Raw genomic sequence first — 57,494 nt, 5'->3', positions numbered from 1 at the left:
TCGTGCGGTCCGAAGCCGGAGGCCGGGGTGCCGGGGGCCTGGGGGCCGGGGGCGGGCTGGGCGTCCCGCCTGCTCTGGCCGGGTACGGGGCGGAAGGTCATGGTGCCGTCGTCCTGCACGGCCGCGGGCCCCGGGACCGGCCGTCGGAAGACGAAGGTGCCGCCGGGGTCCTGCTCGTCGCCCTCCCCCGGCGGGACCGAGGCCGTGCCGTCGGTGCGGCCGCCCTGGCCGGTCGGCCGGGCCGAACCCTCCGCGGGCACCCGCGGGTCGGCACCCCAGGCGGTACGCCCGTCGCCGTGCTGACCGGCGGCGCCCGGCTGCCTCGCGCCCTGGTCGCCGTACCCGGCATGACCCGTGCCACTGCGGGCGTCGGTGCCCCAGGCGGCGGGCCCGCTCTCGCCGGCGGGCGGCCAGGTGGCGGAGCCGTCCTGGCCGGAGGGCGTCGGCTGGGGATCCTCGTCGAAGAAGTGCGGGCCCGTCTCCTCGACGGCCGGGGCCGCGGGGCGGACGCCGGGCGGCGGGGTGAGCGGTTCGCCGTCCTTCGGCGCCGGGCGGCTGGTGCCGGGCACCCAGGAGGCGCCGTTCCAGTACCGGACGTACCCGGGGATGGACGGGTCCGGGTAGTAGCCCTCGCGGGGCCGGTCGTCACCTGGGGCCGGGGTTGGGGCGCTCATGTCCGTCGTCCCGTATCTGCTCGGGGGTGGGATGGGAGCCTCCACATCTATCAGACCGCGGCAGCCCGCAGCGCCAGTCCCGCAGGACCCACCCCTTTCCGGGCGACGCCTTACCCGGCTCGTACACGTCTCGCGAAAAAAATTTCCCCGAACCCGCGTAATGCCCCGGCCCCTGCCCTCTCTCCCCCGTGCGGGCCGTTCCGAGCGGCCCCGAACGAGCTCGAACGAGCCCGGTCGAGCTCGAACAGCCCCGAACAGAGAGGACACGCAGGTCATGCAACACACCGTGGTGGAGCGGGAGCTCGAACTGAGACTCGTGCTGTCACCGGAGCGCAGCATTCCGGTGCCGGCCCGGCTGAGCTACCGCTCCGACGATCCGTACGCCGTACACATCGCCTTCCACATCCACTCCGGCTCCCCCGTCAACTGGACGTTCGCCCGGGACCTGCTGGCGGAGGGCGTCTTCCGGGCCTGCGGGCAGGGGGACGTGCGGGTGTGGCCGACGAAGACCGAGGGGCGCAGTGTCGTGCTGATGGCGCTGAGCTCGCCGGACGGGGACGCGCTGCTTCAGGCGCCGGTCCCGCAGGTGTCGGCCTGGCTGGAGCGGACCCTGCGGGCCGTTCCCCCGGGAACCGAGGGAGAGCAACTGGGCATCGACGACGCGCTCGACCAGCTGCTCGCCCAGTGAGCCCCATGGGGCACGGGTCAGAAGAGCTTGCCCGGGTTGAGGATGCCCAAGGGGTCGAAGGCCTGCTTCACGGCGCGCTGCATCTCGATCCCGACCGGGCCGATCTCCCGGGCGAGCCACTCCTTCTTCAGCACGCCGACGCCGTGTTCGCCGGTGATGGTGCCGCCGAGCTCCAGGCCGAGGGCCATGATCTCGTCGAAGGACTCGCGGGCCCGCCGGGACTCGTCCGCGTCCGCCGCGTCGAAGCAGACGGTGGGGTGGGTGTTGCCGTCGCCGGCGTGGGCGCAGACGCCGATGGTCAGCTGGTACTTCTCGGCGATCCGTTCGACGCCCTCCAGCATCGCGCCGAGCTTCGAGCGGGGCACGCACACGTCGTCGATCATCGTCGTGCCCTTGACCGCCTCCAGCGCGGTCAGCGAGAGCCGCCGGGCCTTCAGCAGCATCTCGGACTCGGCCGCGTCCTCGGCCGGGACCACCTCGGTGGCGCCGGCGGCCTCGCACAGCGCGCCGACGGCGGCGAGGTCGGCGGCCGGGTCCAGGGTGTCGAAGGCGGCCAGCAGCAGTGCCTCGGTGGTCTCCGGCAGGCCCATGTGGGCAAGGTCGTTGACCGCCTTGACGGTCGTACGGTCCATCAGTTCGAGGAGGGACGGGACGTGCCCGCCCTCCATGATCCGGCAGACCGCGTCGCAGGCGGCCGAGGCGGAGGGGAACTCGGCGGCCAGCACCAGCTGCTGCGGCGGCTTGGGCCTGAGCGCGAGCACGGCCCGTACGACGATGCCGAGCGAGCCCTCGGAGCCGACGAACAGGCGGGTGAGGTCGTAGCCGGCTACGCCCTTGGCGGTGCGGCGGCCGGTGGACAGCAGGCGGCCGTCGGCGAGGACGACGTCCAGGCCGAGCACGTACTCGGCCGTGACCCCGTACTTCACGCAGCACAGGCCGCCGGACCCGGTGCCGATGTTGCCGCCGATGGTGCACATCTCCCAGCTGGAGGGGTCCGGCGGGTAGTACAGGCCGTGTTCCTCGACCGCGCGGGACAGGGTCGCGTTGATCACGCCGGGTTCGGCCACGGCGATCCGGTCGACGGGGCTGATCTCCAGGATGCGGTCCATCTTGGTGAGGGAGAGCACGATGCAGCCGTCGGTGGCGTTGGCGGCGCCGGACAGACCGCTGCGGGCGCCCTGCGGGACCACGGGCACACGCAGTGCGGTGGCGGTGCGCATGACGTGCTGGACCTGTTCGACCGTGCGCGGCAGAACGACGACGGCCGGGGTGCCGGCCGGGCAGAAGCTCGCCATGTCGTTTGCGTAGGAGGCGATGACGTCGGGGTCGGTCAGGACGGCCTCGGCGGGCAGGCCGGCCAGGAGCCGGTCGGTGAGGTTGCCGGTTGCCTCGTCGCTGGGCGCTTCGATGCGGCTCATGATCACAGGGTCGCACTCCCGGGCATCGGTGTGAACCGTTCCCGGAGACTGAGCGGAAGCGAGTCTTGTTGCCAGGACTCGTGGCATGGGCGCCGGAACCGGTGTGGTGGCCGCCTGCGTGCCGGCCGGCGAACTCGCGCCGACCAACGGCGACCACCGTGCGGCACTCCTGGTGGGTCAGAATCCGATGGCTTCGCGGAGCAGCAGGACGGTGCCGCGTCCGGGCTGGAATTCTGCGTTGAGGATGAGGAGGCGGTTGATGGCGCTGGGCCACCCGTAGGCTTCCTGGGTGCGGGCGCTTTCCAGCGGGAGGCAGTGGTCTTCGATGCGCTGCAGCGCGGCGGGCAGGTCGGGCACCACCTTCTGCGCTCCGACGACCCAGATCGCGCGGGCGGCGCCGCCGGCATTGCCGGGCAACTGGCTTCCACTGCCCGAGGCGATCACGAGGGAGCCGGTTTCGGTGACCGCGTGGACGCTACCCACGATCACATCCGGGCTGGCGGTCAGCCGCCGGATCTCGTCGGTCTGAGTGGCGCGGTCCATGGCCAGGACGCGTGGCTTGATGGCGTCGTACCGACCGCCGGCATTGATGTCCTCAGCGATGCCGGACAGGCGGAGGGTCTCGCTGGCCGTGGTGAACACACTGGCTCCCTCCGGGAGCAGATCCTTGATGCGGGTGCGCGCGGCGGCGGCGTCGTCGAGGATCTCCACGGTGAAGCCGCGTGCGGTCAGCGCACTGGCTGCCCGCTCAAGGCGTTGCGCTGGCGCCGGGTCGGTGAACGTCGTTGCCGGCATCGAGGTAGTCATGATGTCTCTGAGCTCCCGGTTCGCTGGATGATGTGTTCGTCTCACTGGTTCGACAACGCAGCGCACCGGATTGTGAGGCGTCACGCCGGCCTCACAATCCGGTGCGCTGTCTTGTCGAACCAGTGAGAGCAGATGCGACCGAGGGAGCTGTCGGCACCATGACCACCCCATCCGTGCCAGGACAGGGCCGGCCCGATCCGGGCCTGGACGCGATCATGAGCGAGCGGCGTCAGCTGATCAATCTCGCCTACCGCCTTCTGGGCTCCCTGGCCGAGGCCGAGGATGCCGTCCAGGAGACATACGCCCGCTGGTACGCCATGTCCCGGCAGCAGCAGGACGCCATCGAGTCCCCCGGCGCCTGGCTGACGAGGGTCGCGGGCCGCATCTGCCTCAACCTGCTCGGCTCGGCACGGGCCCGGCGAGAGACCTACGTGGGGGAATGGATTCCCGAGCCATTGCCCGGGCGTACGGAGTGGATCAGCGCGCGGCCGGGCGGTGCGACCGTCGACCCGGCCGATCGGATCACCCTGGATGAGTCGGTCAACCTGGCGTTTCTGGTCTTGCTCGAATCGATGACCCCGGCCGAACGGGTCGCGTTCATCCTGCACGATGTCTTCTGCCACTCCTTTGCCGAAGTGGCCGAGATCGTCGGCCGTACCCCTGCGGCATGCCGCCAGCTGGCTTCCTCGGCCCGCCGCCGCATCCGGGCCTCGCAGCCCTGTGCGACTCCGGCAGCCCAGCACGCCGGCGTCGTCAGGGACTTCAAGCAGGCATGGGAAGCCAGGGACATCGACGCCCTCATCGGCCTGCTCGACCCCGAGGCCACGGCCATCGCCGACGGCGGCGGCCTCGCCACAGCCTTCCTGGACCCCATCGAAGGCGGCGAGCAGATCGCGTACGCCTGGGCCGAACTCGCCCGCCGGAGGCCCGACAACATGACGTTCCTGGAGCGTTCGGTCAACGGACAGCCCGGCCTGGTGGCTCAGCAGGACGGCGTCACCGTGACGGTGCTCGCGTTCGACGTCGCGGGCGACCGGATCAGGCACATCTGGGTAATACGCAACCCCGAGAAACTCCGTCGCTGGACAACGGACTGACGAAGCTCAGCGCGGACCAGACCGCACTCGCACAGCGAGACGACCACCGCGGTTGCGTGGGCCGTCTCGCTCTTCTGTGCCTGGAAGGTGCCTGGAAGGTGCCTGGAAGCCGTTCCTACAGGTTGCCGCGCTTGGCCTGCTCCCGCTCGATCGCCTCGAACAGGGCCTTGAAGTTGCCCTTGCCGAAGCCCATGGAGCCGTGCCGTTCGATGATCTCGAAGAAGACCGTCGGACGGTCCTGGACCGGCTTGGTGAAGATCTGCAGCAGGTAGCCGTCCTCGTCGCGGTCGGCGAGGATCTTCAGCTCGCGCAGGGTCTCGATCGGCACGCGGGTGTCGCCGACCCACTCGCCGAGGGTGTCGTAGTAGGAGTCGGGGGTGTCGAGGAACTCCACGCCGGCCGCGCGCATGGTGCGGACGGTCTGCACGATGTCGCCCGTGTTCAGCGCGATGTGCTGGACGCCGGCGCCGCCGTAGAACTCCAGGTACTCGTCGATCTGGGACTTCTTCTTGGCGATCGCGGGCTCGTTGATCGGGAACTTGACCTTGAGGGTGCCGTCCGCGACGACCTTCGACATCAGCGCGCTGTACTCGGTGGCGATGTCGTCGCCCACGAACTCCTTCATGTTCGTGAAGCCCATGACCTTGTTGTAGAACCCGACCCACTCGTTCATCCGGCCGAGTTCGACGTTGCCGACGCAGTGGTCGATGGCCTGGAAGGTGCGCTGGGCGGGCGGGGTGACCATCGGCTTGGCAGCGACGTAACCGGGCAGGTAGGGGCCGTCGTAGCCGGAGCGGTCGACCAGGGTGTGGCGGGTCTCGCCGTAGGTGGCGATCGCGGCGAGGACGACGGTGCCGTGCTCGTCCTTCACCTCGTACGGCTCGGCGACGCTCTTCGCGCCGTGCTCGACGGCGTACGCGTACGCGGCGCGGGCGTCCGGGACCTCGATGGCCAGGTCGATGACGCCGTCGCCGTGCTCGGCCACGTGCCGGGCGAGGAAGTGGCCCCAGTCGGTGCTCGGCTTGATCACCGAGGTGAACACGAAGCGGGCGGAGCCGTTCTCGAGGACGTAACTGGCGGTCTCACGGCTGCCGTTCTCCGGTCCGGAGTAGGCGACCAGCTTCATGCCGAAGGCGGTGGAGTAGTAGTGCGCCGCCTGCTTGGCGTTGCCCACGGCGAAGACGACCGCGTCCATTCCCTTGACCGGGAAGGGGTCGGCCTGCCGGGCTGTGTCGGGAGTGTGGTGAGTGGTCTGCGTCATGCCGGAAGGGTGGCCCCGCTCTGCAAGGTGCGCAATAGTTCGTGTATTCACTGGGCAATCTGCTCAGTGGTACGGCCGTATCGGCGGCCTTTCTGTACAGGATGCTCACCCCTGGGGGTGCCGTGGCGATCGATCATCTGGACGGGCGGATCATCGTGCTCCTCGCCCGGGAGCCGCGCATCGGCGTGCTGGAGATGTCCCGGCGGCTCGGGGTCGCCCGGGGGACGGTCCAGGCGCGCCTGGACCGGCTCCAGTCGAACGGGGTCATCCGGGGATTCGGTCCGCAGGTGGACCCGGCGGCGCTCGGCTACCCGGTGACGGCCTTCGCCACGCTGCAGATCCGGCAGGGCCAGGGGCCCGATGTACGGGCGCACCTGGCGACCGTGCCGGAGGTGCTGGAGCTGCTGACCACCACCGGCAGCGGCGACATGCTGTGCCGCCTGGTGGCCCGCTCCAACGCCGATCTCCAGCGGGTGATCGACCGGGTGGTCGGCTTCGAGGGCATCGTCCGGGCCTCCACGGCGATCGTCATGGAGAACCCGGTACCGCTGCGGATCATCCCGTTGGTGGAGCAGGCTGCTGCGGACAGCGGGGAGGGGACGTAGGCCGGCTCAGCAGCTCGGCACGGACCCCTTGCCGCTCTGAAGCGCCTGAAGGGAGTTCACGGCGCCCCTGAGTGTGGTCACCGGGATCAGGCGCAGGCCCTTGGGGAGTTCCGCCTTGGCGTCGGCGCACTCGGCCTTCGGGACCAGGAAGACCGTCGCGCCGTCGCGCCGGGCGGCCTGGGTCTTCAGGGCCACCCCGCCGACCGCGCCGACCGTACCGGAGGCGTCGATCGTGCCGGTGCCGGCGATGGTGCGGCCGCCCGTGAGGTCGCCGCCGCTGCCGTCGCCGTGCAGCTTGTCGATGATCCCCAGGGTGAACAGCAGGCCCGCGCTGGGCCCGCCCACGTCGGCGAGCTTCAGCGTGACCTTGACCTTGTCGGGGCTCAGCCCCAGGTACTTCAGGGCCGCCCGGGTCGCCGCGTCCTGGGACTGCTGCATCTGCGCCGCGTTGTGCTTCTCGATCTCCTTGACGGTGTTGCCGCTCGGGTAGACCGCGTCGCGCGGCATGACCGCCCGGTCGGTGCGGAACCAGTTGCCGACCACGTCTCCGAGGGTCACCGTGGCGTCCGGGCCGGTCGCCTCGATCGTCACCATCCGCAGCTGCCCGCTGGTCTTGCGGGCCGGCGCGCCGGAGACGGTGATCACCTGGGTGCCCCGGTTCTCGCCGAGCACGTTCGCCGTCATCCCGGGCTGCGCCACCGAGAACGGCAGCGGCGCGAACGCCGCCGTGGCGAGCAGTGCCACGACGGGCACAGCGCAGACGGCTACGGCCTGGGGACGAGAGAGACGTGAGAGCACGGGATCAATCTAACGTGACCACCGGCTGCGCCTTATGCCGTGGAGAGGTCCCGTCGCTCCACGGTGAACCGGCGCAGTGCCTCCGGGAGGGGCTCGATGCCGATTCCGGGGGCGGTCGGTACCGGCAGATGACCGTCCTGAAGGACGAACGGCTCGGTGAGGTCCTCGGCGAAGTAGCGGGAGGAGGCGGAGGTGTCCCCGGGGAGGGTGAAGCCGGGCAGGGCGGCCAGGGCCAGGTTGGGGGCGCGGCCGATGCCGGTCTCCAGCATGCCGCCACACCACACCGGGACGCCGTGCGCGTGCGCCACGTCGTGGACCCGGCGGGCCTCCAGGTAGCCACCGACCCGGGCGGGCTTGACGTTCACCACCCGGCAGGCGTCCATCGCGATCGCGGCGGCGGTGTCGGAGGCGTGGTGCAGGGACTCGTCCAGGCAGACGGGGGTGCGCAGGCGCTGCTGCAGCTGGGCGTGGGCGTGCAGGTTGTTCTCCGCCAGCGGCTCCTCGATCAGCAGCAGCCCGAAGTCGTCGAGGCGTCGCAGGTGCTCGGCGTCGGCAAGGGTGTAGGCGGTGTTGGCGTCGACCTGGAGGGGGAGGACGTCGCCGAAGCGCTCGCGCACCGCGCGGACCGGCTCCACGTCCCAGCCGGGCTCGATCTTCAGCTTGATGCGGACGTACCCCTCGGCGAGGTAGCGCTCGACGTCGTCCAGCAGCTCCGGCACCGAGTTCTTGATGCCGACCGACACCCCGGCGGGCACCCGGTCCCGTACCGCGCCGAGGAACACGGCGAGCGGCATGCCGTACGACCGCAGTTCGGCGTCCAGCAGGGCCGTCTCCAGGGCCGCCTTCGCCAGCTCGTGGCCCTTGATCTTCGCCAGGGCGGGAGCGAGCGCGGCCGTCGTGAGGTCCGGCAGGGCACTCACGCGCGGGATCAGGAAGTCGCGCAGCACGATCTCGGCGCCGGCGACGAACTCCGAGCAGTACAGCGGCTCGGGGTCGGCGGCGAACTCCGACCAGCCCTCGGCGGAGTCGGTGACGACGTGCAGGAGGAAGGTGTCCTTCGTCGTCATCGTCCCGAAGGACGTACGGAAGGGGCTGACCAGCGGGATCGCGACGTGCACGATCTCGACGCGTTCGAGCTTCACGCGGCCTCCTCCGTCCGGGTGAGCGTGTACCAGCCGTCGCGGGTCATCCCGGTGGCCCGGAAGCCGTCCACGAAGGCGGTCAGCAGCACCTCGCGCACCGCGTACCGCCAGCGCAGCGCCAGGGCCGGGTCGGCGGCGCGCAGCTTGACGATGTCCTCCGGCACCCGGCACCAGATGTGCCGCTCGTCGCGGCGGGTGAGGGGGTCGCCGTCGGGGGCGGCGGCGGTGACCGGACCGCGGGGTTCCGCGTCGTACGACGCCGTCGGCGCGCCCAGCTCCCAGGTCACCGTCAGCCGGTCGCTCTCGTCGCCGTCGTTCACGCCGTCGGTCATCGGGCCGTAGAAGTCGACCAGGTACTCGGTGCCGACGGCGCCCAGCTTGACCAGGTTGAAGCGGGCGTTGCGGCCGACCAGCGGGTCGAAGGTCCAGCGCATGGTGCGGGCGCCCAGGCCGAGGGCCCAGTCGCGCTGGGCCTGCTTCACGGCGTGCCCGAGCCCCCGGTCGGCGGCGGCGACCAGCGAGTACGTGCTGCGGTCGGCGCCGAGGACGGCGACGGAGGCTCCTCGCAGCCCCTGCCCGTCGCACTGCCCGTCGTACGCGGCGTGGACCGCGCCGCCGGCGTGGACCAGGCTGTGCAGGACCTCGGCCGGGTAGGGCGGGGCGGTGCGGGGCGTCTGCCAGACGTCGCTGAAGTAGTCGGCCACGGCCGCGAGGGAGGCGACGTCGTCGACGGTGCGGATGGTGACTCCTGTGGTCATGGCACGAGTCTCGAAGAGGCCGGCCCGGCGGGTGTTGTGCGAGCGGCCAAGACCTGCGTACGTTCGTTTCACCATCCGCCAACAGCCCGCTGGGACCTCCTATGGACGCCTGCACCCTCGGTGACCTCCTGGACGTCGTCGGCGCCGCCCTGCGCCTGCACACGGCCCCCGCCGGGCAGGCCGTCCCGGTGACCGAGGCCGTGCTCCACGACGGCCGCAGCCCGCTCTCCCGGCAGCCCGGCGCGCTGCTGCTGGCGGTGGGCGTGCCGGCGGCGGAGTCCGGGCCGCTGCTGCGGGCGGCGGCCGAGGCCGGGGCGACGGGGGTGGTGGTGCGCGGCGCGGACGGCCCGGTCGCTCAGGCGGAGGCGCTCGGCGTGGCCCTGCTGTCGGTCGCCGAGGACGCCGCCTGGCACCACGTGCATCTGCTGCTCGCCTCGGCCATCGCCGCCCGCCCCGCCGACGCGGCCGCGGCCGACAGCGGGCTCGGCGACCTGTTCGCGCTGGCGGACGCGATCGCGACGGCGGTCGGCGGGGCCACGGCCATCGAGGACCCGCGGCAGCGGCTCCTCGCCTACTCCGCCGTCCCCGGCCAGCCGGTGGACGAGGACCGCCGGCAGGGCATCCTCGGCCGCCAGGTCCCGGCCAGCGCGGAGAACACCGAGCAGTACCGCCGGCTGTTCGCCGCCGACCGCCCGCTGAGGCTGCCCGCGCTGTCCGACGGGGACCTGCCCCGCCTGGCGATGCCGGTCCGGGCGGGCGGGGAGACGCTCGGCTCGGTGTGGGTGATCGACGGCGGCTCGCTCGCCCCGGACGCCGAGGACACCCTCGCCCAGGGCGCCTCCACGGCCGCCCTGCTCCTGCTGCGGGCGCGCGCGGCCCGGGAACTGGCCCGGCACCGGGGCAGCGAGCTGTTGCGCCGCCTGCTGGACGGCACGGCGGCGCCCGCGGCCACCGCCGCCGAGCGGCTGGGCCTCGCCGGTCCCGCCCGGGTGGCGGCGTTCGTCCTGGACTCCGCCGCGAGCGTCCCCGACGCCGAGCGCACGGCGCTGCGCCTGCTGGACGTCGTACGGCTGCAGTGCGAGGCGCGCTACGGGCGGCACGCGGGCGTGCTGGTGGACGGGGTGGTGTACGCGGTACTGCCCGGACCGGGGGAACGGCACAAGAAGCTTGCGGAGGACATCGTGGCGCGGGCCGGGCAGGCGCTGCGGGTGCCGGTGCGGGCGGCGCTCGGCGAGGTCGTGCCGGACGCGGCGGGGCTGGCGGACTCGCGGGCGGACGCGGACCTGGTGCTGCGGGTGCTGGACGCCGGCCTGCCGGTGGCCGGCGTGGACGAGGTACGGCCCCGCGTCACACTGCTGCGGCTGGCCGAAGTGATGGGCGAGCGGCGGGAGTTGAGCGCGGGTGCCTGGCGCCGGGTGCTGGCGTACGACGCCGCGCACGGCACGGAGTACGCCCGCACCCTGGTCTGCTGGTTCGACGCGGGCTGCGACATGGCGGGCGCGGCGAAGCTCCTCGCCGTCCATCCCAACACCTGCCGTTACCGCCTGAGGCAGCTCCAGCAGCACGCCGGGGTCGACCTGGACGACCCCGACGAACGGCTGGTGCTCTGGCTTCAGTTGCGGGTGCTGGCGGGGCTCACCGCAGCCACCGCCTGAGCCGGTCCTCGCACCGCCGGAGGTGCTCCACCGGGACGTACTCCCCCGCCGTGTGGGCGAGGGAGGGGTCCCCGGGGCCGTAGTTGAGCGCGGGCACGCCCAGCGCGGCGAACCGGGCGACGTCCGTCCAGCCGAGCTTGGGCCGCGGCTCGGCACCGAGCGCGGCGACGAGGGCGCCGACCCGGTCCAGGTGCGGCAGGGCACCGCCGACGACCTCGGTGATGCGCACCTCGTACTCCGGGAAGAGCGAGCGCACGTACGCCTCGGCCTCCTCGGGTGAACGACTGGGCGCGAAGCGGCAGTTGACGGTGACGACGCACTCGTCCGGTACGACGTTCCCGGCGACCCCGGCCCGTACGGCGACGGCGCTGAGCCCCTCCCGGTACTCCAGCCCGTCCACCTCGACGCGCTCGGGCGTGTGGTCGTCGAGCCGCTGCAGGACGGGCGCGGCCTTGTGGGCGGCGTTGACGCCCTGCCAGGCGCGGGCGGTGTGGGCGCGGGCGCCCTTGACCACGATGTCGGCGGTGAGGATGCCCTGGCAGCCGGCCTCCACACCGGCGTCGGAGGGTTCCATGAGGACGGCGAGTGCGGCGTCGGCGAGCAGATCGGGCCGCTCGGCGCCGATCCGGGCCAGCCCGTTTCTGTCCCCTTCCACCTCCTCGCACTCGTAGAAGACGTAGGTGAGGTCGCGGACGGGCGCGGAGACGGTGGCCGCCAGCCGCAGGGCGACGGCCACCCCGCCCTTCATGTCGCACGCGCCGAGCCCGTGCACACGGTCGCCGTCGAGCCGCGAGGGCAGGTTCCCGGCGGCCGGGACGGTGTCCAGGTGCCCGGCGATCAGGGCGCGTTCGCCGCGTCCCAGGTGGGTGCGGGCCACGACGGAGTTGCCGACCCGGTCGACGGTGAGATGGGGCAGGGCGCGCAGGGCTGCGTGGACGGCGTCCGCGATCTCCGCCTCCCGCCCGCTCTCGGAGGGCAGGTCGACGAGGGCGCGGGTGAGGGTGACGACGTCGGCGGTGAGGTCGAGGCGGGTCATGCGGGATCTTCCTGGCCGGCGCGGTTGAGCTTGGAGTGCCGGATGCCGTAGAGGCCGTAGATGACGAGCCCGGCCGCCATCCATGCCCCGAAGGCGATCCAGGTGTCGGCGCCCAGGCTGCCCAGCATGTAGACGCAGAAGGCGACGCCGAGCAGGGGCGTGACGGGCGAGAGGGGCACGCGGAAGGACCGCGGGATGCCGGGGCTGCGCCGGCGCAGCAGTACGACCGCCAGGTTGACCAGCATGAACGCGAAGAGGGTGCCGATGCTGGTGGCGTCGGCGAGGCTGCCGAGCGGGACGAGTGCGGCGAGTACGGCGATGAACGCCGACACGATCACGGTGTTGGCGCGGGGCACTCCGGTGCGCGGGTGGACCTTGGCGAACAGGGGCGGCACGAGCCCGTCCCGCGCCATGGCGAAGAGGATCCGGATCTGCCCGTACTGCACGGTGAGCACCACGCTGGTGGTGGCGACGACCGCCCCGATGGACAGCAGGATCGGCCACAGGTTGCCGCCGCCGACGGACCGTACGAGCACCTCGCTGAGCGTGGCCTCGGTCCCCGCGAACTGCTTCCACGGCATGGCACCGAGCGCGGCGACGGCGACGAGCACGTACAGGGCGGTGACGAGGACGAGCGACAGGATGATCGCGCGCGGCAGGTCCCGCTGTGGGTTGCGTGCCTCTTCACCTGCGGTGGAGGCGGCGTCGAACCCGATGTAGGAGAAGAAGAGCGAGGCGGCTCCGGCGCTCATGCCGGCGGCGCCGAGCGGGAAGAGGGGGTGGAAGTTCCCGGCGCGGAAGGCGGTGAAGGCGACGGCGCAGAAGAGGACCAGGGCCGCGATCTTGACGCCGACCATGATGGTGTTGGCGACGGCGCTCTCCCTGGCCCCGCGCAGCAGGACGACCATGGCGAGTACGACGATGAGGGCGGCGGGGATGTTGAGGGTGCCGCCGGCCCCGGGCGGCGCGCTGAGCGAGTCGGGGAGGGTGACCCCGAGGGTGAGCTGGAGGAGTTCGTTGACGTACTGCCCCCATCCCACGGCGACGGCGGCGACCGACACCCCGTACTCCAGGATCAGACACCAGCCGCACACCCAGGCGACCAGCTCGCCGAGGGTGGCGTAGGCGTAGCTGTACGAGGATCCCGAGCCGGGGATCATGCCGGCCAGCTCGGCGTACGACAGCGCCGAGAACAGGGCGGTGACGCCGGCAAGGACGAAGGAGACCACGATGGCGGGTCCCGCCTCCGGCACGGCCTGCCCCAGCACCACGAAGATGCCGGTGCCGAGGGTGGCGCCCACGCTGAGCAGCGTCAGCTGGGCCACGCCCATGGTCCGCTTCAGGGGGCTGCCGGCGGCTTCACCGACGAGGCGTTGCACTGGCTGGCGCCGGGTGAGGCGACGAGTTTGCGTTCCCTGCGGTCTGGCCTCCGGCCGTGTGCCGACTGTGTCCACCGTGCTGATCCCTCCGCCTCGGGCTGTTTGGCCCTTGATGATGCGGAGGGAGGCGGGGTGGAGGGGTGAGCCGATCGACCAAAGGTGCGGGTAGGTATTTGGCCGGATGGGCAAAGGGTGGTCGGGTCGTGCACCGCCGCAGCCTGCGGGCAGTCGTGCCGCTGGGGCGGCACGGGTGGGCGGTGGGGGTCCCCCCGCTCATGGGGGTCCCCCCGCTCGAGCGAAGCCGAGAGTGGGGGAGAAGCCGAGAGTGGGGGAGGCACCCCGCCGGCGCGGGGCAAGCGAGACCTACCCCCGGCCGGCACCAGTGCAGGTCAGCTGGTCAGTGCAGGGCGAGCGGGCACAGGGCTCAGCACGGCCGGTCAGCGCAACGCCTCGGCGACCTCCTTCGCCGCCTCCACCACCCTCGGCCCCACCCGCTCCGGTACGGAGTCCGCCAGCATCACGACACCCACGCTGCCCTCGACGCCCGTAACCCCGACCAACGGCGCCGCGGCCCCGCTCGCCCCGGCCTCCAGCTCCCCATGGGTGAGGATGTACCCGGGATCCGCGGACGGTGACTGCCGCGCGGCGAGGATCGCCTTGCCGGCCGCCCCACGGTCCAGCGGATGCCGGAACCCGGCGCGGTACGCCACGTGGTAGTCCGTCCAGGTCGGTTCGACGACGGCGACGGCCAGCGCCTCCGTCCCGTCCACCAGCGTGAGATGTGCCGTGGCCCCGATGTCCTCGGCGAGCGACCGCAGCGCGGGCAACGCGGCCTCCCGCACCAGCGGATGCACCTGCCGCCCGAGCCGCAGCACCCCGAGCCCGACCCGGGCTCGCCCGCCCAAGTCACGCCGTACGAGGGCGTGTTGTTCCAGTGTGGCGAGCAGCCGGTACACCACAGTACGGTTCACGCCCAGTTTCGTGGACAGTTCGGTGACGGTCAGGCCATGATCGGTGTCGGCCAGCAGCTTGAGGACACGCAGTCCCCGGTCGAGCGTCTGAGAGGTCTCCGCGGTCACGACGCCCACTCCTTCGGCGGTGAGGTCGGCAGCCCCCTGAGCGGCGGATGCGTCGCCGAGTCCCGTCGGCGACGCGCTGTCAGAGGCCGCCGATCGGCAGGAAGGCCCGGCGGCTCCGGGCATGTCGCTTCACGGCTGCGCTCCGCGGCGGCGCTGCCACGGGGCGTGTGCGTAGCGGGACAGTAGCGAAGCAGGTTCGCTGAGCGGAAGTCTTCGTCCAGAATCCGGGCAAGACTGCTTCCGGCCTGCCGCTATTCGTCCGGAAACGCACGGGCCCCAGGAACTGACACACGCCAATCCCTGGGGGTGCGGGGCCAAGTCGATGGAGCGTCACCGCATCCGCGTGGCCCACTCCTGCACCTTGGCGATCCGCTGCCGCAGCTGTCCCGCCGTGGCCTCCGCACTCGGCGGCCCGCCGCAGACCCGGCGCAGCTCGGTGTGGATCACCCCGTGCGGCTTGCCGCTCTGGTGGACGTACGCACTGACCATGGTGTTCAGCTGCTTGCGCAGCTCCATCATCTCCTTGTGCGTGACCACCGGCCGCCGCTCGGCGGGCAGTTCCAGCAGATCTGCCTCGGTGTCGGGCTTCTTCTTGCTGTGCGCGATCTGCCGGGCCTGCCGCTTCTGCAGCAGCAGCTGCACCTGCTCGGGTTCGAGGAGCCCCGGGATGCCGAGGTAGTCCTGCTCCTCCTCGCTCCCCGGGTGGGCCTGCATACCGAACTCGGCGCCGTCGTAGAGCACCCGGTCGAAGACGGCGTCGGACTCCAGCGCCTCGAAGGGCAGCATGTCCTGCTCGCCGGTGTCCTCGTCCTGCTGCTTGTTCGCCTCCTCCATCTCCTTCTCGGATTCGGCGTACGGGTCCTCCTCGCCCTCCTTCTTCGGCTTGTCGAGGGCGTGGTCTCGTTCCTTCTCCATCTCATTGGCGAAGGTCAGCAGGTCGGGCACGGTCGGCAGGAACACGGACGCGGTCTCGCCGCGCCGCCGGGACCGCACGAAACGCCCGACGGCCTGCGCGAAGAACAGGGGGGTCGAGATGGTCGTCGCGTACACGCCGACCGCGAGCCGGGGGACGTCGACGCCCTCGGACACCATGCGCACCGCGACCATCCACCGGTCGTTGCTCTCGCTGAACTCGTCGATCTTCTTCGAGGCGCCGGCGTCGTCGGAGAGGACGAGCGTGGCCTTCGTCCCCGTGATCTCACGGATCAGCTTCGCGTAGGCACGCGCCGAGTCCTGATCGGAGGCGATGACGAGGGCCCCGGCGTCCGGGATGGCCTTCCTGACCTCGGTCAGCCGCTGGTCGGCGGCGCGCAGCACGCTGGGCATCCACTCGCCGCGCGGGTCGAGCGCCGTACGCCAGGCCTGGCTGATCGCGTCCTTGGTCATCGGCTCGCCGAGCCGGGCGGCGACCTCGTCACCGGCCTTGGTGCGCCAGCGCATGTTGCCGCTGTAGGAGAGGAAGATGACCGGGCGGACGACCCCGTCGGACAGCGCGGACCCGTACCCGTACGTGTAGTCGGCGGCGGACCGCCGGATGCCGGCGTTGTCCTCCTCGTACGTCACGAAGGGGATGGGGTTGGTGTCGGACCGGAAGGGCGTACCGGTCAGGGCGAGCCGGCGGGTGGCGGGTTCGAACGCCTCCAGGCAGGCCTCGCCCCAGGACTTGGAGTCACCGGCGTGGTGGATCTCGTCGAGGATGACGAGGGTCTTGCGCTGCTCGACCCGGTTGCGGTGCAGCATGGGCCGCACGCCGACGCCGGCGTAGGTGACGGCGACGCCGTCGTACTCCCGGCCGAGGGGGCCCGCGCTGTACTCGGGATCGAGCTTGATCCCTATCCGCGCCGCCGCCTCGGCCCACTGCTTCTTCAGGTGCTCGGTCGGCGCGACCACGGTCACCTGCTGCACGACGTGGTGGTGCAGCAGCCAGGAGGCCAGCGTCAGCGCGAAGGTGGTCTTGCCGGCGCCGGGCGTGGCGACGGCGAGGAAGTCACGCGGCTGCTCCTGTACGTACTTCTCCATCGCCCCCTGCTGCCAGGCACGCAGCTTGCTGGCGGTACCCCAGGGCGCACGGCCCGGGAAGGCGGGCGAGAGGTGGTGGGAGGAGGAGGTGGCGGCGGTGGTAGTCACGGTCTCCGTATGTCTTGCGGGTCGGGCGGCTCGGCTACGTATGACAACCGGGCCACCCTACCGGCGCCGCCCTCCCGTCAACGCCCCGACGAGACCGGGTCGCCCGCAGGTGGGACCCACGTCACATCGCCGCGTGCAGCGCCCTCAGCCGCCGGGCGATCATCCCCACATCCTCCAGGCTGCCCGACGCCACCTCGATGACGAGCTTGTACGCCTCGTCCTGCTCGACGCCGACCATCTCCGTGCCGTTGAAGTCGAGAAAGACGACGGTGGCCATCCATGCCATGCGCTTGTTGCCGTCCACCAAGGGGTGATTGACGGCCAGCGACTGGAGCAGTGCGGCAGCCTTCTCGAACAGGTCCGCATACGCCTCAACGCCGAACATCTGCGACTGGGGGCGGTACACGGCCGAGCTGAGCAGACCGAGATCCCGCACGGCGACCTCCTGCCCCCCGCAGGCCAGTTCGGCCAGGTCCAGGACCTCCTGGACCGTGAGGTACTTCATCCGCTACTCCCCCAGCCTCCGAAGCAGGTCGGCATGCGCCGCCGCGTACTTCGCCCCGAGGCGACGCACCGTGGCCCGGTCCGCCTCCTGCTCCAGATATCGGTCGATCGCCTGAAGCACTATGGCGTGCATACTGCGCCCCTCCTCCTCGGCACGCAGGCGCAGCGCCTCCTGCTGGTCGTCACGCAGACGAAGGTTCATAGCCATACCACGACGGTACCATTCAAGGGGCCATCGTGGTACCACTTTCAGTCCCGCAGCCTTCTCGTCACCCAAACCCCCACCAGCGCCACCCCCGCCATCGGCAGGAACACGGCGGCGAAGGCCGCGGGATGGCCGCCGCCGGCCGCCGTGGGGACCGCCGTACTGCCGCCGCCCAGCGTGGCGAACGCGGCGCCGGTCGCGGCGAGGAGGACGACGTTGGCGAGGGCGTCGGAGATCTGGAGCGCGGCGGAGTTCGTGCCGGACTCTTCCGGTGCGGACAGCTTCAGCAGAAGCACGCTGGTCGAGGAGATCACCAGGCCCATGCCGAAGCACCCGAAGCCCCAGGCGACGGCGACGGTCCACACCGGCACGGAGTGCACGAGCACACCGGGCGCGGCGGTGATCGCGGCCGCGACCAGCACCATCCCGGCGGTCATCAGCCGCTCCCGGTACGGCTGCACGCGCGGCCGGGACTGCACCCATGAGCCCAGCGCCCAGGTGCCGCCGCCCGCCGCCAGCGAGAACCCGGCGAGCGTCGGGGACAGCCCGCGCTGGGTGACCAGCATCAGGGGGACGAAGGACTCGGCGGCGATGAACGAACCGGCGGACAGTCCGCGCAGCAGCACGACGGAGGGCAGTCCGCGGGCCGCCCGGTAGGTGCCGCGCGGCAGCAGCCCGAGCACGGCGGGCACCAGCAGGGCGGTGCCGGCCAGTCCCGGGAGCAGGGACAGGGGACGCAGGTCCTGGGCGGCGTACTGCAGGAGGCCGGCGCCGAGGGAGACGCCGAGGGCGAGCCGGATCCGCCGCCGGTCGAAGGCGAGGGCGCCGGCCTCCTCGTCCACCGGGCCCGACGCCCTGCGCCGTATCTGCGGCAGGGCGAGGGCGAGCGGGAAGACGACGAGGACCGGGATGCCGAGGAAGACCCAGCGCCAGCCGAGGTGCTCGGTGACGGCGCCGGAGGCGAGCGGGCCGACGACGGACGGCACGACCCAGCCGGCCGCGAACGCCGCCATGATCGCGGGCCGCAGCCGCTCGGGGTAGACGCGGCCGACGACGACGTACAGCGCGACGATGACCAGTCCGCCACCGAAGCCCTGCACGGCTCGCCCGAGGATGAACACCGGCATGACCTGCGCGGTCCCGGCGACGACGAGTCCCGCGGCGAAGGCCCCGATCCCCGTGGTCAGCGCCCCGAGCGGGCCCCGCCGGTCGGACCACTGGCCGGCCAGCACCATGCCGAACAGGCTGGTGGTGAAGTACCCGGAGAAGGCGAACGCGTACAGGGCCACGCCGTCCAGCTCCCGCGCCGCGACCGGCATGGCGGTTCCGACGGCGGTCGCCTCGAAGGCGATCAGCAGCACGACGGAGACGATCCCGACACTGAGCGCCCGGTAGGCCCGGCCCAGCACGCCGCCGTCCTGCTCGACGGGGGACACGACATCGGCGTCACGCGACTCAAGGGCACTCATGGCCGTCAGAGTAAGGCGCACGGGGCGGTTTGACCCCTGTCCGTGGTCCCGCTCGTGCTGCGACCTTGGTCGTACGCCCGACGCCGTTCATGAACGGCGTATGGCAGTCGCGTTGCAGCCCCACCGCGTCCCTTGAGCCCGTGCAGCACCTCCCCATACCGTCATGTCCACGAACACGGCCGTGTGCCCGAGTGGTTTAGGGGCTCGCCTGCGCTGCATCCATCAGCGGGCTCCGCCCGCGGGGAGTTACGCGGGTTCGATTCCCGCCACGGCCGAGAACGACAACTCAACACGGCCGTGTGCCCGAGTGGTTTAGGGGCTCGCCTGCAAAGCGAGTTACGTGGGTTCGATTCCCGCCACGGCCTCCAAGCAGGGGCAGACATGCCCGAGTCGTTCAGGGGCTCGTCTGCGCCGCATCCATCAAGCAGGGGCAGGCGTCTTCGGGTCATAGGACCCCGCCCGCCTCGTCCTGGAACAGGTCCGTCCAGTAGTGCCAGTCGGTGCCGGGCGCCGTGGCCGTGGGGTCGAGGGTGGCCAGGGTGTGGAGCATCGCCGCGGCCAGTTGGTCGTATGCCGCCGTCGTCAGTTCGTTGCCGAGGTGTTCGTCGATGGTGCGCTCGTGGTGCAGGAGCCACAGCGTGAAGGCGAGCGTGGAGACGTCGGTGTTGAGGGGGTGGAGCGCGGCCTCCGGCTCGCTGAAGGTCAGGACCGCGCCGGTTCTGCCGTCGATCAGCAGGCTGTTGCCCTCGTTCAGCCGGCCGAGGCGGATCAAGTGGTCGGCGTGGGCCGGGAGCTCGTCCCAGGCGTGGGTGTCCGCGCACTCCTCGGTGACGTACTCGCGGAGCGTCGGCAGCGGGACGTCCGTGTCGGCGTGGAAGAGGACCGCCTCCTCCGGCAGCCCGGTCTCGCTGAGGAAACGCCGGGTCGGCTCGTGGGTGAGCGTGGTGGGGAAGTCGACCTCCTCGAAGCGGACCACCCGGCCGTGCCCGAACTCCTGGTCCAGCAGCCGGGCGGGGACGTGCAAGGTAAGCCCGGAGGCGGTGCCGGGGCCGGCGACGAGGGCGAGGGGGCGGATCAGGGCCGTCGCCTTCCAGTACGGCGGGACCTCGCCGGCCGCGCCCTCCTGGAACAGGGAGAGGAGGCGGCGGGTCGCCTCGGCCGCCGTCTCGGGGCCGTACCGTCCCGCAAGGGAGGCGAAACGGCCGCGCAGGCCCGCCAGTTCCTCGGTGACCGCGGCGAAACGCAGCAGCATGGCCAGGGAGGGCGCGAAGGGCCGGGGGCGGGAGGGGTCGAAGAGGTAGGCCGTCGTCAGCTCGCCGGTGCCGCCGTCGAGCAGGATGGACTCGCGCGCCATGCCCGCCGGATTGAGGAGTTCGCCTATGACCAGGCGGTCGCGCAGCTCGTCCGCCACCCGGAACGGGCCGTCGGCGGCGTCGGCGAGCGTGCGCAGGCCGTGGGTGCGCAGGGGGGAGAAGGTCAGCAGGTCGGTGTCCGCCGGCAGGCCGGGGCCCGCGAGCAGACCGCGTGTCGGCGCGTGCGTGACATACCGGTCCAGCTCCGCCTCGGTCAGCGTGATCGCCGGAACCCCGGCCTCGGTCGTGCTCATCGCTCCCCCGCGATCTTCCCCGTACGGTGCGCCTCTGAGACGGTGAGTGCCGCGGCCCCCACCACTCAGCACACTACGACGCCCCACTGACAACGGCCCTCACCAGGAAGGACGCCAGGCGACCCGGGCACGTTGCGCGTCCGCGCGGATCGACCCCGTCGATCACCTGCGGCGGCGGCTCACTGGGACGTCACCACGGCCGCCTGTGGCCGGATCGGGAGGCGGTTGACCGGGCGGCCGGTGGCCGCGCGGACGGCGGAGGCGATCGCGGCCGGTGCCGTCACGACCGGGACCGCGCTGACGGACTTGGCCCCGAAGGGGGCGACCACGTCCCGTTCCTCGACCAGTCTGACGATCCGGATGTCCGGGGCGTCCAGGGCGGTCGGGAGGGCGTAGCCGGTCAGGTCGGGGTGGCGGATCAGGCCACGCGGGGTGCGCAGGTTCTCGGTGAGCGCGATGCCCACGCCCTGGGTCACGCCCGCCTCGATGCGGGCCGCCAGCTGGGTGGGGTTGAGGACCCGGCCCACGTCCTGGGCGACCGCCAGCTCCACCACCCGCACCGAGCCCAGCTCGATGTCGACGTCCACCACCGCGCGGATCGCGCAGAAGGCCAGGCCCACGAAGGCGTCGCCCTGGCCGGAGGCGTTCAGCGGCTCGGTCGGGTGCGGGCGGCACTGGGCGGTGGCCCACAGCTCCTTGCCGTCCATGGCCTCGGTGACGGTGGTCGACAGCACGCCGTCGTACGAGGTGATCTTGCCGTCGGTGATCTGCAGCAGTTCGGTAGACATGCCGAACTTGTGGGCGAGCGGCTGCAGGAGCTGGGTGCGGACCATCTTCGCCGCGCGCTCCACCGCGCCGCCCGAGACCCAGGTGTGCCGGCCCCGGCAGCCCGCGCCGGCCGGCGGCTGGTCGGTGTCGACCGGTGCCACGTGGACTTCCTCGATGCCGAGGGTCTCCTGGACGATCTGCCGGGCGAGGGTGGTGAAGCCCTGGCCGGTCTCCACGGCGGCGCACAGGACGGTCGCGACGCCGTCATGGACCTTGACCGTCGCCGTGGACACCTCGTCGGCGCCCTCCGCGCCGAGCATGTGCACCATGCCGAGGCCGTAGCCGACACCCCGGCGCACCGCGCCCGGTTCACCCGCGCCCTCGGGGCCGCCGGGCAGCAGCCAGTCCTCCTCGGGCGTGTCCTTGGGCAGGTCGGGGAGCGGGAAGTCCCGCACCGCCTGCAGGAGTTCGGCCACCGGGGCGGGGCAGGTCACCGTCTGGCCGATCGGCAGGACGTCGCCCGTCGCCAGCACGTTGCGCAGGCGCACCTCGGCCGGGTCCAGGCCCAGTTTCTTCGCCAGCTTGTCCATCTGCGCCTCGTAGGCGGCGCACACCTGCATCGCGCCCTCGCCGCGCACATGGCCGGAGGGCGGGTTGTTGGTGCGCACGGCCCAGCCCTCGATGAAGGCGTTCGGGACGACGTACGGGCCGCACGCGAAGGAGACGGCGGCGGCCAGGGCGTCGGAGGAGGTGTCGGCGTACGCACCGGCGTCCAGCAGGATCTGCGCCTCCACCTTCACCAACTTGCCCTCGGCGTCCGCGTGGTGGCGGTACCGCAGGAGGGTCGGATGGCGGTGGGCGTGGCCGAGGAAGGACTCCTCGCGGGTCGCGGTGAGCTTCACCGGGCAGCCGGTCTTGAGGGCGAGCAGGCCGAGCGGGAGCTGGAAGCCCTGGTCCTCGCGGTCGGCGGTGGCGCCCGGCACCCCCGTGACGACGATCTTCACCCGATCGGGGGACAGGCCGTAGCAGGCCGCGGCGGTGTTGCGGTCGGTGTGCGGGTCGGTGGAGGCCAGGTACAGCTCCACGCCGCCGTCGGGGCGCGGCACGGCGAGGCCGGCCTCGGCGCCGATCGGGGCCGGGTCCTGGCGCCCTATGCGGTACTGGCCCTCCACGACGACCTCGCCGACCGCCGACGGGTCGCCGTGGTGCAGCGGGATGTGCCGGATCAGGTTGCCGTCGGGGTGCAGCGGCTCGGCCTCGAAGGCCTGCTCGGGGTCGGTGACCGGGTCGAGTACTTCGTACTCGACGATGATGGCCGCGGCGGCCATCCGCGCGGTGTCCGGGTGATCGGCGGCGACGGCCGCGATGGGCTCGCCGTGGTGCCGTACGACCTCGGAGGCGAACACCGGCCGGTCGGGGGTGCCCCGGCCGTGGCGCGGGGTGCCGGGCACGTCCTCGTGCGTGATGACGGCCCGTACGCCGGGCATCTCGCGCGCGTGGCCGGTGTCGATGGACACGATGCGCGCGTGCGCGTGCGGGGAGCGCAGGACGGCCGCCCACAGCAGGCCCTCGGCCCACAGGTCGGCCGCGTACGGGAAGGTGCCCTCGGTCTTGGCGCGGGCGTCGGCGTGCGGCAGGGAGGCGCCGATGCCGTGCGGCAACGGCTCGGCCTCGGGGGCGGGTTCCGCGGCGGTGGTCGCCGTGGCGGCTTCGTTGCTCACACCTGGCCTCCGTCCTGGCCGTAGTGCTGGTCGTGCGGGCCGTGCGGATCGTGCGGTCCCGGGGTGCCGTGCGGCGGTGTGCCGTACGGGTCGGGCGTGCCGTACGGCGGGGTGTCGCCGTAGCCGCCGGGATCGGCCCGCGGCGTGTCGAACGCGCCCGGCGCCTCGAACGCCGACGGGTTGACCCCGCCGGCCCCGGGGCCCGCCTGGTGGGGAATACGGGCCTCGTCCGCGTCCGTCCCGGCGTCGGCGCCGTGCGAGGCCTCGCGTTCGGCGACGACCTCCTTGACGGCCTCCAGGACGCCCCGGTAGCCGGAGCAGCGGCAGAGGTTGCCGCACAGCGCCTGGCGGGTCTCCAGCTCGGTCGGCGCGGGATTGCCCTCCAGCAGGTCGTGCACGGTCATCGCCATGCCGGGCACGCAGAAACCGCACTGCACGGCGCCGCACCGGGCGAGCGCGCGCTGCACGTCGGAGGGCTGTCCGTCGGCGGCCAGGCCCTCGACCGTGCGCACCTCGCTGCCTGCCGCGGTGACCGCCGGGACCAGGCAGGAGGCGACCAGACGGCCGTCGACCTGGACGTTGCAGGCTCCGCACTCGCCCTGCGAGCAGCCGTCCTTGGCGCCCGCGAGGCCGAGGCGCTCGCGCAGCACGTACAGCAGCGACTCGCCGATCCAGGCGTCGGTGACGGGCCGGTCGGCGCCGTTGACGCGCAGGACGTAGGAGGCGAGGGGGTGGTCGTCGTGCGGCGGGAGGGGCGCGGTGTGCTCCGCGTGTTCCCCGGTGGCGCCTTCCTGCGGCCGGGGCGCGGTGTCCTCGGCGGTGCCGTCCGCCCCCGGCGCGGCGGCCTCGGGTGCTTCGGCGGCGTGCTCCGGTACGGCTGTGGGGGCCGGGGTCTGCGGTGCCGCGGCGTCTGCCGGGGTGGGGCGGGCGGACGTCGCGGGTGCTGTGGCCGCCTGCGGGACTCCGGTTGCGCCCGCGGGGCCCTCGTGTCCTGCTGGGCCGCCAGCGGGACGCTCAGGGCCTTCCGCGGGGCCGTGACCGTCCTCGTCGGGTCCCGCTCCGGCCTCGCCCCGCCGCTCCGGGTGGGCGGTCGGCAGGCCGGGCCGCGCGGATTCGGCGGACTCGGCGAACTCGGCCGCCTGGGCAGGTTCGGCGGACTCACCGAACGCGCCGGGGTGGCCGGCCTCGGCGCGGTGCCCTTCGCCCTGCGCCTCGGCGCCCTCGGCTCGCCGGCCGTCCCCGTGAGCGACCGGCTGATGCCCCGTGTCCTCGTGACCGACCGGCGGGTGCCCGGCGCCCCCGTGACCGGGTTCCCCCGCCCCGGTCTCCTCGTGGGCGGTGGTGGCGTGGCCGGTCGGGGGCTGTCCGTACCGCTCGTCCGGCGCGGGTGCGTAGCCCGGCGCCGCCGGGGCGGCCGGAGCGCCCGCCGGATGGGCGTCGGTGTGGTCGGGCAGGCCGGTGTCGGCGGGCCGGTCCCAGGAGCGGCCCGCCTCCTGCGTCGCCCAGGGCGCGGGGGCGCCGCCGGGCAGCGTGGCCGGCGGGGTGCCGCCACCCCACTGCTCGACCAGGGAGGACGTGGTGAACTCACCCGATTCGTCCGGGAGATCGCCGCCGACGACGGGGATGGACCACTGTCCGGTGACGTCGTGCCCGGGCGCGGCCGGGGCGGCGGGCTCCTCGAAGGTCCAGTGCTGGGTCGCGCCCGGGTTGTACGTGAACCGGTCGTCCGCGGCCTGTGTCTGCGGGACGGCGTTCGGGTCGGGCCACTCGGCGCCGCCCGCGGGCGCGGTCCAGGTGCCGGCCTGGGCGGGGTCGCCGGTGCCGGGGGCGACCGCGATCTGCGGCGGCACATAGCCGTGTCCCGGCGCGGCCAGCGGGCTGTCGCCGGACAGCAGGGCGTCGATGCCGCCCTCGGGGAGCTTGACGAAGGCGGTGGCGCCGTCGTCGTAGTCGCCCTGGGGCAGCGGGTCCCAGCGTCCGCCGCCCTGGGGCGTGCCCTCTCCGTGCTGGTCGTCGGTCACGACAGCGCCCTCCCCAGTGCTCGTCGGGCCAGTGCGGCGACGGTGCGCCGCAGGTGCAGTACGGCGGGCGGAAGCGGGGTCACCGAGCCGTCGGGCTCCGGTGCCGGGTCCGGGATGCAGGCCGCGGCGACGTACTCGCCGAAGGCGTTCAGGGCCTCCGGGACGAGGGCGCGGTCGTTGTCCCAGTCGATCAGCTGGGCGACCCACTGCTCCGCCTCCAGGGGCCTGAGCGGCATCGGCGCTATGGCACCGACCGCGCACCGCACTCCGCGCCGGGCGGGGTCGAGGACCACGGCCACGGAGGCCAGCGCGCGGCCCGGCCCGGTGCGCCCGGTGGCCTTCAGGAAGACCTGCGGGGCGTGCAGCAGCGGCACGCGCACGTAGCCGATGAGTTCGCCGCCGCGCAGCATCTCCATGCCGGCCAGCAGGTGCGACACCGGGATCTCCCGGCGGGCTCCGCCCTGGCCCGCGATGATCAGCGTCGCCTCCAGGGCGGCGAGGACCGGCAGCGCGTCACCCGTGGGTGCGGCGGAGGCGATGTTGCCGCCCAGGGTGCCCGCGTTGCGGATGTGCGGCGGGCCCGCGGCGCGCGCGGCGGCGGCGAGCGCCGGGATCAGGGCCGCGAAGTCGGGGCGGCCCATGCGTGCGTGCGTGAGGCCCGCGCCGAGCAGCGCGTGGCCGTCCTGGTACTGCCAGCCGCGGATCTCGCTGATCCGCCCGAGACCCACCAGCGCGGCGGGCCTGAGCTGGCCGGAGTTGACGGCGGCCATCAGGTCGGTGCCGCCCGCCACGGGCACGGCGGTGGGCATGGCCGTGAGGGCCGCCACGGCCTCGTCCAGCGTCGTGGGCAGCGTGACGGCCTGCTCCGCCTGCGGTGCGTGCGTGGTCAAACCGGCTGCCCCTTCCCGCTGCCCCACCTGGTCCCACCTGTGTGGCCGTACGGTACGTGCTCACAGGGCGGACGTGGCAACTCTGGCACATCTTCGCAGGGGGCGGACGCGGGGGTCCTTTAGGAGGCATTCGCCCACCTCATCGCGGAGATGGTCCGTTTTCGCACGGCATCACCGGTGCGCGCCGATTGACACTCTTCGGTGACCCTTGGCGCGGTTTTCCAGCATGTGTTCGAGACAGGCGGCCCGATGGCACGGTCACCTGTTCGGCGGCGCTCCCTCGATCGGGCGACCGAGCACACCGGGGCGCTTCTGCCACGGCCGGGGTCCGGTGGGCGGCCGGTAGGCGACGCCGAGGGCGTCAAGTCGCGCGTAATGGGCGCTCATACGGTGTTCGAACCCAGCGAAGTCCCGCTCAGCGGGGGCGGGCAGCCGGCTCCAGGCCACCTCGGCGAAGGCCGCGAGCCGGGGGAAGGTCTGGTAGTCCACGCGCGCGGTGTCCTCCATCACCTCGGTCCAGACATTGGCCTGAGTGCCCAGCACATGCCGGGCCTCCTCCTCGGTGAGCTCCACCGGGACCGGCTCGAAGCGGTAGACGTCCTCCAGGGTGCGCACAAACCCGATCGGCACCGGCTCGTCCTCGCCCGGGGCCTGACGGTGGTCCAGATACACGTACTGCTCCGGGCACATGACGACGTCATGACCGGCCCGCGCGGCCGCGATCCCGCCTCCGTAACCGCGCCACGACGACACCGCCGCCCCCTTGGCGAGCCCGCCCTCCAGGATCTCGTCCCAGCCGATGAGCCGGCGCCCGCGCGCGGCGAGCCAGGCGTCGAAGTGCCCGATGAACCACGACTGCAGCTCGTCCTCGCCGGCGAGACCGAGCTCCGCGATCCGGGTCTTGGCCGTGACCGAATCCGTCCACTGCTCCTTGCGGCATTCGTCGCCGCCGACGTGGACGAACTGCGACGGGAACAGCTCCAGGACCTCCTCGAAGACCCCCTCGTAGAACCGCAGGGTGGTGTCAGTGGGGGCGAGGACGTTGGCCGAGATCCCCCAGTTGTCCCAGACGGTGAGGGCGGTGGTGTCGATGACGTCGGTGTTGCCGAGTTCCGGGTACGCGGCGATGGCGGCCTGCGAATGGCCGGGTACGTCGATTTCCGGGACGACAGTGATATGCCGCTCGGCGGCATAGGCGACGATCTCCCGGATGTCGTCCTGGGTGTAGTAACCACCGTGCGGTTTCTGCTCCCACAACGGTGAGGCCCGGTGACCGAATTTCGACCGTGCCCGCCAGGAGGCGGTTCCGGTCAGCTTTGGATAGCGCTTGATCTCGATCCGCCAGCCCTGGTCGTCGGTCAGATGGAAATGGAAGACGTTCAGTTTGTGCGCGGCCATCAGGTCGAGATAGCGCAGCACGCCTTCCTTGGGCATGAAGTGCCGTGCCACGTCCAGGAGTAGACCGCGCCAGCGGAACCGGGGCGCGTCGCGGACGGTGACGGCCGGGACCTCCCACTCGGTCCGGCCGGTGACGGGGGCGCGCCGGAACGCCTCCGGGCCGAGCAGCTGACGGAAGGTCTGGGCGCCCCAGAACAGGCCGGCCTCGCTCGCGCCGTCGATGCAGATCAGGTACCCGTCGGCGGACAGCTGGTAGGCCTCGGGGCTGCCGAGTTCGTCCTCGAGCGAGGGGGTGATCCGCAGCAGGATGCGGGAGCCGCTGTCGCGGTGCGGGGCCAGCGGCAACCCGGTCGCCGCGCCGACGGTCGTCCGCAGCCAGCGTGCGACCCGCTCGGTGCCCTCGGTGGCGTCGATCTCGGTGCCCGCGTCGATGACGTATCCGGTGCCGCCGCCGGGCAGCGAGGCCGACACGCTGTTCGGCGCGGGGATCAGCGCCACGTCGGGTTCCGGGAAGAGGGATGTGTCGCTCGTCTCGCCGAATTCGTCGAGTTCGTCGCTCATGCCGCCCGCCGCACCTCCGTCACGCGCGTTGCACTGGGTGCAACCACCGTTCCGCTCCGCACAACTCCGACCGGAGGCCGAGGCTACAGGTCTGGACCACTCCCCGACCAGAGAACGCGAAAACCCCGGCACGCGCGCACCGCGCACGCGCCGGGGACCTCACGTCCGCCGACGGACCCCTACTTGTCGCCGCCCTTGTCGTCGCCGCCGCTGCCCATGGATTCGTAGATCTCCTTGCACATGGGACACACGGGGTACTTCTTCGGGTCGCGGCCCGGCACCCAGACCTTGCCGCACAGCGCCACGACGGGGGTGCCGTCGAGGGCGCTCGCCATGATCTTGTCCTTCTGGACGTAGTGGGCGAAGCGCTCGTGGTCACCGTCGCCGTGGGACACCTGTGGCGTCGGCTCTACGAGGGTCCCCGTACCAGTCCCGCGCTCGGGCTCGAGAGTGCTCATATCGCCAAGGGTACTGAAGCTCACACGCATCAGTTGAGCGAAGGGTCGTCCGGATACGTGGCCACCATCGCCAGCTCGTTGCGCTGGCGGCGCAGTACTTCGCGCCAGAGTCTCTCCGGGGCCGGTGAGGAGACGTCCCCGGGTTCCGACTCGACCACGTACCAGGCCCCCTCGACCAGCTCGTCCTCCAGCTGGCCGGGGCCCCATCCGGCGTATCCGGCGAAGATCCTCAGGGAACCGAGGGCCGAGGCGAGCAGCTCGGGCGGGGCCTCCAGGTCGACCAGGCCGATCGCGCCGTGCACCCGGCGCCAGCCGAGCGGGGCGAGGTCGCCGTTCGCGCCGCCGGGGATGACCGCGACGCCGAGCGCCGAGTCCAGCGAGACGGGGCCGCCCTGGAAGACCACCCCGGGCTCACCGGTGAGGTCGGCCCAGCCTTCCAGGATGTCGCCCACGTCCACCGGGGTGGGGCGGTTGAGGACGACACCGAGGGAGCCCTCCTCGTCGTGGTCGAGAAGGAGCACCACCGCGCGGTCGAAGTTCGGGTCCGCCAGGGCGGGAGTGGCCACGAGCAGCCGCCCTGTGAGCGAGGACACCTCGGTCATGCCAGACATGATCCCGCATCTTCCCCTTCGGTGGGGAGCCAATCGGAGCCGCGGAGTGAACGCAGCTCAGGGAGCGCGGAAGCGCCCTGGGCGCACGCCCCGGCCGGTGACCCCATGTGCCCGATAGCGCACGGTTCGTGTTGTGACACAGCTATGACGCACCTGGGCGGTCCTTGGGCTTACGGACGAGGGGTGATCGGCGATTACCCTGTCTCTCCCGGCCCCCGCGCAACAAGTGATCGGCCGCCCCCTGACCAACTCATCGGAACGCGAGATACATGACCGTCAACGACGATGTCCTGCTTGTCCACGGCGGAACCCCGCTGGAGGGCGAGATCCGTGTCCGCGGTGCGAAGAACCTCGTACCGAAGGCCATGGTCGCCGCCCTGCTGGGCAGCGCGCCGAGCCGCCTGCGCAACGTTCCCGACATCCGTGACGTGCGGGTCGTCCGCGGCCTGCTGCAGCTGCACGGGGTGACGGTCCGGCCGGGCGAGGAGCCGGGCGAGCTGGTGATGGACCCGACGCACGTCGAGAGCGCCAACGTGGCTGACATCGATGCCCACGCGGGGTCCAGCCGTATCCCGATCCTCTTCTGCGGGCCGCTCCTGCACCGCCTCGGCCACGCGTTCATCCCGGGCCTCGGCGGCTGTGACATCGGCGGCCGGCCCATCGACTTCCACTTCGACGTGCTGCGGCAGTTCGGCGCGACGATCGAGAAGCGCGCGGACGGCCAGTACCTGGAGGCCCCCAAGGGCCTGCGGGGTACGAAGATCCGGCTGCCGTACCCGTCCGTCGGCGCGACCGAGCAGGTGCTGCTGACGGCCGTACTCGCCGAGGGCGTGACGGAGTTGTCGAACGCGGCCGTCGAGCCGGAGATCGAGGACCTGATCTGCGTCCTGCAGAAGATGGGCGCGATCATCGCGATGGACACCGACCGCACGATCCGCATCACGGGTGTGGAGCGGCTCGGCGGTTACACCCACCGCGCCCTCCCGGACCGCCTGGAGGCCGCCTCCTGGGCTTCCGCGGCGCTCGCGACCAACGGCAACATCTACGTCCGCGGCGCCCAGCAGCGCTCGATGATGACGTTCCTGAACACCTACCGGAAGGTGGGCGGCGCCTTCGAGATCGACGACGAGGGCATCCGGTTCTGGCACCCGGGCGGCCAGTTGAAGTCCATCGCGCTGGAGACGGACGTGCACCCCGGTTTCCAGACCGACTGGCAGCAGCCGCTGGTGGTCGCGCTGACCCAGGCCACGGGCCTGTCCATCATCCACGAGACGGTGTACGAGTCCCGGCTGGGCTTCACCTCGGCCCTCAACCAGATGGGCGCGCACATCCAGCTCTATCGCGAGTGCCTGGGCGGCTCCGACTGCCGCTTCGGCCAGCGCAACTTCCTGCACTCCGCGGTCGTCTCCGGGCCCACTCGGCTCCAGGGCGCCGACCTGGTCATCCCCGACCTGCGCGGCGGCTTCTCGTACCTGATCGCGGCCCTGGCCGCCGAGGGCACGTCCCGCGTCCACGGCATCGACCTGATCAACCGCGGCTACGAGAACTTCATGGAGAAGCTCGTGGAACTGGGCGCGAAGGTGGAACTGCCGGGCAAGGCGCTCGGCTGACGGGTTCTGGCGCGGTACGACGAAGGGGCGGCCCTCCGCTGGAGGAGGGCCGCCCCTTTGACGTCATCGTGCGTCAGAACGCACTGTACGCCGTCCCGTGACGTACGAACGACAAGGTCACTTACCCTTGGCCGCTTCCTTCAGCTTGCTGCCCGCGGTGACCTTCACGCTGTAGCCGGCGGGGATGTTGATCGGCTCGCCGGTCTGCGGGTTGCGCGCGGTGCGAGCGGCACGGTGGGTGCGCTCGAAGGTCAGGAAGCCGGGGATGGTGACCTTCTCGTCGCCCTTGGCGACGATCTCGCCGACGGTCTCGGCGAACGCGGCCAGCACGGCGTCGGCGTCCTTGCGGGTCACCTCGGCGCGGTCGGCCAGCGCGGCCACCAGCTCACTGCGGTTCATGTTGTTACTCCCGTGTTTTTCTTGCCGTTGGGGTGTGCCACGCGACGGATACGCCCGAGGCACTGCGATGCCGATGCGCTCGCGCCCAGGGACGCATCCTGCCCCTACCTGCGGCGGTAAAGCCAATCCGGCACCCGTAGGAGTCGTGAGAACACCCTGGGGAGTCACACGAAAAGCGCCTGCTCGGCGTCACCCTAGAGGGCGCCCGGCATCGGCTGGTTCCACGACGCGCCGGTGCACGGGCCGCCGTGGTGATCCTCACAGCCCCTGCACAGTACGGCACGCCGTCACCGGGCCGACGCCCGGCCGCCGCTTTTCCTTCACCCGGCTCTTCCTTCACCCGGCCGGGCGCGAGCCGGCACCCGGCCCGGAACGCCGGGGCCGGGCCTCGGCCCGGGGCCGGAGCGGTCCGGGCCAGGCCCTGTCGTCGATCTCCCTCCCCCAGCCGTCGGCCGGGGGTGCCCCCAGCCCCGCGACGGCAGGGCCTAGGCCGTCGCGCCGGCGGCCTTCGCGGCCTCGCGGACCGCGCCCGCCACCGCGCCCGCGACCTTGTCGTTGAAGACGCTCGGGATGATGTAGTTCGGGTTGAGCTCGTCCTCGCTGACCACGTCGGCGAGGGCCTTCGCAGCGGCCAGCATCATCTCGGTGTTGACGGTGCGGGACTGGGCGTCCAGCAGGCCGCGGAAGACGCCCGGAAAGACCAGCACGTTGTTGATCTGGTTCGGGAAGTCCGAGCGGCCGGTGGCCACAACGGCCGCCGTCTGACGGGCGATTGCGGGGTCCACCTCGGGGTCGGGGTTCGCGAGCGCGAACACGATGGCGCCGTCCGCCATGGCGGCCACGTCGTCGCCGTCGAGCACGTTCGGGGCGGAGACGCCGATGAACACGTCGGCGCCGCGCACGGCCTCCTTGAGGGTGCCGGTCAGGCCCTCGGGGTTGGTGTTGTCGGCGATCCAGCGCAGCGGCGAGTCGGACGGGGCGTTCACCAGGTCCTCGCGGCCGGAGTGGACGACACCGTGGATGTCGGCGACGACGGCGTTCTTCACGCCCGCGGCGAGCAGCAGCTTGAGGATGGCCGTACCGGCGGCGCCGGCGCCGGACATGACGACCCGGATGTTCTCGATCGCCTTGTCCGTGACGCGCAGCGCGTTGGTCAGGGCGGCGAGGACGACGATCGCGGTGCCGTGCTGGTCGTCGTGGAAGACGGGGATGTCGAGGGCCTCGCGCAGGCGCGCCTCGATCTCGAAGCAGCGGGGGGCGGAGATGTCCTCCAGGTTGATGCCGGCGAACCCGGGGGCGATCGCCTTGACGATCTCCACGATCGCATCGCTGTCCTGGGTGTCCAGGCAGATCGGCCAGGCGTCGATGCCGGCGAAGCGCTTGAAGAGGGCCGCCTTGCCCTCCATGACGGGCAGCGCCGCCTTGGGGCCGATGTTGCCGAGGCCGAGCACGGCGGAGCCGTCCGTCACGACCGCAACGGAGTTGCGCTTGATGGTGAGGCGGCGGGCGTCCTCGGGGTTCTCGGCGATCGCCATGCACACGCGGGCCACGCCCGGCGTGTAGACCATGGACAGGTCGTCACGGTTGCGGATGGGGTGTTTCGACGCCATCTCGATCTTGCCGCCGAGGTGCATCAGGAACGTACGGTCGGAGACCTTGCCGAGGGTGACGCCCTCGATCCCGCGCAGCTTCTCGACGATCTCCTCGGCGTGGGCCGTGGAGGTGGCCGCGATGGTGACGTCGATACGGAGCTTCTCGTGGCCGGACGCGGTGACGTCGAGGCCGGTGACCGAGCCTCCGGAGGACTCCACGGCGGTGGTGAGCTGCGAGACGGCGGTTCCGCTCGCGGGCACCTCCAGCCGGATGGTCATCGAGTAGGAGACGCTGGGCGCCGTTGCCATGGCCGACTTCCTCTGCTTTCACCGTGTCGCGAGTTGTGCCGTCCGATCGTCGCACCTACCGCGGAGTACGTGGTAGTCGCCCTGGATTGCGGACGTTTTGTTCATGAGCGATGACCGGTTGCTGCGCTGTTTCGGAAAACTACTTCCACCATACGAGAAACGATCAGGCAAAGAAAGAGACCCACGTCACACAGGACGTGGGTCTCTCTCACGCTTATGACACCGACCCGCCATGCTCGCCTCGCGGCAAGTGGTCCCTCGCAGGGACGAAGGTTGGGCCCGGGGGCTTGGATCGAGCCGGTGCCGCAACCAGGCTAACAAACGGATGCCGAGGACCATTCCCCCTGCGGGGAGTTCACAGGAAAGTCAGTCCCGCAGCAGGTCCGGCACCCCGGCCGCGTCGGGCTCGTCCCGCTCCACCGACACCACCGTCAGCTGCTGGGTCGCGCGGGTCAGCGCCACGTACAGCACGCGCAGGCCGGCCGGGGACTCGTCGGCGATCTCCGCCGGGGAGACGACGACTGTCGCGTCGTACTCCAGCCCCTTGGCCTCCAGGCTGCCGAGCGCCACCACCCGGTCGCCGAGCCCGGCCAGCCAGCGCCGGGCCTCCTCGCGCCGGTTCATGGCGACGACCACGCCGACCGTGCCGTCCACCCGGTCCAGCAGCCGCTCGGCCTCGGCCCGCACGGTGGCCCCCAGGGAGTCCCGTACGACGAGGAAGCGCGGCTCGACCCCGGTGGACCGCACGGCCCTCGGCGCCTCGGAGCCGGGCATGGCGAGCGCGAGCACCTTGGCGGCCAGCTCGGCGATCTCGGCGGGGTTGCGGTAGTTCACGGTCAGCTCGAAGCGGCGCCGGGGGCGGGTGCCGAGCGCCTCGTCGCGGGCCTCGGCGGCCTCGTCCGGGTCGGACCAGGAGGACTGGGCCGGGTCGCCGACCACCGTCCAGGTGGCGTGCCGGCCGCGGCGGCCGACCATGCGCCACTGCATCGGCGTGAGGTCCTGCGCCTCGTCCACGATGACGTGCGCGTACTCGGTGCGCTCCTGCGCGAGCCGCTCGGCCCGCTCCCGCTGGGTCTCCTCGCGCACCGGCATCAGCTCCTCCAGCCCGGTGAGCTGGTCCAGCGGGTCGATCTCGCGCTTCTTCCGCGGCCGGGCCGGGGCGCCGAGGATCGTCTGGAGCTCGTCCAGCATGGCGATGTCGTGCACCGAGTGGCCGTCGCGCTGGAGGGAGCGGGCGACCTTGCGGACCTCGCCGGGGTTGAGGATCCGGCGGGCCCAGCGGCCCAGCCGCCGCTCGTCGGCCATGGCGGCGAGCACCGCCTTCGGGGTCAGCTCGGGCCACCAGGCGTCGAGGAAGGCGACGAAGACGTCCTCGGACGTCACGTCCTCGTCGAAGGAGGAGCGCAGCTCGGCGGCGAGCTCCGGGTCGGTGTGCCGGGCGGCCGACCCCGACTTGGCCCACAGCGCGTCCAGCAGCAGCTTGCGGGCGCGCGGCCGGAGCAGGTTGACGGGCGCGGTGCCGCCGAGCGCGGTACGGCGGATCCGCTCCAGTTCCTCCGCCTCCAGCTCCAGACGGCGCCCGAAGGCGACGACGCGCAGCCGGGACGGCGGCCCGTCGAAGGCCCGCGGCCCGCCGTCCTGCTCGGAGGCGGGGCGGGGGGCGGGCCCCAGTTCCAGGGCGCCCCGGGCGGCCTTCCGCAGCACCTTCAGCATCCGGTACGAGCCCTTTGCGCGGGCCACGGCCGGGGAGTCGTACAGCGTGGCCTCGGCGCCGTCGACGAGCGAGCCGATCGCGCGGATCGCGACCTGGCCCTCCTCGCCGAGCGAGGGCAGCACGCCCTCGGTGTAGGCGACGAGCAGCGGGGTCGGGGAGACGATCAGGATGCCGCCCGCGTACCGGCGTCTGTCCTGGTAGAGCAGGTAGGCGGCGCGGTGCAGGGCGACGGCGGTCTTGCCGGTGCCCGGGCCGCCCTCCACATAGGTGATGGAGGCGGCGGGGGCGCGGATGACCATGTCCTGCTCGGCCTGGATGGAGGAGACGATGTCCCGCATGGTGTGGCTGCGGGCCTGGCCGAGGGCGGCCATCAGGGCGCCGTCGCCGATCACGGGAAGCTCACGGCCGTCGAGACAGGCGGTCAGCTCGGGCCGCATCAGATCGTCCTCGACGCCGAGCACCCGGCGCCCCTTGGACCGGATGACCCGGCGCCGTACGACGCGTCCCGGGTCCACGGGGGTCGCCCGGTAGAAGGGCGCGGCGGCAGGGGCCCGCCAGTCGATGACCAGCGGCGCGTAGTCCTCGTCGAGCACGCCGATGCGCCCGATGTGCAGGGTCTCGGCGATGTCGGCGGTGTTGTCGTCGCGCACGGCGCCCTCGGCGGGTTCCACGGCGGTGTAGGCGCCGTCGGGCCCCTTCTTGCCGTCCTTGCCGAGCAGCAGGTCGATCCGCCCGAACAGGAAGTCCTCGAACTCGTTGTTGAGCCGGTTCAGGTGGATGCCGGCCCGGAAGACCTGCGCGTCCCGCTCGGCCAGCGCGCCCGGTGTGCCGACCTGGCCGCGCTGGGCCGCGTCGTGCATCAGGAACTCGGCCTCGTGGATCTTCTCCTCGAGCCGCCGGTACACCCGGTCCAGGTGTTCCTGTTCGACGCCGATCTCCCGGTCACGGACGGAATCGTGTGCGTCGTGTACCGAGCCGACCGCGGACTGCTGAACCTGAGCGGCCACCGGGCCCCCTTCTGACGTGCTGGGCAGCCGTCAACCGTACGCGAAGGGGACCCGGCAAAGCTACGGCAACTACGCCTGCACCTGCACCAGCTTCTTGCCCTGGAAGGTCACCACCTCGAAGTGGTCGATCTCGTTGGGCTTGAAGGCCGCCGCGCCACCGATGTAGAGCGGTTTCTTGGACTCCGGCGTCGTGCCGTCCGGGATGCCGTAGCCGGCGTCCGGTACGGACCAGGAGGACATCGTCACGCGCTGCCCGTTCTTCGCGACGAGCACCAGGGAGCACTTGATCGGGCCCTTGGCGTTCTTCAGCTCCAGGACCGTCTGGGTGCCCCAGTCCTTCGGGGCCATGGCGACGGTGGCGCTGATCTGCGACGACGGGTCCGTGGCCGACTTCTTGTCGGGCATGGCCTCGAAGGTGGTCTGCGCGGAGGACGCCGTGACCTGCCCACCGCCGTCCGAGCCGCTGTTGACCGCCACCGCGGCCAGCGGCCCGGCGATGATCAGGGCGGCCGCGGCCGCGATCATGTAGAAGCTGCGGCGGCGCTTCTGGGCGCGCTTCTCCGCGACCTCGTCGACCAGCTTCTCCACGAGCCGCGGGCTGGGCTTCGCGGACAGCGACTCGCCGATCGCGGGGGAGCTGCCGGCCCCCGGCAGGTCCGCGAGCGCGGCCAGCATCGGCTCCATCCCGGCCAGCTCGTCCAGCTGCTGGGCGCACCATTCGCAGCCGGCGAGATGCGCCTCGAAAGCGGTTGCCTCGGCGTCGTCGAGAATTCCGAGGGCGTAGGCGCCGACGGTCTCGTGCTCGCTCGGCACCGAAGATCCCGAACTGGGGTTCATGGGACCAGACATACCCGGACCACCCGGGCCGAATCCATGCATCCCCCCGTATCCACTGCTCATCACGCCGTCACCCCCCGCTCCTCCAGTGCCAGCTTCATCGACCGCAGGGCGTAGAACACCCGAGAACGCACCGTGCCACTGGGGATACCCAGCGTCTCGGCCGCCTCATTGACCGTACGCCCCTTGAAGTACGTCTCGACGAGCACCTCCCGGTGAGCCGGGGTCAGGTCGTCGAGCGCGTCCGACAGCGTCATCAGCCACAGCGCCTTGTCGATCTCGTCCTCCGCGGGGATGACCTCCAGCGGCGACGGATCGACCTCCTGCGGCCGGGCCTGCCGGCTGCGGTGGCCGTCGATGACGATGCGGCGCGCGACCGTCACCAGCCAGGGGCGTACCGAACCGGTCGCCCGATTGAGCTGACCGGCGTTCTTCCAGGCACGGATGAGCGTTTCCTGTACGACGTCCTCGGCGCGCTGCCGATCACCGGCGACCAGGCGCAGGACATACGCGAGCAGGGGTCCGGCGTGCTCTCGATACAGCGCACGCATCAGCTCCTCATCCGGTTCCGAGGGCTGTGAGGACATGCGATGTCGGGCCCTCGATCCACGTTCATTGGCCACGGCCGCATCCTTGCGCACGCCCACCTCCGGTGTCCGGGGGTTCCCCCAGTCGGTCGCTCGCCCACCCGTACGGAAGGAAGCGGCGCGGTGTTCAAACGGAGATGACAGTTTTCTCGGCGGTGACGTGACGAGCGGGACATGCGACCACAATCCCACCACATGATCTTCACATTTCAGACACGCGGCCCGGGATGCCGGCCAATCCCCGTGTACGGGGCATCCAAACCCGGTGTTACGGAAATCACGCCCGCGCGAGCGCGGCCCGCCGCCGGTGCCGGGCCACCCGCTCCCGGTTCCCGCACACCTCGCTGGAACACCATCTCCGGCGCCGCCCCCGGGAGGTGTCGAGGTACACGAGCGGGCAGTTGTCCCCCTCACACTCTCGCACGGCCGCCCGCGCGACGGGGTCGGTGAGCAGGTCCACGGCGTCCCGCGCGACGAGCGCGAGCAGCCCGGCGCAGGTCGGCGGGCCGGCCAACTCCCTGGTGAGCCCGCCGTCCCCACCGCGTACGGCACGTGGGACGGGGGTCGAGGCCTCGGCGACCTCGTTGACCCGCCGCAGCGCCCTCTCGTACGACGGCGTGTCCGGCGCCTGCGGGTTGCGCACCAACTGCCCGACATGGGCGCGCAGTTCCCGGAACCCGGCCAGCCAGGAGGCATCGACGTGACCGAGCACCGTCCCCTCCGGCACGAGCCCCACCCCGCCGATCCACTCGGACAACGCCTCGACGCCGTCCAGCCGTTCGGCCGGATGCGTGGTCGCGAGGAGATCGAGGCAGATCCGTCCGGCGTCGAACCGCGGCTCGTAGGGGGGCGTGGCCGTACCCAGTGCCATGTGCCTGTCACCGCCTAGGCAGGAAGCGTGGGGTCTTCTCCGTGGGGGTCTTCTGCGTGGGGCTCTCCTCTTCACAGTGCCCGCCCGGGGCCGCAGCCGGAACCCCTCGTACCAGCTGATCACCTCCCGGACCGGCGCCGCGCTGGGGATAAGGTCAACTCAGAAGATCAACAGCCCAGTTGAATACCGAACCGGGAGGATCCGATGGCTTCGGACGGCGCCGACGGCACCTACGGCAAGCTGCTCGCCCTGCTCGATGAGCACCAGGCGACGTATCGGGTGATCGAGCACGCCCCGGAGGGCGGTACCGAGGCGGTCAGCCGGCTCCGCGGCCACGCGCTCGACCAGGCCGCCAAGTGCATCATCGTCATGGTGAAGATCGGGAAGAAGGAGAAGCGCCACGTGCTGGTGGTCGTGCCGGGGGACAAGCGGATCGACCTGGGGGCGGTGAAGGCGCTCTACGGCGGCACCTACGCCTCCTTCGCCTCCCCCGACATCGCCGAGGAACTGGCGGGTTCCCCCAGCGGCACCATCCTTCCCCTGTCCTTCGACGAACGGCTGGAGCTGATCGTCGACCCCGGGCTGCTGGTGCACCCGGAGTTCTACTTCAACGCCGCCCGGCTCGACCGGTCGCTCGCGCTGTCGACGGCCGACTACCTCTCCATCGCCGAGCCCCGCGTGGAGCCGGTGTCACTGGACTGACGGGGTGAGCGCCAAGGCCATGCCGAGGCCGACGAGTACCGTCGGTCGCGGCCGGCGCGAACCAGACCAGATGGGCGAAGCGCATGAACAGGCCGTAACCGATCTGCTGGACGACCGTGAGCTGACGTCGGAGCCCGGCTACGCGTCCGCGTACTTCGCGTCCGTCGCCGGGTCCAGGGCCAGGCGGTAGCCGCGTTTGACCACCGTCTGGATCAGTTTGGGGGCGCCGAGGGCCGTGCGGAGGCGGGCCATCGCCGTCTCCACCGCGTGTTCGTCGCGGCCGGCGCCGGGCAGGGCGCGCAGGAGGTCCGCCCGGGGGACCACCCAGCCGGGGCGGCGGGACAGGGCCCGGAGCAGGGACATTCCCGCCGGGGGGACCGGTCTCAGGGCGCCGTCGACCAGGACCGCGTGGCCCCGGATCTCCACCCGGTGACCGGCGATCGGCAACGCCCTTGACCTGCCCGGCAGTTCCTGGCACAGGAGCTGGACCAGGGGGCCCAGGCGGAAGCGTTCCGGCTGGATCGTGTCCACGCCCTGGGACTGGAGGGGAATCGCCGTGACCGGGCCCACACAGGCCGGGAGGACGTCGTGGGCGAGGGCCGACAGCAGCTCCTGCAACAGGCCTCGGCTTTCCGCGCGGGAGAGGAGGGAGGCCGCCGCCGGGGCGCTCGTGAAGGTCAGCGCGTCCAGGGAGCGGGAGACCGTCGCGTCCAGGAGGCGGTCCAGCGGGGTGATGTCCTCCGGGGGCATCCAGCGGTACACCGGGACCGGGACCACCTCCGCTCCCCCGGCCCGCAGGGACTCGACGAAGCCTGGGAGCGGCTCGCCGTGCAGCTGGACGGCGATACGGCGGCCGTCCACGCCCTGCTCCAGCAGGTGGTCCAGGACCTCCGCCAGGGACTCCGAGGAAGGGGACCACGCCTCCGTCAGGCCCGCCGCGCGGATCGATCCCTTGACCTTCGGGCCCCGGGCGAGGAGGTCCACCCCCCTCAACCGGCCGAGCAGCTGCTCGCCGAGGCCCCAGCCGTCGGCGGCCTCTATCCAGCCCCGGAAGCCGATCGCCGTGGTGGCCACGGCCACATCGGGCGCCTGGTCGATGATCTCCTTCGTCGCGGCGAGGAGTTCGCCGTCGTCGGCCAGCGGCACGATGCGCAGGGCCGGTGCGTGCAGGACGGCGGCACCGCGCCGCTGCAGCAGGGCGCCCAGCTCGTCGGCCCGGCGCGCGGCGGTGACACCCACGGTGAATCCCGCGAGCGGACCGTGCTCAGGGGCTCCGGGGCGCTGCTCTTCGTCGTACATGGGGCATCTCCTAGCTGACCGGCGCGCGAATCGAGCCTGTCAACGGCGCGTGACAGGCTCGGTTCGGCTTCATTGCACCGGTGTTACGTCACACTTCCGCGTAGCTGAGCTGGGCCTTTGTCTCCGAAGCCGCCAGCGGCACGGCCTCTCGCGCCGGGCGGCGAAGGTATACGGCCCAGGTCACCGCGAAGCAGACGGCGTAGAAGGCGAGGAAGGCGACGAACGCTCCGGTGCCGGTGCCGTAGGACAGGAAGGACTGGCGGAAGGCCAGGTTGATGCCGACCCCGCCGAGCGCGCCGACCGCGCCGATCAGGCCCATGGAGGCGCCGGACAGCCGGCGGCCGTAGAGCACCGCGGCCTCCCCCTCCAGGCCCTTGGCCAGGGCCTTGTTCTGGAAGATGCCGGGGATCATCTTGTACGTCGAGCCGTTGCCGAGCCCGCTGAGCACGAACAGGACGACGAAGACGGACACGAACAGCGGCAGCGACTTCTGCCGGCTCGCGGCGATCAGCACGCCGGTGGCGGCGGCCATGGCGACGTAGTTCCACAGGGTGATGCGGGCACCGCCGAAACGGTCCGCGAGCCGGCCGCCGAGGGGGCGGATCAGGGAGCCGAGCAGCGGGCCGATGAAGGTGAGGTACGCCGCCTGGAGCGGGGTGCGGCCGAACTGGATCGTCAGGACCTGGCCGAAGGCGAAGCTGTAGCCGATGAAGGAGCCGAAGGTGCCGACGTAGAGGAACGACATGATCCAGGTGTGGGCGTCCTTGGCGGCGTCCTTGGCCGCGCCGGTGTCGTTCTTCACCGTCGCCAGATTGTCCATGAAGCACGCGGCGAGGATCGCGGCCACGACGATCAGCGGGATGTAGATGCCCAGCAGGACCCGCGGGCCGCCGCTCGCGCCGATGACCGCGAGGGCGACGAGCTGGATGACGGGTACGCCGATGTTGCCGCCGCCCGCGTTCAGGCCGAGCGCCCAGCCCTTCTTCTTCAGCGGGAAGAAGGCGTTGATGTTGGTCATGGAGGAGGCGAAGTTGCCGCCGCCGATGCCGGCCAGGAGGCCCACCACGAGGAACGTGCTGAAGGACGTGCCCGGCTTCATCACCGCGAAGGCCGCGATCGTCGGGATCAGCAGCAGACTCGCCGAGATGATCGTCCAGTTGCGCCCGCCGAAGACGGCCACGGCGAAGGTGTAGGGGACGCGTACGACCGCGCCCACGAGAGTGACCATCGAGGTCAGCAGGAACTTGTCGGCGGGCGTGAGGCCGTACTTCGGGCCCATGAACAGAACGAGGACGGACCACAGGGTCCAGATCGAGAAGCCGATGTGCTCCGAGAGGACGGAGAACCAGAGGTTCCGGTTGGCGATCCGTTCCCCGGTCGCCTTCCAGAATCCCTCGTCCTCCGGGTCCCAGCGCTCGATCCAGCGGCCGCTGCGACGGGTTGGGGCTGTTGGGGCTGGGGCTGTCATCACGCCTCCACGGGGGCTACGGCTGCTCGGTCTGCCGTCGACCTGCCATCGACTGACTCAGCCCGAAGGTAGGGAGGGCGCGTTTCCTGCCTGTGGCTGTGGGTGACCGGAAGGGAACGTTGCTCTCACTCGGCCGGCAACCGGTCGGTGAGGCCCGCTCACGGGCGCATGACACCGGCGTCGACGGCGGGAATCCATGCCCCGGCGGGCCGCCGCAGCCACCCCTGCTCCCCCGCGAGTTCGGCCGCCGCCCGGCGCAGCGCGTCCAGACCGGGATGGACCAGCCCCTTCCGCCACACCAGGGAGACCGGCGACAGCGGGACGGGATCGACGAGCGGGCGGCGGACCGTGCGGGGCATGGCCGGAAAGTCGACCACGGCCAGCACCGGATGCCGGTTCCTGGCCATGATCCGCTCGAACTCCTCTTCCCCGACGGCCGGCGGCAGGGGCGCGGCGAGGTGGATGCCCCGCCCCTCGAAGAGCCGGCTCGCCAGGTCGGTCCACTCCAGGGTGCGCGGGTTCCCGGCACCGGCGTACACGGTCTCGCCGGCCAGCGCGGCCACCGGCACCTCGGCGCGGGCGGCCAGCGGATGGTCCTGGGGCAGAACGACGGCCATCGGCTCGCAGCGCACCGGCTGCTGCTCCAGAGCGGACCGCAGCGCCGGGTCCAGGCCGGCGAAACGGCCGAAGGAGGCGTCCAGCCGGCCGGCCAGCAGTTCGGCGGCGGCCCCGGTCAGGCCGCTCTCGTAGCGGACCATCAGCTCGCGGTCCGGGGCGAGTTCACGGGCCCGGTGCAGCACGCGCCGGCCGGTGCCCAGGCCCGGGGAGTTGAGGTCCACCAGCAGCGGGCGGGACCGGCCGGGGGCGAAGGCGGCGAGCAGGTCGTCCTGGGCGGCGAGGAGGCGCCGGGCGAGCGGCAGCAGCCGTTCACCGTCCGCGGTCAGGGTCACCTGCCGGGTCGTCCGCACGAACAGTTCGGCGCCCAACTCCCGCTCCAGCCGCCGTACATCCCGGCTGAGCGCCTGCTGGGCGACGTACAGGCGGGCCGCGGCCCGGGTGAAGTGCAGTTCCTCGGCCACGGCGACGAAGGCGCGCAGAAGACGGGGATCCAGGTCGGTGCGGGCGGGCATGCCCGTGAACTTACAACGCAGATGCGTGAATCGGCACCGAGAAGGTGTTGGCCCCCGTGATCCACAAGGGGCGAGGGTGAACCCATGCCCTCCGTCATATCCAGAACCACCGGCAACTACCGCCGCTTGTTCTCGCTCCCCGGCGCCCGTGCCTTCACCACCGGCAACCTCCTCGCCCGGCTGCCCATGGGCATGTTCAGCGTGAGCGCCGTCGTGATGATCGCCGGCTCGCGGGGCTCGTACGCCCTGGCCGGCGCCGTCACCGCGACCGGTCTCGCGGCGACCGCGCTGGCCGGACCCTGGATCGCCCGGCTCGTCGACCGGCACGGGCAGGCCCGCGTCGCCGTACCGGCCACGCTCACCTCGGTGCTCGGCAGCCTCGCGCTGCTGCTGTGCGTGCGCTACGGCGCCCCCGACTGGACCCTGTTCGCCGCGTACGCCGGCACCGCGGCCACCCCGAACATCGGCGGCCTGTCCCGCGCCCGCTGGGCCCATCTGCTGCGCGACGAGCCGGGCGCGCTGCACACCGCGAACTCCTTCGAACAGGCCGCCGACGAGCTGTGCTTCATGCTCGGCCCGGTGCTGGCCGCCTTCCTCACCGGCACGTTCTTCCCGGAGGCGGGCACGCTCACGGGCGCGGTGCTGCTGCTCGCCGGCATGCTGCTGTTCACCGCCCAGCGGGCCACCGAGCCGCCGCCGCGGGCCCGTTCCCAGGCGCCCTCGCCGCTGCGCAGCCCGGGCATCCGGCCGCTGCTGGCCTGTTTCACCGCGACCGGAGCGGTGTTCGGCTCGATGGAGGTCGTCACGATCGCGTACGCCGACGCGCAGGGTCACCGTACGGCGGCCGGCGCAGTCCTCGCCCTCCAGGCGGCGGGCTCCTGCGCGGCGGGCCTGGCGTACGGCGCGCTGAGACCGGCCGGGGTGCGGCTGGGCCACTGCCTGGCGGGGATGGCCGCGCTGATGACGCTGCCGTGGGCCGCCGCGGGGATCGCCGGTTCGCTGTGGGCGCTCGCGGGTGCGCTGCTGGTGGCGGGCATGGCGACGGCGCCGACCATGGTCACGGCGATGACGCTGGTCCAGCAGCGCACGCCGGCCGACCGGCTGAACGAGGGCATGAGCCTGATGGTGACGGGGCTGCTGACGGGGATCGCGTGCGGTTCGGCGGTGGGCGGCTGGGCGGCGGAGCACCTCTCGCCGACCTCCGCGTACGCCGTACCAGCGGCCGGCGCCGCCCTGGCCCTCGGGTGGGCGTCGCTCACCGGCGCCGACAGGGTGCCGCCGCAGTCCCCACGACAACGGCCCCGCCGCTGAAAAGCGACGGGGCCGTTGCCCACATGGGGTGAACCCCCGGAGGGGCCTGGTGGAGATGGCGGGAATCGAACCCGCGTCCAACGGTGCAGAATCAGGGCTTCTCCGTGTGCAGTCCGCTTCGCTTTTCTCGGCCCCGGCGATCACGCGAACAAGTCGCCGACGGGCTCAGTCACTGTTTGGTTTCCCTCTTCACCCCGTGACCGGGATCAAGGTTTAGTTCCCTAGCTGATGCCAGGATCCGGGTCGGGAACAGCCCCGGGCTGACACTTCGCAAGTCGCTACTTAGGCAGCGAGGGCGAAGGAATCGCGCTTGGTGTTGGCGATTATTTTTTGCGACATATGGTTTACGAGATCATTGCCGCTTCCTCGACACGCTTCCCCTGCTTCGACAGCCGCTGTCGAAACCGATCATCCCCATGTTGATTTTTCAATCCCCTCCAAGGAGGGTTCGCGCACCCTCTGTGGAGTGCACTGCCATCGTACGTGACCAACGCACGCCGATGCCAGCCTATTCCCCGGCGGCCGGCTGGACGCCGCGCTGCCTGCGCCTCGCCGCCGCGATCGCCCGGTCCGACTCCCGCCGGTCCTGCTTCTCCCGCAGCGTCTGCCGCTTGTCGTACTCCTTCTTGCCTCGCGCGAGGGCGATCTCGGCCTTCGCCCGGCCGTCCTTGAAGTAGATGGCGAGGGGCACGATCGTGTGACCCGTCTCCTGGGACTTCGACTCCAACTTGTCGATCTCCTCGCGGTGCAGGAGCAGCTTGCGCTTGCGGCGCGCGGAGTGGTTGGTCCAGCTGCCCTGGTGGTACTCGGGGATGTGGGCGTTGTGCAGCCACGCCTCACCGCGGTCGATCTGGACGAAACCGTCGGTCAGCGAGGTCCGCCCCTCGCGCAGCGACTTGACCTCGGTGCCCATGAGCACGAGCCCGGCCTCGTAGGTGTCGATGATCGCGTAGTCGTGCCGGGCCTTCTTGTTCTGGGCGACGATCTTGCGCTTGCCGCCCTTCTCGCCGTCCCTGGCCTTGGCGGCCCCGCCGCCCTGCTTGGGCTGGGACTCCTTCGGTACGTACATTCCCTTGCTCATAGTGCCGACCATTTTCGCACCACACAGGGGGTGTGAGTACAGCCGATTACGAGGGGCCATCAGGGGGCCACCAGGCATGGCTACGACGGGTCGCCCAGGCCGGTGAGGACCGTCTCGGCCCGGGTCAGGGCCTCCGGGCCCGCGTCCAGGTCGGGGGTGATGCCCCGGCCGTCGACCGCGTGGCCGGAGGGGGTGCGGTAGTGGCCGACGGTCAGCTCGGCCACCGCGCCGTCGGGCAGCTCGGTCGGCATCTGGATCGAGCCCTTGCCGAAGGTGCGCGAGCCGATCACCACCGCGCGGCCCCGGTCCTGCAGGGCCCCGGTGAGCATCTCGGCCGCGCTCATCGTGCCGCCGTCGACCAGGGTGACCAGGGGCCGGGTGGTGTCGCCGCCGGGGTCGGCGTGCAGGGAGCGCTGGGCGCCGTCGACGTCGTAGGTGGCGACCAGGCCGCCGTCGAGGAAGGCGGAGGCGGTGTCCACCGCCTCGGTGACCAGGCCCCCGGAGTTGCCGCGCAGGTCGAGGATGACGCCGGCGTCGGCCGGGGCCTGCCGGAGGGCGGCCCGCACGGCGTCGCCGGAGCCCTTGGTGAACGCGGCGATCCTGATGACGGTGACCCCGCCGGGCAGCTTGCGCACGGTCACCGAGTCCGTCGACAGGCTGGCCCGGTGCAGGGCCTCGGTCCACGCGCGCGTGCCGCGCTGCAGGCCCAGCCTGACGGTCGTGCCGGCGGCCGCGTCGTCGGCGTCGCCGCGCAGTAAGGAGATCACCTCGGTGACCGGCAGCCCGTCGACCTTGCTGCCGTCCACGCTGCGCAGCCGGTCACCCGCGCGGATCCCGGCCGCGGCGGCCGGGGAGCCCGGCTGCACCCGGGTCACCTCGATCCTGCCGTCCCGCTCGCGCCGCGCCCACAGGCCGACGCCGGTGTAGCGGCCGTCGAGGGCCTCCTGGAACTCCTGGTACGCGCCCTCGCTGTACACCGCGCCCCAGCGGTCCCCGCTGCGGCTGACGGCCCGTTCGGCGGCCTCCATCGGGGACTTGCCGTCGGCCATCGCCTCGGCGGCGGCCCGCTGCACGTCCTCGTGCCCGGCTGCGGCCCTCTGGGGGTCCTCGTGCCCGGCGGTCGTAAGCGCCGGCCCGGCGGCGGTCCTGCGCGCGGTGGCGTCGGGCTCCTGGAAGGAGCCGGTGGCGGCGCCGGTGACCAGGACGCCGGCGAAGACCAATGTCAGGGCGGCCCCGCGGCGGGTGCGGCGGGGCGGACAGAACAGGTCTCGGCCTGACATGGCGGTGAGTCTAGGACAACGCGAAGGGCCGTACGGGCGGATGCCCCGTACGGCCCTCTTGGCATGCGTCACACCTTCAGGTACTTGCGCAGGGCGAAGAACGCCGCAAGTGACGGCATGAGGACGCTGGTTGCGAGGATCAGCGGCAGCTTGGTCAACACCGCGTCCCAGCCGACGAAGTTGATGAGCGTGAGGTGGTGGGCGAGGTCCATGCCGTGGTCGATGGTGAAGTACCGGCCGACCACCAGAGCCACGCAGGCGAGTCCGCCGCCGATGAGTCCGGCGACCGCGGCCTCGGCGATGAACGGCGCCTGGATGTAGAAGCCCGAGGCGCCGACCAGGCGCATGATCCCGGTCTCGCGCCGGCGGCTGAACGCCGAGACGCGCACGGTGTTGATGATCAGCAGCAACGCGACGATCAGCATCATCGCCATCACGCCGAGCGCGCCGCGGTTCATCAGGTTCAGCAGCGTGAAGAGGTTGTCCAGGATGCCCTTCTGGTCCTGCACGGACTGCACACCGGGGCGCCCGTTGAAGGCCGACGCGATCACCTGGTACTTCTGCGGGTCCTTCAGCTTGATCCGGTACGACTCCTGCATCTGGTCCGGCGTCAGCGAGCTGGCCAGCGGGGAGTTGCCGAACTGCTCCTTGTAGTGCTTGTAGGCCTCGTCCTGCGACTCGTACGACACCTTCTCGACGACCGGCATCTTCTTCAGGTCGGCGAGGATCTGGTTCTTCTGGTCCTCGGTGACCGCGCCCTTGGCGCAGTTGACGTCCGAGTCGGCGTCGTGCTTGTTGCACAGGAAGATCGAGACGTTGACCTTGTCGTACCAGTAGCCCTTCATGGTGCTCACCTGGTCGCTCATCAGCAGCGAGCCGCCGAAGAGCGCCAGGGACAGGGCGACGGAGACGATGACGGCGAAGGTCATCGTCAGATTGCGGCGGAGACCGACACCGATCTCCGACAGGACGAACTGGGCGCGCATGGCGTCTGGTCGAGCCTTTCCGTCGTGAACTTGCTTAGTGCTGGTAGCCGTAGACGCCGCGGGCCTGGTCGCGGACGAGGCGGCCCTTCTCCAGCTCGATGACGCGCTTGCGCATCTGGTCCACGATGTTCTGATCGTGTGTCGCCATGATGACCGTGGTGCCCGTCCGGTTGATCCGGTCGAGCAGCTTCATGATGCCGACGGAGGTCTGCGGGTCGAGGTTGCCGGTGGGCTCGTCGGCGATCAGCAGCTTGGGCCGGTTGACGAAGGCCCGCGCGATGGCCACGCGCTGCTGCTCACCACCGGAGAGCTCGCCGGGCATCCGGTCCTCCTTGCCGCCGAGCCCGACGAGATCGAGCACCTGCGGCACGGACTTGCGGATCTCGCCGCGGGACTTGCCGATGACCTCCTGGGCGAAGGCCACGTTCTCCGCGACGGTCTTGTTCGGCAGGAGCCGGAAGTCCTGGAACACCGTCCCCAGCTGGCGGCGCATCTGCGGCACCTTCCAGTTGGAGAGGCGCGCGAGGTCCTTGCCCAGCACGTGCACCTGGCCGTGGCTGCACCGCTCCTCGCGGAGGATCAGCCGCAGGAAGGTGGACTTTCCGGAGCCGGAGGACCCCACGAGGAACACGAACTCGCCCTTCTCCACCTCCAGGGAGACATCCCTGAGTGCGGGGCGGGTCTGCTTGGGGTAGACCTTGGAGACGTTGTCGAATCGGATCACGGATGCACCACGGGTCGCCGGGGGTAGATGAGCGTGACCATACGCGAACCGGGTGTGCAAGTGCAGTCGCAGGTCGAGGTTGGGTAAGGCTTGTACGTTTTTGTACCCGCCTGGGTTCTCTCCCCGCTCTCCAAGGCCCCGCGCAAGCTCCGTGGGAACCTGGCACAGTGGAGGGGGAACGTTCTCGTTCCCGCAAGCGTTGAGACATGTGACGGCCGGTGCAAGGAGGGCGAGCGCATGACGTACGACCGGTTGGTGTGCGCGAACTGCGCGGCGCCCGTGAGCGAGGGCCGGTGCCCGGTGTGCCGCGCCAACCGCGAGCGACTGCAGCAAGAGGGCTTTCTGGGCGGGGTGAACCCGATGGCGCTGATCGCCCTGCTGGCGGTGCTGATCGCCGCGGTGGCGCTGCTGGCGCACCAGACCGCGTGAGAAAAGACTGAGAAAAGCGTCAGGGCCCGGAGCGTCAGGCTCCGGGCCCTTCGGCATGCCACGTGCGTGCGTAGGGTGACCGCGGGGTTACCCTCAGGCCGCAGCGGCGCCGCGGCCGTTCACCAGGCGCGGCAGAAAGCGGAAGCCGATGCCGCCGGCGATCATCGTCGCGGCGCCGATCAGCAGGAACGCGGTCTGGCCGGCACCGGTCTCGGCGAGCTGCTTGCCGCCGCCCTTGGCCTGGGTGTCGGAGCCGGTGTCGGTGAGCTGCGAGGAGCCCTGCTCCTGCGAGGCGTTGTTGTTGCCGCCGCCCTGCGGGGTGTCGTTGTTGCCGCCGGTGCTGGAACCACCGGTGCTGCTGCCGCCACCGGTGCTGCTGCCGCCGGTGGTGGAGCCGCCCGAGGTGCTGGAGCCGCCGGAGTTACCGCCGCCGGTGGTGCTGCCGCCGCCGGTGGTGGAGCCACCCGTGGTGGAAGTACCGCCGGTGGTGGAAGTACCGCCGGTGGTGGAAGTACCGCCGGTGGTGGAGGTGCCGCCGGTGGTAGAGCCGCCGCCGGTGGTGGAGGTGCCGCCGGTGGTGGAGGTGCCGCCGGTGGTGGAGGTGCCGCCGGTGCCGTTGCCGCCGCCGGTCGTGGTGTCGCCGCCGCCGATGACACCGCCGATGGTGACGTCGCCGCCCGTCGTGTTGTCACCGCCGGTCGTCGTGTCGCCACCGGTCGTGGTGCCGCCGGTGGTGGTGTCACCGCCGGTCGTCGTGTCACCACCGGTGGTGCTGCTGCCGCCGGTCGTGGTGCCGCCGGTCGTGGTGTCCCCGCCGGTGGTGGTGCAGATGCCGAGGTTGCAGCCGCCGTCACCGCCGTCGGTGCCGCCGTTGTCGCCCTCGCCGTTCACGTGCGCGCCCAGGCTGATCGGGCCCGCCTGGACATCGATGCCCGCGGCGGAGGCCGCGCCGGCCGCGGTCAGTGACGCACCGGCCGCGATCACGGCGCCGGCGGCTATCCGCGCGACCCGGATCCGCGTCTTCTTCGTCATATGGTTGCTACCCCCAGTAGCTGTTCGTCAATGAGGCGGCGCATGGGGCGTTGCCGTGATCGACGGGAGGCAGCCGGTGACGAAGTCCGCGTCAACTCATTCCCCCGGTTCACATGCGCCCCTGAAGTACGCATGCCGCGCTTAACCCTTCCGATTTTTCAAAGCAACGTCAAGGCCGTTGCGGGCGCGATGTCCCTTCGGAGGGCGTTTGGGGGGAGTTGAAGCCTGTGAGTGTGATGTAAAACCCAGACAAAAGACAACTGCCGCCTCTCGGGCGGCAGTTGTCCAATGGGCTGTCATGTCGACAAAGTTACTTCTCCTGCTGCTTGCGCCAGCGAATACCGGCCTCCAGGAACCCGTCGATCTCACCGTTGAAGACGGCCTCGGGGTTGCCGACCTCGTACTCGGTGCGCAGGTCCTTGACCATCTGGTACGGGTGCAGCACGTAGGAACGCATCTGGTTGCCCCAGGAGTTGCCGCCGTCGCCCTTGAGGGCGTCCATCTTGGCCTGCTCCTCCTGCCGGCGCCGCTCCAGCAGCTTGGCCTGGAGGACGTTCATGGCGGTGGCCTTGTTCTGGATCTGCGACCGCTCGTTCTGGCAGGAGACGACGATGCCGGTGGGGAGGTGGGTGATGCGGACCGCGGAGTCGGTCGTGTTGACGCCCTGGCCACCGGGCCCGGAGGACCGGTAGACGTCGATCCGCAGGTCGCTCTCGTCGATCTCGACGTGGTCGGACTGCTCGACGACGGGCAGCACTTCCACACCCGCGAAAGAGGTCTGGCGGCGGCCCTGGTTGTCGAAGGGCGAGATGCGCACGAGGCGGTGCGTGCCCTGCTCGACGGAGAGGGTGCCGTAGGCGTACGGCGCCTGGACCGAGAAGGTCGTCGACTTGATGCCGGCCTCTTCGGCGTACGACGTCTCGATCAGCTCGGTCTTGTAGCCGCGCTGCTCGGCCCAGCGCAGGTACATGCGCTGGAGCTTCTCGGCGAAGTCGGCGGCGTCGACGCCACCGGCCTCGGCGCGGATGTTGACGAGCGCCTCACGGGCGTCGTACTCGCCGGACAGGAGGGTGCGGACCTCCATCTCGTCCAGCGCCTTCCGCACGGCCGTCAGCTCGGACTCGGCCTCGGCACGGGTGTCCGGGTCGTCCTCCTCCTCGGCCATCTCGAAGAGGACGGCGAGATCGTCGATCCGGCCGCGCAGCGCCTCCGCCTTCCTGACCTCGGCCTGGAGGTGGGAGAGCTTGCTGGTGATCTTCTGCGCCTCGTCCGGGTTGTCCCAGAGGGACGGCGCGGCCGCCTGCTCCTCGAGCACGGCGATGTCTGCCCTCAGCCTGTCGAGGTCCAGGACGGCCTCGATCGACTCCATGGTCGAGGAGAGGGACTTCAGCTCTTCGGATACATCGACGACTGCCACGCATCCAGCGTAACGGCTGTGGCAAGCGACCTCGGCCGACCGGTGCCGGTGCTGCGACGGGGGTCCAGGGGGCGGAGCCCCCTGGGTGGGTCACGGGGCCGACGTGCTGTGGGTGCCGGACGGTGCGCCGGAGCCCCCGTCGGCGGACGCCCACCACGCACCGACGCCCACGACAGCGGCCACGACCACCCCGGCCACGCCCAGGGTCACCCTCCGCCGCCGTACCGCCGCGCGATGGCGGGCCGAGCCGGGCCGGGGCGCACCCGTGGCCCGGGGAACGCGAGCGGTCCCGTGCGCGCCGCCCGCCAGCTCGTCCGGCGCCGGCACCCTCATCGACGTGTGCGTGTCCCGGTTGGAGTCCGGCCGGGCTCCGGGGACGAGCGACACCGCGCCCCGCCGCCGTACCGGCTCCTCCCCCGGCGCGGCCGACGGCACCGGCTCGTCGGCGGCCTCCTCGGAGAGCTCCGGCTCGTCCACGTCCAGCGGCGGCATCCCGGCCAGCGTCGGCAGCTGCTCCCGCAGCCGCGCCGCCAGCTCGGAGGCGCGCAGCCGGGACGCGGGGGCCTTGGCGAGGCACTGCACGAGCAGCTGCCACAGCTCCTCGGGGATGCCGGGCAGGGGTACGACCGTCTCGGTGACGTGCCGTCGCAGGACCGCTCCCGGATGGCCCCCGCCGAAGGGGGTGAAGCCCGCCAGCAGCTCGTACAGGACCGTCGCCAGCGCGTAGATGTCCACGGACGCCCGCGGCGGCAGGCCCTCGACGATCTCCGGGGCGAGATAGTCCGGCGTGCCGATGATCTTCGTGGCCCGGGTGCGCTTCGGCGAGTCGATCAGCTTGGCGACACCGAAGTCAGTGAGGAGGGCGGGGTGGGCTCCGCCGGGCCCGAGCGGGCCCTGCATGTCGAGGAGCACGTTCTCCGGCTTGACGTCCCGGTGGACCACCCCGGCCGCGTGGGCCGCCGCCAGCGCGTCGGCGACGTCGGCCACGATCGCCACGGCCGCCTCGGGCGCGAGCCGCCGCTCACGCTCCAGCCGGGTGCGCAGGTCGGTGCCGCGCACCAGGTCCATGACCAGGGCCAGGTCGTTGCCGTCGACCACCAGGTCGCGCACAGTGACGATGTTCGGGTGCTCCAGGCCGAGCAGCGCGGTGCGCTCCTGGACGAAGCGTCCGACGAGCTCCTGGTCGGAGGCGAGGTCCTCACGCAGCAGCTTGACGGCGACGGGACCCTCCGGCCCCTCGCCCAGCCACACCGTGCCGGCGCTGCCCCGCCCCAGGATCTGGTTCGCGGTGTACCGGCTGCCGATCTTCCGTGCCAAGACTGCTCCTACAGACGCGTGTTGTCGCTAAAACTACGCGTCCGAGGAGCCAACCTTCACCGCGGAGACGGAAATCACCCGTCAGATGTCGACAAATCCACAAGATCGCGGTCAGTTGCCGCTGCCGGACGAACCGCCCAGGTCCTTGACCCACTTGCTCACCTGACCGACCCAGTGGCTCACCTCGTGCCAGTAGCTGCGCCCCTGGCCGATCCAGGTGTGCAGCGGGGTCAGCTCGTAGATCAGCCAGCTCGCCACGACCAGGATGACGATCGTGAACAGGCAGCCCTTCAGGCAGCCGAGGCCCGGGATCTTCATCGGGTTGGCGCTGCGCTGCCGGGGCGCCCGGGGCTCACGGGCGGGCCGCTGCGGCTCCGGCGCGTACCGCTGCGGCTGCTGCGGCGGGGCGTACTGCTGGGGCGCTTGCGGCGCATGGCCGTACCCCTGCTGGTAGCCCTGCTGCCGGCCGCGCGGCTGTGGCTGCTGCGGGCGGCCCTGCGGGGCCTGCCGCGGCTGCTGCTGGGGGCGGGCCACCTGCCGCTGCGGCCGGTGGCGCAGCGGGTCGTCCTCCGGGGACAGGTACTGGACCTGCGTCTGCTCGTTGCGGTCGCGGGCCGCGCGCAGCTGGGTCTGCCAGGGGTGCGGCTGCTCGGGCTGCTGCCCCTGCGGGCCGGTGTTCGGCAGCACCGCGGTCGGGTCGGCCGCGCCCGTGTGCGGCAGGACGGCGGTGGGGTCGGCGGCGCCGGCGGGGCCGCCGGTGTGCGGCAGCACGCTGGTCGCGGCGTTCGGGTCGTACGCGCCCTGGGGACCGGTGTTCGGCAGCACCTGGGTGGGGTCGGCGGCGCCGGGCACGCCCGGTACGGCCGTCGGGGCCGGGTCGGGGGCCAGCAGCGCGCCCACGCCCTCGGCAGCGGCGATCTGCGCGGCGTTCGCGTGCACCCCGACGCCCTCGGCGACGACCCGGAGGCCGCGCGCCAGGTTCTCCGCGCTGGGCCGGTGGTCGGGGTTCTTGCGCAGACAGCGCTCTATGACCGTCCACAGCGGGTCCGGGACGGTGGAGGGGCGGCGCGGCTCGGCGCTCAGGTGCTGGTGCAGGACCTCGAGCGCGGTGCTGCCGGAGAACGGCGGGTGGCCGGTGACCAGCTCGTACAGCAGGATGCCGGCGCCGTAGATGTCGACCGCGGAGGTCTGCGGGCGGCCCTCGGCGGACTCCGGTGCCACGTACGCGGGCGTGCCGACGAACTCCTGGGTGCGGGTCAGGCCCGGGGAGTCCGCGAGGCGGGCGATGCCGAAGTCGGTCAGCATCGGGTGCATCCGGCCGTCGAGCTGCTGGAGCAGCACGTTGGCGGGCTTCAGGTCGCGGTGGACGACGCCGTCGGCGTGGCTCGCGGCGAGCGCGTCGGCGATCTGCGCGGTCATCAGCGCGGCGGCGACCGGCGTGAAGGGGCCGTTCTCGCGCAGGTACCGGTGCAGGTCGGGGCCGTCGACGAGGTCCATGACCAGCGCCAGCAGATCGCCCTCGACGACCAGGTCGCGGACCCGGACGATGTTCGGGTGGGTGAGGCGGAGCAGCACGGACCGCTCGCGCAGGAAGCGCATCACGATGTCCGGGTCGCTCGCCAGCTCCTCCTTGAGGACCTTGATCGCGACCGTCTCGCCGGGCTGCCCGGGTACGGCCGCCTCGGCGCCCGCGGTCTCGCGCTGGCGGGCACGCCAGACGGTGCCTGTGGCGCCGCGTCCGAGCGGCTCCTCAAGCAGGTACTTGCTGCCGACTGGCCGCACGTCACGCGCTCCCTGTTGCTTGCTGAAGCTTGCTTGCCTGCATTCCGGTTGTCGTTCCGGTTGTTCCGACCCACTGTAGTGCCGCCCCTGTGGGCGCCACGTGTCGACGGGAAGACGCGCGTCCCGGTCTCCTGGTTGCCGGAGCCGGACGTGACCGATCTCAAGTGATCGCGGGTGTGCCACTGGTCAGGCACTTTTGGGGGCAGAGCCGACCAATCAAGATCACTTGTCACCGGGTCCCGGGCGCGTTGTCGGTGGCAGGTGCGAGGATGCCTTCCAGTACTGGCCGACGTGCTCGTGTGGGGTGGGGGGAAGTCCGTCCCGCGCAGACCCGCGCAGAAGGGACCGCTGACGCCGATGCAGATCCGGCTGACCGTCGTAGACCCGCTGGGCCCTGCCCCGCAGCGGGGCCGCGCCGCGAGCCGCGACGTGCTGGTCACGGCGCCCACGGGCACGGACCTGGCCGCGGTCGCGTCGGCGCTGGCCGGGGCGGTCACCGGGGAGGGCCGTGACGCCGCGGGCTCCTCCGTCGTGCTCTACGCCGGCACCGACCGGCTGGATCCGCGCCGCTGCACCCTGGGCGAGCCCCCGCTGGTCGACGGCGCCGTGCTGTCCCTGGGCGCCCCGGCGGCCCCCGAGCCGCATCCCGAGCTCGACGACGCGCCGACCCAGCTGCACGTGGTCGCGGGCCCGGACGCGGGCGGGGTCCATCTGCTGCACGGCGGCCGGATCACCGTGGGCCGCTCGGCCGACGCGGACGTGCCGCTGGACGACCCCGACGTCTCCCGACTGCACTGCGCGGTCACGGTCGGGGCGGACGGGCGGATCTCCGTCACCGACCTCGGCTCCACGAACGGTACGGCGCTGGACGGGGTGCGGGTGGACGAGCGCCCGGTGCGGGTCCCTGCCGGGGGCTTGGTGCGGATCGGGGAGTCGGCGCTTCGGGTTGCTCCGTCCGGGGGGCCGGCCGCGCGGGTGCGGACCGTCTCCGACGGGGAGGGGTGCGTTCGGGTTGTTCCGGGCGCGGATGCGTCTGCGGGTGCGAGTGCATGTGCGGGTGCGTCGGGGGGCACCCGGCCTCCGGCCGGGTCCGGGTTCCCACCCGCACCACCCGTGCGGCTTTCCTCGCCGGGTGCGGGTGGCCCAGGTGGGGGTGAAGCGCCACCGGCGGGTGCCGGTGGGGCTGGCGCGGGGCCCGTGGGGGCGCAGCACGGCTATGGCTCTGCCGGGTGGGGGACCTCCGGCAGCGGGGGCCAGGAGCACCGGCGCGGGGAGCCTGCCGTGGTGCCGGGGCAGGGCGGGGCGCCCCGGATCGAGAACGCACCCGGTGCCGCTTCCGGTGGGGACACCCACGCGGGTCGCCTCGGCGTCGGCGGGACCGGCGCGGAGCCCCTGGACAGCGGCCGCAAGGGCACTCCCGTCCGAGGCATCGACGCCCCGCAGGGCGTACGGCGGCGCGGGCTCGGCGCCTGGGCGCGCCGGCTGGCCGGTGGACGTGGCGAGGAGTCCACGGCTCCCGAGCCGTACGACGGCACCGACACCCGAGTCGGCACGGTCCCGGCGCTTCCCGCCCCGCAGCAGCCCGAGACCTGGCCGGATCCCGCCGCACTGCTGCTGACGGCGCTCGGTCCGGGGCCCCGGCTGTGGGAGCGCGGCCCCAGCCACCCGGAGACGCTGACCGTGCGGCTCGGCACGGCGGACCGGAGCGCGCCGGACGGCACCGGCATGGTGCCCGCGGTGCCCGTGACGGCGGCACTGCGCGAGGCGGGCGCGCTGGGCCTGGCCGGTCCGCGTCCCCGGCTGTCCGGGCTGACCCGCTCGGTGCTGGCCCAGCTGGCCGCGCTGCACTCGCCCGACCTGCTGGAGATCGTGCTGATCAGCGCCGACCGCTCCCGCCCCGTGGAGGAGCGCACGGCCGAGTGGTCCTGGCTCGGCTGGCTCCCTCATGTCCGGCCGGGCCACGGCCAGGACTGCCGGCTGCTGCTGGCCTACGACCGCGAGCAGGCGGCAGCCCGCACGGAGGAACTCCTGCGCCGACTCGACGACCACGCGGCGACCGGCAGAACCGCGGCCCACCCCGCCCGGGTCCCGGCACCCGGTACCGCACCGGGCGCCCCGGCACACACCGAGCCGACCGACACAGCCACACCCGGCTCCGCCGCAGAGGCGGTGCCGGGCCGGCCGGAGACCGACCCTTCGGCCCGGGTGCCCTGTGCGGGGGTGCCCCAGCACCCGGCGACCGGCGAGTGGCACACCGCCGTCACCCCGGGCACTTCCGCCCAGGGAGGCTTCTCCGGCCCCCAGGCCCCCGGCTCCGGCACCTCCGTACCCAGCCAGGCCGACCAGGCCACCGCCGCCCCCGGCGCACCGGCCCACGGCCTCACCCCCAGCCACCCCGGCGCCCCTCACGGCCAGGCCACCGACCCCTACGGCACCACTCCCGCTCACAGCCGGACCACCGGCCCTCACCGCCCCACCGCCACCCCCGGCGCATCGGCCCACAGCCCCCTCCCCGGCCACCACGGCCCCGCCGCCGCACCTGGCGCACCCGCCGCACCCGGCCAAGCGTCTGCTTTCAGCCACCCCGCCACTCCCAGCGCTCCCGCCCCCCGGGCCCAGAGCGGCGCCCACCCCTCGGCCGACCTCTCGACGCACGCCTCGACGCCCGCCCGTCGCCCCTCCTGGGCCAAGGAGGACACCGAGGTCGGCGGGGGCGGCGGTTTCCCGGGGCCCTACACCGTCGTCGTCGTGGACGGAGACCCCGGGGGCAGCGCGCTGCGGGACGCGCTCGCGCGGCTGGCCGTGGCCGGGCCGCGGGCCGGGATCCATGTGGTCTCTCTCGCCGAGACCGAGCCCGCCTCGCCCGCCTCCCCCGTGGAGCGGACGTACGAGGACGCGTGCGCGGTGACGCCCACGTTCCGGCACTGCGGTGCCGTGGCGCTGCTCAGCGGGGATGTCGCCACGGCGCTGCGGCTGCTGCGGGTGGCGCCGGGCGGACCCGTCGGACCGGGAACGCTCGCCGCCGTGGACGCCGTGTCCGCCGCCTGGGCGGAGCGGTTCGCCCGGGCGCTGGCGCCGCTGCGGCCGGACGGCCCGGTCGGCGAGCGGGACACGCGCCTGGCGGCGCCGTTGCCGCAGTCGGCGCGGCTGCTGGACGAGCTGGGGCTGGCCCGGGCCACCCCGGCCTCGCTGATGGCCCGCTGGGCGGACGCGGCCGACGACACCCAGGCGCTGGGCGGGCGGGCGCGGGCCATACTCGGTGCCGGGCCGCGCGGGCCGCTCACCGCCGACCTGGTGGCCGACGGACCCCATCTGCTCATCGAGGGGCCGGCCGGCAGCGGTCGTACGGAGTTGCTGCGGGCCGTGGTGGCCTCGCTGGCCGCCGCCGAGCGGCCGGACCGGCTGGGTGTCGTCCTGATCGACGGGCGGGACGGCGTCGGGGCGGGCGCGGCGGGCGGCGAGGCGCTGCGGGTGTGCACCGACATACCCCATGTCACCACGCACCTGATCGCCAACGACCCCGTGCGCATGCGGGAGTTCGCCCAGTCGCTGGCCGCCGAGCTGAAGCGGCGGGCGGAACTGCTGGGCCGGACGGACTTCGCTGAGTGGCATGCGGGGCGGGAGGTGTCCGGGCGGATCGTCGCCCAGCGCTCGCCCGGAACCGGTGACATAGAGGTGCCGCCCAGCTCCACCCTGCGGCTGCGGCCGGGGGCGGCGGCGCGGCCTCGGGCCGAGGCCGCGCCCCCCCCGCCCCCGCGCGGGGGCGGAGTGGCCGGGGCGCCCCCCCCCCGCCCCCCCCCGCGCCCCCCCCCCCCGCCCCGCGTCCGCGTGGATGCCCAGCGCCGGGTGGTTGGACTCCAGCTTGCCGAGGTCG

Annotated in this window: 47 protein-coding genes, 2 tRNA genes and 1 other RNA gene (1 of these 50 running past the window's edge); 11 read left to right on the top strand and 39 right to left on the bottom strand. The window is 72.2% G+C overall.

The features are described 5' to 3' along the window. Positions 1 to 674, bottom strand: the start of a protein-coding gene (locus tag ACWC2T_RS36580; RefSeq protein WP_450674646.1) for an RDD family protein. 1,024 nt of this gene lie to the left of the window's left edge; the window shows 674 of its 1,698 coding nt (coding positions 1-674); the start codon lies at positions 672 to 674; the stop codon falls past the left edge of the window. A 274-nt stretch (positions 675 to 948) separates the two neighbouring features. Between ACWC2T_RS36580 and ACWC2T_RS36575 the strand changes: the two genes are divergently transcribed. Then, positions 949 to 1,362, top strand: a complete 414-nt coding sequence (locus ACWC2T_RS36575) for an SsgA family sporulation/cell division regulator (protein WP_450674645.1) — start codon at positions 949 to 951, stop codon at positions 1,360 to 1,362. 17 nt (positions 1,363 to 1,379) lie between these two features. On the opposite strand, the gene ACWC2T_RS36570 is transcribed toward ACWC2T_RS36575, so the two are convergent. Beyond that, on the bottom strand, positions 1,380 to 2,786 hold the full coding sequence (locus tag ACWC2T_RS36570) for an FAD-binding oxidoreductase (protein ID WP_450674644.1): 1,407 nt from the start codon (positions 2,784 to 2,786) through the stop codon (positions 1,380 to 1,382). A 171-nt stretch (positions 2,787 to 2,957) separates the two neighbouring features. Next, positions 2,958 to 3,587 carry an LUD domain-containing protein gene (locus ACWC2T_RS36565; RefSeq protein ID WP_450674643.1) on the bottom strand — a complete coding sequence of 210 codons (630 nt, stop codon included), beginning with the start codon at positions 3,585 to 3,587 and terminating at the stop codon, positions 2,958 to 2,960. 158 nt (positions 3,588 to 3,745) lie between these two features. On the opposite strand from ACWC2T_RS36565, the gene sigJ reads away from it, so the two are divergent. Then, positions 3,746 to 4,684 (top strand): RNA polymerase sigma factor SigJ, encoded by a 939-nt coding sequence (gene sigJ / locus ACWC2T_RS36560; protein WP_450674642.1) that lies wholly within the window; start codon positions 3,746 to 3,748, stop codon positions 4,682 to 4,684. Positions 4,685 to 4,799: 115 nt separating this feature from the next. Here sigJ and hppD read toward each other — a convergent pair whose 3' ends face one another. Next, a complete protein-coding gene (gene hppD, locus ACWC2T_RS36555; RefSeq protein ID WP_450674641.1) occupies positions 4,800 to 5,945 on the bottom strand; it encodes a 4-hydroxyphenylpyruvate dioxygenase in 1,146 nt (381 codons plus the stop codon). A gap of 122 nt (positions 5,946 to 6,067) precedes the next feature. Here hppD and ACWC2T_RS36550 point away from each other — a divergent pair, with 122 nt between their 5' ends. Further along, complete coding sequence (locus ACWC2T_RS36550) at positions 6,068 to 6,550, top strand: Lrp/AsnC family transcriptional regulator (protein ID WP_388627372.1); 483 nt, start codon at positions 6,068 to 6,070, stop codon at positions 6,548 to 6,550. Positions 6,551 to 6,556: 6 nt separating this feature from the next. Here the strand turns inward: ACWC2T_RS36550 and ACWC2T_RS36545 are convergent, their stop codons facing one another. Genes ACWC2T_RS36545 through ACWC2T_RS36535 form a run of 3 tightly spaced genes read right to left on the bottom strand, consistent with a single transcriptional unit; the run spans position 6,557 to position 9,248 of the window. Continuing rightward, positions 6,557 to 7,348, bottom strand: a complete 792-nt coding sequence (locus tag ACWC2T_RS36545) for a S16 family serine protease (protein WP_450674640.1) — start codon at positions 7,346 to 7,348, stop codon at positions 6,557 to 6,559. 32 nt (positions 7,349 to 7,380) lie between these two features. Further along, the gene (menC, locus tag ACWC2T_RS36540) at positions 7,381 to 8,490 is read right to left on the bottom strand and encodes an o-succinylbenzoate synthase (RefSeq protein WP_450674639.1); all 1,110 of its coding nucleotides are present in this window, start codon (positions 8,488 to 8,490) and stop codon (positions 7,381 to 7,383) included. Continuing rightward, positions 8,487 to 9,248: a chorismate synthase gene (locus ACWC2T_RS36535; protein WP_450674638.1), complete on the bottom strand. Its 762-nt coding sequence runs from the start codon at positions 9,246 to 9,248 to the stop codon at positions 8,487 to 8,489. The genes menC and ACWC2T_RS36535 overlap by 4 nt, the downstream gene beginning before the upstream one ends. Before the next feature lie 101 nt (positions 9,249 to 9,349). Here ACWC2T_RS36535 and ACWC2T_RS36530 point away from each other — a divergent pair, with 101 nt between their 5' ends. After that, complete coding sequence (locus tag ACWC2T_RS36530; protein WP_450674637.1) at positions 9,350 to 10,903, top strand: PucR family transcriptional regulator; 1,554 nt, start codon at positions 9,350 to 9,352, stop codon at positions 10,901 to 10,903. Here the strand turns inward: ACWC2T_RS36530 and dapE are convergent. The 7 genes from dapE to ACWC2T_RS36495 all read right to left on the bottom strand — a co-directional run bounded on the left by dapE (position 10,884) and on the right by ACWC2T_RS36495 (position 18,702). Then, a complete protein-coding gene (gene dapE, locus ACWC2T_RS36525) occupies positions 10,884 to 11,939 on the bottom strand; it encodes a succinyl-diaminopimelate desuccinylase (RefSeq protein ID WP_450674636.1) in 1,056 nt (351 codons plus the stop codon). The genes ACWC2T_RS36530 and dapE overlap by 20 nt on opposite strands. Continuing rightward, complete coding sequence (locus ACWC2T_RS36520) at positions 11,936 to 13,393, bottom strand: amino acid permease (RefSeq protein ID WP_450674635.1); 1,458 nt, start codon at positions 13,391 to 13,393, stop codon at positions 11,936 to 11,938. Before ACWC2T_RS36520 ends, dapE begins: the two co-directional genes overlap by 4 nt. A gap of 362 nt (positions 13,394 to 13,755) precedes the next feature. Then, positions 13,756 to 14,397, bottom strand: a complete 642-nt coding sequence (locus tag ACWC2T_RS36515; RefSeq protein ID WP_450674634.1) for an IclR family transcriptional regulator — start codon at positions 14,395 to 14,397, stop codon at positions 13,756 to 13,758. Between the two features lie 330 nt (positions 14,398 to 14,727). Then, positions 14,728 to 16,524, bottom strand: coding sequence for a DEAD/DEAH box helicase (locus tag ACWC2T_RS36510; RefSeq protein ID WP_450674633.1), 1,797 nt, complete (start codon positions 16,522 to 16,524; stop codon positions 14,728 to 14,730). 121 nt (positions 16,525 to 16,645) lie between these two features. Then, a complete protein-coding gene (locus ACWC2T_RS36505) occupies positions 16,646 to 17,029 on the bottom strand; it encodes a type II toxin-antitoxin system death-on-curing family toxin (protein WP_450674632.1) in 384 nt (127 codons plus the stop codon). 3 nt (positions 17,030 to 17,032) lie between these two features. Beyond that, positions 17,033 to 17,230 carry an Arc family DNA-binding protein gene (locus ACWC2T_RS36500; protein ID WP_055707748.1) on the bottom strand — a complete coding sequence of 66 codons (198 nt, stop codon included), beginning with the start codon at positions 17,228 to 17,230 and terminating at the stop codon, positions 17,033 to 17,035. Between the two features lie 47 nt (positions 17,231 to 17,277). Then, on the bottom strand, positions 17,278 to 18,702 hold the full coding sequence (locus tag ACWC2T_RS36495; RefSeq protein WP_450674631.1) for an MFS transporter: 1,425 nt from the start codon (positions 18,700 to 18,702) through the stop codon (positions 17,278 to 17,280). Between the two features lie 177 nt (positions 18,703 to 18,879). On the opposite strand from ACWC2T_RS36495, the gene ACWC2T_RS36490 reads away from it, so the two are divergent. Together ACWC2T_RS36490 and ACWC2T_RS36485 are read left to right on the top strand one after the other, a co-directional pair. Beyond that, positions 18,880 to 18,977, top strand: a tRNA-OTHER gene (locus ACWC2T_RS36490). An 18-nt stretch (positions 18,978 to 18,995) separates the two neighbouring features. Next, a tRNA-Cys gene (locus tag ACWC2T_RS36485) sits at positions 18,996 to 19,070 on the top strand. A 77-nt stretch (positions 19,071 to 19,147) separates the two neighbouring features. Here the strand turns inward: ACWC2T_RS36485 and ACWC2T_RS36480 are convergent. The 7 genes from ACWC2T_RS36480 to ACWC2T_RS36450 all read right to left on the bottom strand — a co-directional run bounded on the left by ACWC2T_RS36480 (position 19,148) and on the right by ACWC2T_RS36450 (position 28,727). Further along, positions 19,148 to 20,308: an SUKH-4 family immunity protein gene (locus ACWC2T_RS36480; protein ID WP_450674630.1), complete on the bottom strand. Its 1,161-nt coding sequence runs from the start codon at positions 20,306 to 20,308 to the stop codon at positions 19,148 to 19,150. Between the two features lie 179 nt (positions 20,309 to 20,487). Continuing rightward, the gene (locus tag ACWC2T_RS36475) at positions 20,488 to 22,797 is read right to left on the bottom strand and encodes a xanthine dehydrogenase family protein molybdopterin-binding subunit (protein WP_450674629.1); all 2,310 of its coding nucleotides are present in this window, start codon (positions 22,795 to 22,797) and stop codon (positions 20,488 to 20,490) included. Then, on the bottom strand, positions 22,794 to 24,818 hold the full coding sequence (locus ACWC2T_RS36470; protein WP_450674628.1) for a 2Fe-2S iron-sulfur cluster-binding protein: 2,025 nt from the start codon (positions 24,816 to 24,818) through the stop codon (positions 22,794 to 22,796). Before ACWC2T_RS36470 ends, ACWC2T_RS36475 begins: the two co-directional genes overlap by 4 nt. Beyond that, a complete protein-coding gene (locus ACWC2T_RS36465) occupies positions 24,815 to 25,708 on the bottom strand; it encodes an FAD binding domain-containing protein (protein ID WP_450674627.1) in 894 nt (297 codons plus the stop codon). Before ACWC2T_RS36465 ends, ACWC2T_RS36470 begins: the two co-directional genes overlap by 4 nt. Before the next feature lie 258 nt (positions 25,709 to 25,966). Then, positions 25,967 to 27,667, bottom strand: a complete 1,701-nt coding sequence (locus ACWC2T_RS36460) for a beta-N-acetylhexosaminidase (protein WP_450674626.1) — start codon at positions 27,665 to 27,667, stop codon at positions 25,967 to 25,969. Positions 27,668 to 27,846: 179 nt separating this feature from the next. Continuing rightward, entirely contained in the window at positions 27,847 to 28,125 is a 279-nt protein-coding gene (locus tag ACWC2T_RS36455; protein ID WP_143638399.1) for a DUF3039 domain-containing protein, read from the bottom strand. Positions 28,126 to 28,154: 29 nt separating this feature from the next. Next, positions 28,155 to 28,727 (bottom strand): YqgE/AlgH family protein, encoded by a 573-nt coding sequence (locus ACWC2T_RS36450; RefSeq protein WP_055707730.1) that lies wholly within the window; start codon positions 28,725 to 28,727, stop codon positions 28,155 to 28,157. A gap of 278 nt (positions 28,728 to 29,005) precedes the next feature. Between ACWC2T_RS36450 and murA the strand changes: the two genes are divergently transcribed. Beyond that, positions 29,006 to 30,346: a UDP-N-acetylglucosamine 1-carboxyvinyltransferase gene (gene murA / locus ACWC2T_RS36445; RefSeq protein ID WP_450674625.1), complete on the top strand. Its 1,341-nt coding sequence runs from the start codon at positions 29,006 to 29,008 to the stop codon at positions 30,344 to 30,346. A 117-nt stretch (positions 30,347 to 30,463) separates the two neighbouring features. Here murA and ACWC2T_RS36440 read toward each other — a convergent pair whose 3' ends face one another. From ACWC2T_RS36440 to ACWC2T_RS36415, 6 genes are all read right to left on the bottom strand, one after another. Beyond that, the gene (locus ACWC2T_RS36440) at positions 30,464 to 30,745 is read right to left on the bottom strand and encodes an HU family DNA-binding protein (RefSeq protein WP_023550134.1); all 282 of its coding nucleotides are present in this window, start codon (positions 30,743 to 30,745) and stop codon (positions 30,464 to 30,466) included. Between the two features lie 485 nt (positions 30,746 to 31,230). Then, positions 31,231 to 32,646, bottom strand: coding sequence for a malic enzyme-like NAD(P)-binding protein (locus ACWC2T_RS36435; protein ID WP_450674624.1), 1,416 nt, complete (start codon positions 32,644 to 32,646; stop codon positions 31,231 to 31,233). Positions 32,647 to 33,012: 366 nt separating this feature from the next. Further along, on the bottom strand, positions 33,013 to 35,367 hold the full coding sequence (locus ACWC2T_RS36430; protein ID WP_450674623.1) for a HelD family protein: 2,355 nt from the start codon (positions 35,365 to 35,367) through the stop codon (positions 33,013 to 33,015). 69 nt (positions 35,368 to 35,436) lie between these two features. Then, positions 35,437 to 36,204, bottom strand: a complete 768-nt coding sequence (locus tag ACWC2T_RS36425) for an anti-sigma factor family protein (RefSeq protein WP_450674622.1) — start codon at positions 36,202 to 36,204, stop codon at positions 35,437 to 35,439. Between the two features lie 62 nt (positions 36,205 to 36,266). Further along, positions 36,267 to 36,851 (bottom strand): sigma-70 family RNA polymerase sigma factor, encoded by a 585-nt coding sequence (locus ACWC2T_RS36420; protein WP_030167252.1) that lies wholly within the window; start codon positions 36,849 to 36,851, stop codon positions 36,267 to 36,269. 217 nt (positions 36,852 to 37,068) lie between these two features. Then, on the bottom strand, positions 37,069 to 37,662 hold the full coding sequence (locus ACWC2T_RS36415; protein WP_450674621.1) for a CGNR zinc finger domain-containing protein: 594 nt from the start codon (positions 37,660 to 37,662) through the stop codon (positions 37,069 to 37,071). Between the two features lie 204 nt (positions 37,663 to 37,866). Here ACWC2T_RS36415 and ACWC2T_RS36410 point away from each other — a divergent pair, with 204 nt between their 5' ends. Next, complete coding sequence (locus tag ACWC2T_RS36410; protein WP_450674620.1) at positions 37,867 to 38,364, top strand: YbaK/EbsC family protein; 498 nt, start codon at positions 37,867 to 37,869, stop codon at positions 38,362 to 38,364. Positions 38,365 to 38,502: 138 nt separating this feature from the next. Here ACWC2T_RS36410 and ACWC2T_RS36405 read toward each other — a convergent pair whose 3' ends face one another. The 3 genes from ACWC2T_RS36405 to ACWC2T_RS36395 form a co-directional block, all read right to left on the bottom strand. Next, complete coding sequence (locus tag ACWC2T_RS36405) at positions 38,503 to 39,663, bottom strand: uroporphyrinogen-III synthase (protein ID WP_450674619.1); 1,161 nt, start codon at positions 39,661 to 39,663, stop codon at positions 38,503 to 38,505. 88 nt (positions 39,664 to 39,751) lie between these two features. Further along, positions 39,752 to 41,131, bottom strand: coding sequence for a nitrate/nitrite transporter (locus tag ACWC2T_RS36400; protein WP_450674618.1), 1,380 nt, complete (start codon positions 41,129 to 41,131; stop codon positions 39,752 to 39,754). 158 nt (positions 41,132 to 41,289) lie between these two features. Then, a complete protein-coding gene (locus tag ACWC2T_RS36395; RefSeq protein WP_450674617.1) occupies positions 41,290 to 42,261 on the bottom strand; it encodes a LysR family transcriptional regulator in 972 nt (323 codons plus the stop codon). 84 nt (positions 42,262 to 42,345) lie between these two features. On the opposite strand from ACWC2T_RS36395, the gene ACWC2T_RS36390 reads away from it, so the two are divergent. Next, a complete protein-coding gene (locus tag ACWC2T_RS36390) occupies positions 42,346 to 43,572 on the top strand; it encodes an MFS transporter (RefSeq protein WP_450674616.1) in 1,227 nt (408 codons plus the stop codon). Positions 43,573 to 43,619: 47 nt separating this feature from the next. Here ACWC2T_RS36390 and ssrA read toward each other — a convergent pair. The 5 genes from ssrA to ftsE all read right to left on the bottom strand — a co-directional run bounded on the left by ssrA (position 43,620) and on the right by ftsE (position 47,643). After that, positions 43,620 to 43,988: a transfer-messenger RNA gene (ssrA, locus tag ACWC2T_RS36385) on the bottom strand. A 92-nt stretch (positions 43,989 to 44,080) separates the two neighbouring features. Then, on the bottom strand, positions 44,081 to 44,641 hold the full coding sequence (smpB, locus tag ACWC2T_RS36380; protein WP_450674657.1) for an SsrA-binding protein SmpB: 561 nt from the start codon (positions 44,639 to 44,641) through the stop codon (positions 44,081 to 44,083). Positions 44,642 to 44,733: 92 nt separating this feature from the next. After that, the gene (locus ACWC2T_RS36375) at positions 44,734 to 45,933 is read right to left on the bottom strand and encodes a S41 family peptidase (RefSeq protein WP_450674615.1); all 1,200 of its coding nucleotides are present in this window, start codon (positions 45,931 to 45,933) and stop codon (positions 44,734 to 44,736) included. Between the two features lie 68 nt (positions 45,934 to 46,001). Further along, positions 46,002 to 46,919, bottom strand: coding sequence for a permease-like cell division protein FtsX (ftsX, locus tag ACWC2T_RS36370; protein ID WP_450674614.1), 918 nt, complete (start codon positions 46,917 to 46,919; stop codon positions 46,002 to 46,004). A 34-nt stretch (positions 46,920 to 46,953) separates the two neighbouring features. Further along, a complete protein-coding gene (gene ftsE, locus ACWC2T_RS36365; protein ID WP_055707746.1) occupies positions 46,954 to 47,643 on the bottom strand; it encodes a cell division ATP-binding protein FtsE in 690 nt (229 codons plus the stop codon). A gap of 237 nt (positions 47,644 to 47,880) precedes the next feature. On the opposite strand from ftsE, the gene ACWC2T_RS36360 reads away from it, so the two are divergent. Next, a complete protein-coding gene (locus ACWC2T_RS36360; protein ID WP_023550109.1) occupies positions 47,881 to 48,072 on the top strand; it encodes a hypothetical protein in 192 nt (63 codons plus the stop codon). A 93-nt stretch (positions 48,073 to 48,165) separates the two neighbouring features. Here ACWC2T_RS36360 and ACWC2T_RS36355 read toward each other — a convergent pair whose 3' ends face one another. The 4 genes from ACWC2T_RS36355 to ACWC2T_RS36340 all read right to left on the bottom strand — a co-directional run bounded on the left by ACWC2T_RS36355 (position 48,166) and on the right by ACWC2T_RS36340 (position 53,620). Beyond that, positions 48,166 to 49,104, bottom strand: coding sequence for a hypothetical protein (locus tag ACWC2T_RS36355; protein WP_450674613.1), 939 nt, complete (start codon positions 49,102 to 49,104; stop codon positions 48,166 to 48,168). Positions 49,105 to 49,414: 310 nt separating this feature from the next. Then, positions 49,415 to 50,521, bottom strand: a complete 1,107-nt coding sequence (gene prfB, locus ACWC2T_RS36350; RefSeq protein WP_450674612.1) for a peptide chain release factor 2 — start codon at positions 50,519 to 50,521, stop codon at positions 49,415 to 49,417. Between the two features lie 90 nt (positions 50,522 to 50,611). After that, positions 50,612 to 51,838, bottom strand: coding sequence for a serine/threonine-protein kinase (locus ACWC2T_RS36345; RefSeq protein ID WP_450674611.1), 1,227 nt, complete (start codon positions 51,836 to 51,838; stop codon positions 50,612 to 50,614). Positions 51,839 to 51,949: 111 nt separating this feature from the next. After that, positions 51,950 to 53,620 (bottom strand): protein kinase domain-containing protein, encoded by a 1,671-nt coding sequence (locus tag ACWC2T_RS36340; protein ID WP_450674610.1) that lies wholly within the window; start codon positions 53,618 to 53,620, stop codon positions 51,950 to 51,952. A gap of 357 nt (positions 53,621 to 53,977) precedes the next feature. Between ACWC2T_RS36340 and ACWC2T_RS36335 the strand changes: the two genes are divergently transcribed. Then, positions 53,978 to 57,494: FHA domain-containing protein (locus ACWC2T_RS36335; RefSeq protein ID WP_450674609.1), on the top strand; the 3,517-nt coding region annotated here is incomplete at its 3' end.

Source organism: Streptomyces sp. NPDC001393 (assembly GCF_053597455.1).
The sequence above is the reverse complement of the archived record's forward strand: the minus strand, read 5'-3'. Positions and strand labels throughout refer to the sequence as shown.

Coding starts and splice junctions, on each gene's coding strand:
- sigJ (WP_450674642.1), top strand. CDS start 3,746: ATGACCACCCCATCCGTGCCAGGACAGGGCCGGCCCGATCCGGGCCTG.
- ACWC2T_RS36480 (WP_450674630.1), bottom strand. CDS start 20,308: ATGAGCACGACCGAGGCCGGGGTTCCGGCGATCACGCTGACCGAGGCG.
- ACWC2T_RS36535 (WP_450674638.1), bottom strand. CDS start 9,248: ATGACCACAGGAGTCACCATCCGCACCGTCGACGACGTCGCCTCCCTC.
- ACWC2T_RS36495 (WP_450674631.1), bottom strand. CDS start 18,702: ATGAGTGCCCTTGAGTCGCGTGACGCCGATGTCGTGTCCCCCGTCGAG.
- ACWC2T_RS36395 (WP_450674617.1), bottom strand. CDS start 42,261: ATGCCCGCCCGCACCGACCTGGATCCCCGTCTTCTGCGCGCCTTCGTC.
- smpB (WP_450674657.1), bottom strand. CDS start 44,641: ATGTACGTACCGAAGGAGTCCCAGCCCAAGCAGGGCGGCGGGGCCGCC.
- ACWC2T_RS36455 (WP_143638399.1), bottom strand. CDS start 28,125: ATGAGCACTCTCGAGCCCGAGCGCGGGACTGGTACGGGGACCCTCGTA.
- ACWC2T_RS36360 (WP_023550109.1), top strand. CDS start 47,881: ATGACGTACGACCGGTTGGTGTGCGCGAACTGCGCGGCGCCCGTGAGC.
- hppD (WP_450674641.1), bottom strand. CDS start 5,945: ATGACGCAGACCACTCACCACACTCCCGACACAGCCCGGCAGGCCGAC.
- ACWC2T_RS36530 (WP_450674637.1), top strand. CDS start 9,350: ATGGACGCCTGCACCCTCGGTGACCTCCTGGACGTCGTCGGCGCCGCC.
- ACWC2T_RS36435 (WP_450674624.1), bottom strand. CDS start 32,646: ATGGCAACGGCGCCCAGCGTCTCCTACTCGATGACCATCCGGCTGGAG.
- ACWC2T_RS36355 (WP_450674613.1), bottom strand. CDS start 49,104: ATGACGAAGAAGACGCGGATCCGGGTCGCGCGGATAGCCGCCGGCGCC.
- ACWC2T_RS36400 (WP_450674618.1), bottom strand. CDS start 41,131: ATGACAGCCCCAGCCCCAACAGCCCCAACCCGTCGCAGCGGCCGCTGG.
- ACWC2T_RS36565 (WP_450674643.1), bottom strand. CDS start 3,587: ATGACTACCTCGATGCCGGCAACGACGTTCACCGACCCGGCGCCAGCG.
- ACWC2T_RS36575 (WP_450674645.1), top strand. CDS start 949: ATGCAACACACCGTGGTGGAGCGGGAGCTCGAACTGAGACTCGTGCTG.
- ACWC2T_RS36410 (WP_450674620.1), top strand. CDS start 37,867: ATGGCTTCGGACGGCGCCGACGGCACCTACGGCAAGCTGCTCGCCCTG.
- ACWC2T_RS36500 (WP_055707748.1), bottom strand. CDS start 17,230: ATGAACCTTCGTCTGCGTGACGACCAGCAGGAGGCGCTGCGCCTGCGT.
- ACWC2T_RS36375 (WP_450674615.1), bottom strand. CDS start 45,933: ATGTCAGGCCGAGACCTGTTCTGTCCGCCCCGCCGCACCCGCCGCGGG.
- ACWC2T_RS36440 (WP_023550134.1), bottom strand. CDS start 30,745: ATGAACCGCAGTGAGCTGGTGGCCGCGCTGGCCGACCGCGCCGAGGTG.
- ACWC2T_RS36415 (WP_450674621.1), bottom strand. CDS start 37,662: ATGGCACTGGGTACGGCCACGCCCCCCTACGAGCCGCGGTTCGACGCC.
- ACWC2T_RS36505 (WP_450674632.1), bottom strand. CDS start 17,029: ATGAAGTACCTCACGGTCCAGGAGGTCCTGGACCTGGCCGAACTGGCC.
- ACWC2T_RS36390 (WP_450674616.1), top strand. CDS start 42,346: ATGCCCTCCGTCATATCCAGAACCACCGGCAACTACCGCCGCTTGTTC.
- ACWC2T_RS36460 (WP_450674626.1), bottom strand. CDS start 27,667: ATGAGCGACGAACTCGACGAATTCGGCGAGACGAGCGACACATCCCTC.
- murA (WP_450674625.1), top strand. CDS start 29,006: ATGACCGTCAACGACGATGTCCTGCTTGTCCACGGCGGAACCCCGCTG.
- ACWC2T_RS36450 (WP_055707730.1), bottom strand. CDS start 28,727: ATGACCGAGGTGTCCTCGCTCACAGGGCGGCTGCTCGTGGCCACTCCC.
- ACWC2T_RS36425 (WP_450674622.1), bottom strand. CDS start 36,204: ATGAACCCCAGTTCGGGATCTTCGGTGCCGAGCGAGCACGAGACCGTC.
- dapE (WP_450674636.1), bottom strand. CDS start 11,939: ATGACCCGCCTCGACCTCACCGCCGACGTCGTCACCCTCACCCGCGCC.
- ACWC2T_RS36405 (WP_450674619.1), bottom strand. CDS start 39,663: ATGTACGACGAAGAGCAGCGCCCCGGAGCCCCTGAGCACGGTCCGCTC.
- ftsX (WP_450674614.1), bottom strand. CDS start 46,919: ATGCGCGCCCAGTTCGTCCTGTCGGAGATCGGTGTCGGTCTCCGCCGC.